General features: G+C 28.3%; 62 protein-coding genes and 2 tRNA genes (2 of these 64 running past the window's edge). 48 read left to right on the top strand and 16 right to left on the bottom strand.

Annotated elements, in window-relative coordinates:
- On the top strand, window positions 1-284 hold the final stretch of the coding sequence (locus tag DT059_RS06045; RefSeq protein WP_145597601.1) for a sugar phosphate nucleotidyltransferase. It extends 922 nt beyond the left edge of the window; 284 of the gene's 1206 nt are visible here — the last part of the coding sequence; its start codon lies beyond the left edge, outside the window; it ends in the stop codon at window positions 282-284.
- Window positions 285-458: 174 nt separating this feature from the next.
- Here DT059_RS06045 and DT059_RS06050 read toward each other — a convergent pair whose 3' ends face one another.
- The gene (locus DT059_RS06050) at window positions 459-668 is read right to left on the bottom strand and encodes a hypothetical protein (RefSeq protein WP_145597603.1); all 210 of its coding nucleotides are present in this window, start codon (window positions 666-668) and stop codon (window positions 459-461) included.
- A gap of 89 nt (window positions 669-757) precedes the next feature.
- On the bottom strand, window positions 758-1642 hold the full coding sequence (locus DT059_RS06055; protein WP_145597605.1) for a diacylglycerol/lipid kinase family protein: 885 nt from the start codon (window positions 1640-1642) through the stop codon (window positions 758-760).
- Between the two features lie 99 nt (window positions 1643-1741).
- On the opposite strand from DT059_RS06055, the gene DT059_RS06060 reads away from it, so the two are divergent.
- The 10 genes from DT059_RS06060 (at window position 1742) to phoB (ending at window position 11473) form a co-directional block, all read left to right on the top strand.
- Window positions 1742-2548, top strand: a complete 807-nt coding sequence (locus DT059_RS06060) for a UDP-2,3-diacylglucosamine diphosphatase (protein ID WP_145597606.1) — start codon at window positions 1742-1744, stop codon at window positions 2546-2548.
- A gap of 3 nt (window positions 2549-2551) precedes the next feature.
- Window positions 2552-3559 (top strand): glycosyltransferase family 4 protein, encoded by a 1008-nt coding sequence (locus DT059_RS06065; protein WP_145597608.1) that lies wholly within the window; start codon window positions 2552-2554, stop codon window positions 3557-3559.
- A 41-nt stretch (window positions 3560-3600) separates the two neighbouring features.
- On the top strand, window positions 3601-4749 hold the full coding sequence (locus DT059_RS06070; RefSeq protein ID WP_145597609.1) for an ATP-binding protein: 1149 nt from the start codon (window positions 3601-3603) through the stop codon (window positions 4747-4749).
- Between the two features lie 94 nt (window positions 4750-4843).
- Window positions 4844-5452, top strand: coding sequence for a hypothetical protein (locus DT059_RS06075; protein ID WP_168189266.1), 609 nt, complete (start codon window positions 4844-4846; stop codon window positions 5450-5452).
- A 105-nt stretch (window positions 5453-5557) separates the two neighbouring features.
- Window positions 5558-6589 (top strand): substrate-binding domain-containing protein, encoded by a 1032-nt coding sequence (locus tag DT059_RS06080; RefSeq protein WP_145597613.1) that lies wholly within the window; start codon window positions 5558-5560, stop codon window positions 6587-6589.
- An 86-nt stretch (window positions 6590-6675) separates the two neighbouring features.
- Window positions 6676-8061, top strand: a complete 1386-nt coding sequence (pstC, locus tag DT059_RS06085) for a phosphate ABC transporter permease subunit PstC (RefSeq protein WP_145597614.1) — start codon at window positions 6676-6678, stop codon at window positions 8059-8061.
- On the top strand, window positions 8054-9322 hold the full coding sequence (gene pstA / locus DT059_RS06090; protein WP_145597616.1) for a phosphate ABC transporter permease PstA: 1269 nt from the start codon (window positions 8054-8056) through the stop codon (window positions 9320-9322). The genes pstC and pstA overlap by 8 nt, the downstream gene beginning before the upstream one ends.
- 1 nt (window position 9323) lies before the next feature.
- Window positions 9324-10079: a phosphate ABC transporter ATP-binding protein PstB gene (gene pstB / locus DT059_RS06095; protein ID WP_145597618.1), complete on the top strand. Its 756-nt coding sequence runs from the start codon at window positions 9324-9326 to the stop codon at window positions 10077-10079.
- Complete coding sequence (gene phoU, locus DT059_RS06100; RefSeq protein WP_145597620.1) at window positions 10079-10786, top strand: phosphate signaling complex protein PhoU; 708 nt, start codon at window positions 10079-10081, stop codon at window positions 10784-10786. Before pstB ends, phoU begins: the two co-directional genes overlap by 1 nt.
- Before the next feature lie 3 nt (window positions 10787-10789).
- Entirely contained in the window at window positions 10790-11473 is a 684-nt protein-coding gene (gene phoB / locus DT059_RS06105; RefSeq protein WP_145597622.1) for a phosphate regulon transcriptional regulator PhoB, read from the top strand.
- Here phoB and DT059_RS06110 read toward each other — a convergent pair.
- Window positions 11455-11979 (bottom strand): SixA phosphatase family protein, encoded by a 525-nt coding sequence (locus DT059_RS06110; protein WP_145597625.1) that lies wholly within the window; start codon window positions 11977-11979, stop codon window positions 11455-11457. The two genes, phoB and DT059_RS06110, sit on opposite strands and share 19 nt — an antisense overlap.
- Before the next feature lie 13 nt (window positions 11980-11992).
- On the opposite strand from DT059_RS06110, the gene DT059_RS06115 reads away from it, so the two are divergent.
- From DT059_RS06115 to DT059_RS06125, 3 genes are all read left to right on the top strand, one after another.
- Entirely contained in the window at window positions 11993-14143 is a 2151-nt protein-coding gene (locus tag DT059_RS06115; protein WP_145597627.1) for an RNA degradosome polyphosphate kinase, read from the top strand.
- Window positions 14133-15644, top strand: coding sequence for a Ppx/GppA family phosphatase (locus tag DT059_RS06120; protein ID WP_145597629.1), 1512 nt, complete (start codon window positions 14133-14135; stop codon window positions 15642-15644). Before DT059_RS06115 ends, DT059_RS06120 begins: the two co-directional genes overlap by 11 nt.
- Before the next feature lie 131 nt (window positions 15645-15775).
- Entirely contained in the window at window positions 15776-17692 is a 1917-nt protein-coding gene (locus DT059_RS06125; RefSeq protein WP_145597632.1) for a PhoX family protein, read from the top strand.
- Window positions 17693-17726: 34 nt separating this feature from the next.
- Here the strand turns inward: DT059_RS06125 and DT059_RS06130 are convergent, their stop codons facing one another.
- The 6 genes from DT059_RS06130 to DT059_RS06155 form a co-directional block, all read right to left on the bottom strand.
- Window positions 17727-18215: an NUDIX hydrolase gene (locus DT059_RS06130; protein ID WP_145597634.1), complete on the bottom strand. Its 489-nt coding sequence runs from the start codon at window positions 18213-18215 to the stop codon at window positions 17727-17729.
- Window positions 18212-18871 (bottom strand): MIP/aquaporin family protein, encoded by a 660-nt coding sequence (locus DT059_RS06135; RefSeq protein WP_145597636.1) that lies wholly within the window; start codon window positions 18869-18871, stop codon window positions 18212-18214. Before DT059_RS06135 ends, DT059_RS06130 begins: the two co-directional genes overlap by 4 nt.
- Entirely contained in the window at window positions 18861-19292 is a 432-nt protein-coding gene (locus DT059_RS06140; RefSeq protein WP_145597638.1) for an arsenate reductase/protein-tyrosine-phosphatase family protein, read from the bottom strand. Before DT059_RS06140 ends, DT059_RS06135 begins: the two co-directional genes overlap by 11 nt.
- A complete protein-coding gene (locus DT059_RS06145; RefSeq protein WP_145597640.1) occupies window positions 19292-19516 on the bottom strand; it encodes a DUF6552 family protein in 225 nt (74 codons plus the stop codon). Before DT059_RS06145 ends, DT059_RS06140 begins: the two co-directional genes overlap by 1 nt.
- Window positions 19517-19572: 56 nt before the next feature.
- Window positions 19573-20454: a phytanoyl-CoA dioxygenase family protein gene (locus DT059_RS06150; protein ID WP_145597642.1), complete on the bottom strand. Its 882-nt coding sequence runs from the start codon at window positions 20452-20454 to the stop codon at window positions 19573-19575.
- A 132-nt stretch (window positions 20455-20586) separates the two neighbouring features.
- Window positions 20587-21636 (bottom strand): zinc ABC transporter substrate-binding protein, encoded by a 1050-nt coding sequence (locus tag DT059_RS06155; protein ID WP_145597644.1) that lies wholly within the window; start codon window positions 21634-21636, stop codon window positions 20587-20589.
- Window positions 21637-21707: 71 nt separating this feature from the next.
- On the opposite strand from DT059_RS06155, the gene DT059_RS06160 reads away from it, so the two are divergent.
- From DT059_RS06160 to DT059_RS06175, 4 genes are read left to right on the top strand one after another with little or no spacing between them, the layout of a single operon-like run.
- Window positions 21708-22454, top strand: a complete 747-nt coding sequence (locus DT059_RS06160; protein WP_145597646.1) for an ATP-binding cassette domain-containing protein — start codon at window positions 21708-21710, stop codon at window positions 22452-22454.
- 1 nt (window position 22455) lies between these two features.
- Entirely contained in the window at window positions 22456-23259 is an 804-nt protein-coding gene (locus tag DT059_RS06165; protein ID WP_145597648.1) for a metal ABC transporter permease, read from the top strand.
- 23 nt (window positions 23260-23282) lie between these two features.
- Window positions 23283-23681 carry a Fur family transcriptional regulator gene (locus tag DT059_RS06170; protein WP_145597650.1) on the top strand — a complete coding sequence of 133 codons (399 nt, stop codon included), beginning with the start codon at window positions 23283-23285 and terminating at the stop codon, window positions 23679-23681.
- Entirely contained in the window at window positions 23681-24679 is a 999-nt protein-coding gene (locus DT059_RS06175) for an Ldh family oxidoreductase (RefSeq protein WP_145597651.1), read from the top strand. The genes DT059_RS06170 and DT059_RS06175 overlap by 1 nt, the downstream gene beginning before the upstream one ends.
- On the opposite strand, the gene xth is transcribed toward DT059_RS06175, so the two are convergent.
- Entirely contained in the window at window positions 24671-25447 is a 777-nt protein-coding gene (gene xth / locus DT059_RS06180) for an exodeoxyribonuclease III (protein WP_145597653.1), read from the bottom strand. The two genes, DT059_RS06175 and xth, sit on opposite strands and share 9 nt — an antisense overlap.
- Complete coding sequence (locus DT059_RS06185) at window positions 25447-25764, bottom strand: HesB/IscA family protein (RefSeq protein WP_023853837.1); 318 nt, start codon at window positions 25762-25764, stop codon at window positions 25447-25449. The genes xth and DT059_RS06185 overlap by 1 nt, the downstream gene beginning before the upstream one ends.
- Before the next feature lie 50 nt (window positions 25765-25814).
- On the opposite strand from DT059_RS06185, the gene DT059_RS06190 reads away from it, so the two are divergent.
- Genes DT059_RS06190 through secF form a run of 13 tightly spaced genes read left to right on the top strand, consistent with a single transcriptional unit; the run spans window position 25815 to window position 36607 of the window.
- Entirely contained in the window at window positions 25815-26933 is a 1119-nt protein-coding gene (locus DT059_RS06190) for a deoxyguanosinetriphosphate triphosphohydrolase (RefSeq protein ID WP_145597655.1), read from the top strand.
- On the top strand, window positions 26930-28663 hold the full coding sequence (gene argS, locus DT059_RS06195; RefSeq protein ID WP_145597657.1) for an arginine--tRNA ligase: 1734 nt from the start codon (window positions 26930-26932) through the stop codon (window positions 28661-28663). Before DT059_RS06190 ends, argS begins: the two co-directional genes overlap by 4 nt.
- Entirely contained in the window at window positions 28663-28923 is a 261-nt protein-coding gene (locus DT059_RS06200) for a hypothetical protein (RefSeq protein WP_145597659.1), read from the top strand. The genes argS and DT059_RS06200 overlap by 1 nt, the downstream gene beginning before the upstream one ends.
- Window positions 28916-29866 carry a glycoside hydrolase family 3 N-terminal domain-containing protein gene (locus DT059_RS06205; RefSeq protein ID WP_145597661.1) on the top strand — a complete coding sequence of 317 codons (951 nt, stop codon included), beginning with the start codon at window positions 28916-28918 and terminating at the stop codon, window positions 29864-29866. The genes DT059_RS06200 and DT059_RS06205 overlap by 8 nt, the downstream gene beginning before the upstream one ends.
- 9 nt (window positions 29867-29875) lie before the next feature.
- Entirely contained in the window at window positions 29876-30619 is a 744-nt protein-coding gene (locus DT059_RS06210) for a segregation and condensation protein A (protein ID WP_145597664.1), read from the top strand.
- Window positions 30612-31313 (top strand): SMC-Scp complex subunit ScpB, encoded by a 702-nt coding sequence (gene scpB, locus DT059_RS06215; RefSeq protein ID WP_072090573.1) that lies wholly within the window; start codon window positions 30612-30614, stop codon window positions 31311-31313. The genes DT059_RS06210 and scpB overlap by 8 nt, the downstream gene beginning before the upstream one ends.
- Window positions 31314-31360: 47 nt before the next feature.
- Window positions 31361-31561, top strand: coding sequence for a twin-arginine translocase TatA/TatE family subunit (gene tatA, locus DT059_RS06220; RefSeq protein WP_023853830.1), 201 nt, complete (start codon window positions 31361-31363; stop codon window positions 31559-31561).
- 5 nt (window positions 31562-31566) lie between these two features.
- The gene (gene tatB / locus DT059_RS06225) at window positions 31567-31788 is read left to right on the top strand and encodes a Sec-independent protein translocase protein TatB (protein ID WP_145597666.1); all 222 of its coding nucleotides are present in this window, start codon (window positions 31567-31569) and stop codon (window positions 31786-31788) included.
- Window positions 31778-32548: a twin-arginine translocase subunit TatC gene (gene tatC / locus DT059_RS06230; RefSeq protein WP_075503424.1), complete on the top strand. Its 771-nt coding sequence runs from the start codon at window positions 31778-31780 to the stop codon at window positions 32546-32548. Before tatB ends, tatC begins: the two co-directional genes overlap by 11 nt.
- Entirely contained in the window at window positions 32541-33800 is a 1260-nt protein-coding gene (gene serS, locus DT059_RS06235; protein ID WP_145597668.1) for a serine--tRNA ligase, read from the top strand. Before tatC ends, serS begins: the two co-directional genes overlap by 8 nt.
- Before the next feature lie 55 nt (window positions 33801-33855).
- Window positions 33856-34149, top strand: coding sequence for a preprotein translocase subunit YajC (yajC, locus tag DT059_RS06240; protein WP_023853826.1), 294 nt, complete (start codon window positions 33856-33858; stop codon window positions 34147-34149).
- 14 nt (window positions 34150-34163) lie between these two features.
- Window positions 34164-35717: a protein translocase subunit SecD gene (gene secD / locus DT059_RS06245; RefSeq protein WP_145597670.1), complete on the top strand. Its 1554-nt coding sequence runs from the start codon at window positions 34164-34166 to the stop codon at window positions 35715-35717.
- Window positions 35717-36607 (top strand): protein translocase subunit SecF, encoded by an 891-nt coding sequence (gene secF, locus DT059_RS06250; protein WP_145597672.1) that lies wholly within the window; start codon window positions 35717-35719, stop codon window positions 36605-36607. Before secD ends, secF begins: the two co-directional genes overlap by 1 nt.
- Before the next feature lies 1 nt (window position 36608).
- On the opposite strand, the gene DT059_RS06255 is transcribed toward secF, so the two are convergent.
- Together DT059_RS06255 and uvrA are read right to left on the bottom strand one after the other, a co-directional pair.
- Window positions 36609-37211, bottom strand: a complete 603-nt coding sequence (locus DT059_RS06255; RefSeq protein WP_145597674.1) for a urate hydroxylase PuuD — start codon at window positions 37209-37211, stop codon at window positions 36609-36611.
- A gap of 50 nt (window positions 37212-37261) precedes the next feature.
- Window positions 37262-40114, bottom strand: coding sequence for an excinuclease ABC subunit UvrA (uvrA, locus tag DT059_RS06260; protein WP_145597676.1), 2853 nt, complete (start codon window positions 40112-40114; stop codon window positions 37262-37264).
- A gap of 88 nt (window positions 40115-40202) precedes the next feature.
- On the opposite strand from uvrA, the gene ssb reads away from it, so the two are divergent.
- The 6 genes from ssb (at window position 40203) to DT059_RS06290 (ending at window position 45636) form a co-directional block, all read left to right on the top strand.
- The gene (gene ssb / locus DT059_RS06265) at window positions 40203-40652 is read left to right on the top strand and encodes a single-stranded DNA-binding protein (protein WP_145597677.1); all 450 of its coding nucleotides are present in this window, start codon (window positions 40203-40205) and stop codon (window positions 40650-40652) included.
- Window positions 40653-40657: 5 nt separating this feature from the next.
- Complete coding sequence (gyrA, locus tag DT059_RS06270; protein WP_145597679.1) at window positions 40658-43237, top strand: DNA gyrase subunit A; 2580 nt, start codon at window positions 40658-40660, stop codon at window positions 43235-43237.
- On the top strand, window positions 43237-43731 hold the full coding sequence (gene coaD, locus DT059_RS06275; protein ID WP_145597681.1) for a pantetheine-phosphate adenylyltransferase: 495 nt from the start codon (window positions 43237-43239) through the stop codon (window positions 43729-43731). The genes gyrA and coaD overlap by 1 nt, the downstream gene beginning before the upstream one ends.
- Window positions 43724-44284, top strand: coding sequence for a peptidylprolyl isomerase (locus DT059_RS06280; RefSeq protein WP_145597683.1), 561 nt, complete (start codon window positions 43724-43726; stop codon window positions 44282-44284). The genes coaD and DT059_RS06280 overlap by 8 nt, the downstream gene beginning before the upstream one ends.
- A gap of 9 nt (window positions 44285-44293) precedes the next feature.
- Complete coding sequence (gene tgt, locus DT059_RS06285; protein ID WP_145597685.1) at window positions 44294-45406, top strand: tRNA guanosine(34) transglycosylase Tgt; 1113 nt, start codon at window positions 44294-44296, stop codon at window positions 45404-45406.
- Between the two features lie 154 nt (window positions 45407-45560).
- A tRNA-Lys gene (locus DT059_RS06290) sits at window positions 45561-45636 on the top strand.
- A gap of 11 nt (window positions 45637-45647) precedes the next feature.
- Here DT059_RS06290 and DT059_RS06295 read toward each other — a convergent pair.
- Complete coding sequence (locus tag DT059_RS06295) at window positions 45648-46475, bottom strand: M48 family metallopeptidase (protein WP_145597687.1); 828 nt, start codon at window positions 46473-46475, stop codon at window positions 45648-45650.
- A gap of 117 nt (window positions 46476-46592) precedes the next feature.
- Between DT059_RS06295 and DT059_RS06300 the strand changes: the two genes are divergently transcribed.
- Window positions 46593-47210, top strand: coding sequence for a DUF502 domain-containing protein (locus DT059_RS06300; protein ID WP_075536293.1), 618 nt, complete (start codon window positions 46593-46595; stop codon window positions 47208-47210).
- Here DT059_RS06300 and recG read toward each other — a convergent pair.
- Window positions 47207-49258 carry an ATP-dependent DNA helicase RecG gene (gene recG, locus DT059_RS06305; protein ID WP_145597689.1) on the bottom strand — a complete coding sequence of 684 codons (2052 nt, stop codon included), beginning with the start codon at window positions 49256-49258 and terminating at the stop codon, window positions 47207-47209. The genes DT059_RS06300 and recG overlap by 4 nt on opposite strands.
- Before the next feature lie 91 nt (window positions 49259-49349).
- Between recG and DT059_RS06310 the strand changes: the two genes are divergently transcribed.
- A complete protein-coding gene (locus DT059_RS06310; protein WP_240704596.1) occupies window positions 49350-49547 on the top strand; it encodes a succinate dehydrogenase assembly factor 2 in 198 nt (65 codons plus the stop codon).
- Here DT059_RS06310 and DT059_RS06315 read toward each other — a convergent pair.
- Window positions 49548-49637: transfer RNA gene (locus tag DT059_RS06315), tRNA-Ser, on the bottom strand.
- 86 nt (window positions 49638-49723) lie between these two features.
- Between DT059_RS06315 and rarD the strand changes: the two genes are divergently transcribed.
- The 9 genes in view from rarD to DT059_RS06360 are tightly spaced (at most 5 nt apart) and all read left to right on the top strand, a layout consistent with a single transcriptional unit that may run on beyond the window.
- The gene (gene rarD, locus DT059_RS06320) at window positions 49724-50602 is read left to right on the top strand and encodes an EamA family transporter RarD (protein WP_145597693.1); all 879 of its coding nucleotides are present in this window, start codon (window positions 49724-49726) and stop codon (window positions 50600-50602) included.
- Window positions 50589-51590, top strand: coding sequence for a lytic murein transglycosylase (locus tag DT059_RS06325; RefSeq protein ID WP_145597695.1), 1002 nt, complete (start codon window positions 50589-50591; stop codon window positions 51588-51590). Before rarD ends, DT059_RS06325 begins: the two co-directional genes overlap by 14 nt.
- On the top strand, window positions 51580-52341 hold the full coding sequence (locus DT059_RS06330; protein WP_145597697.1) for an SPOR domain-containing protein: 762 nt from the start codon (window positions 51580-51582) through the stop codon (window positions 52339-52341). Before DT059_RS06325 ends, DT059_RS06330 begins: the two co-directional genes overlap by 11 nt.
- Window positions 52334-53485, top strand: coding sequence for a D-alanyl-D-alanine carboxypeptidase family protein (locus DT059_RS06335; RefSeq protein WP_145597699.1), 1152 nt, complete (start codon window positions 52334-52336; stop codon window positions 53483-53485). The genes DT059_RS06330 and DT059_RS06335 overlap by 8 nt, the downstream gene beginning before the upstream one ends.
- Complete coding sequence (gene tmk / locus DT059_RS06340; protein ID WP_145597701.1) at window positions 53478-54092, top strand: dTMP kinase; 615 nt, start codon at window positions 53478-53480, stop codon at window positions 54090-54092. The genes DT059_RS06335 and tmk overlap by 8 nt, the downstream gene beginning before the upstream one ends.
- Window positions 54089-55018, top strand: a complete 930-nt coding sequence (locus DT059_RS06345; RefSeq protein ID WP_145597703.1) for an AAA family ATPase — start codon at window positions 54089-54091, stop codon at window positions 55016-55018. The genes tmk and DT059_RS06345 overlap by 4 nt, the downstream gene beginning before the upstream one ends.
- Window positions 55011-56552, top strand: coding sequence for a methionine--tRNA ligase (metG, locus tag DT059_RS06350; RefSeq protein ID WP_145597705.1), 1542 nt, complete (start codon window positions 55011-55013; stop codon window positions 56550-56552). Before DT059_RS06345 ends, metG begins: the two co-directional genes overlap by 8 nt.
- Complete coding sequence (locus DT059_RS06355; protein ID WP_145597707.1) at window positions 56545-57306, top strand: TatD family hydrolase; 762 nt, start codon at window positions 56545-56547, stop codon at window positions 57304-57306. The genes metG and DT059_RS06355 overlap by 8 nt, the downstream gene beginning before the upstream one ends.
- A 5-nt stretch (window positions 57307-57311) precedes the next feature.
- A protein-coding gene (locus DT059_RS06360) for an MBL fold metallo-hydrolase (protein WP_145597709.1) crosses the window boundary here: on the top strand, window positions 57312-57671 show its beginning. 411 nt of this gene lie beyond the right edge of the window; only the first 360 of its 771 coding nucleotides appear in the window; the start codon lies at window positions 57312-57314; the stop codon falls past the right edge of the window.

Consider the following 57671-nt stretch of genomic DNA (forward strand, 5'->3'; position numbering starts at 1 on the left):
TAATTAAAGAGTTATATGTAAAACCAAAAGGCATTCTAAGTTTACAAAAACACCATCATCGAGCTGAACATTGGTTAGTTACACAAGGTAATGCCAAAATAACACTTAATAAGGATATTATAATTAAGAAACCAGGTGAACATATATTCATTCCATTAGAAGCAATCCATAGAGTTCAAAATCCAGGAAAAAAACCTGTTAAAATTGTTGAAGCTCAAGTTGGCTCAATCTTGAAGGAAAGTGATATTGTTAGATATCAAGATGTTTATGGAAGAGTTCGTTAAATTAACTGAATTGTAATATTAGATAAATATTTTTGTAATTAAACTTATCTAAAGATTGCTTACAAAATTTATAGTTAAATAATAAATTATTCTTCTCGTATTCACTTTAAATTTTGTTAGTTAACAACTTTCTCTCTTTTCATAATTGAGAAGAGAGAAAGACGAATTTAGATATTAATTATTTACAGATGCTGAGCTTTCATTAGCTTGTTTCTTAGCTATTTTTTTTGCTCTTTTTTCAGCAGTTTTTTTTTCTAAACTTGCAATTTTTATATTAATTTTAGATAATTTTTTTTCTTTTAAACTTATCTTATTTTTAAGTTTATCTATTGATTTGATAAATTTCTTTTTTCTTTTTTCATTTTTCTTTAGCTTTTTACCCATAACAACCTCCAATAGTAAATTTAAAAACAATTATATTTAAATTAAATATTTTAGTAAAATAATTTTTTGTTAAATTATGTAATTTAAAATTATAGTAAAAAATTTACTTTTTTATCTGAAAATTCAATATCAATCTGTTTATGACATCCAAAATTGTCCCCATCAATCTGAACGGGAATTTCAAAATTATTACCATCAATATGAATATTTTTTGAGTAAGTAGTGATAACAGATTTGTTTTTTGATAGATCTCCATAAATAATAATTAAAATTATATAATATATTAGTTTTAATCTTGTTAAATCTTTGAACACGTAAGTTACCAATCTATCATCAAAAATATCTGATTTATTTATCTTATGATGACCAGCATAATACTTTGTATTAGATGACAATATCCAATCAGCCTGATGTTTTTGACCGTCAAAGAAAACATTAAGTTTATTATTATTCATAAATAAAAAATGTTGAAATCCTTTTAAACCAAAAATTATCTTTCCTAGTATTTTTTTTATACGCGTATCAATAGAGTGAACAATTTTAGCATCCCAACCAATACCAGCCATTAAAAAAAAATAATTTTCATTTATTTTTATAAGATTAGATTGTTTATAATTATTTGATGTTAAAACACTGCAAACATCATTTACTTTTTTGGTTATTGATAACTCTGCTTGAAGTAAATTGGCAGTCCCAGCCGGTATATACCCAATTGCAAAATTTTCATTAAAATCAAAGTCATTTTTGATTAATTCATTGATAGCAAATGATACTGATCCATCACCACCAGCAACTATCAATCTATCATAATTTTTATTTTTAAATTCAAGGAATATTTTTTTTGCCTCTTGTTCAGATTTAGTTTTGAAAAAATCAACAGTATTATTGATCTTTAATTTTTCATAAATTTTATTTACTAATTTTACTTTTTTCCCTGATGATGAATTGAGATTATAAATTAAACAATAATGCATAATTTTTTCGTAATTAAATTTTAATAAATCCTTAACATTTCAATGAAATAAGAAATAGATGATTCGAGTTACAGTTGTGTTACAAAAAAGGTTTTTTTAATGGCCCCACTATTAAAATATAAGAGTATATTCATATCTGATGTACATCTTGGTACTAAAGGTTGTCAAGCAGGCAAGCTTCTAGAATTTTTCAAAAATTCAAGATCTGAAAATCTTTATTTGGTTGGAGACATAATCGATGTTTGGGCTATGCAAAAGAGTTTCTATTGGCCTCAAGAGCACAATGATGTCATTCAAAAAATATTAAGAAAAGCAAGGCACGGGACAAAAGTATTTTACATTATTGGTAATCATGACGAGGTGTTTAGAAAATTTATCCCAATGCATTTGGGTGATATTAAAATTGTAAATAGAGTTATTCATGAAACACAGTTAGGAAAAAAATATCTAGTTGTTCATGGTGATGCTTGGGACGGAGTAATGAAACATGCAAAATGGCTATCTAAATTAGGAGCTATTGCATATGAATTATTACTTAAAATTAATATTATTATAAATTTCTTTAGAAAGTTGAGAGGTAAAGACTATTGGTCTTTGGCAAAATTTTTAAAATATAAGGTAAAAAATGCTGTCAAATATATAGGTGAATATGAAAACACACTTTCAAAATATGCAAAAAGAAAAAAATTTGATGGAATAATTTGTGGTCACATCCATCACGCTGAAAATTTAAATCTTGATGGTGTGAATTATTTAAATTGTGGTGATTGGGTTGAGTCTTGCACAGCCTTAACAGAAAAATACGATGGAACTTTTGAGATAATTTATTGGGATAAAAAAAGAAAAGAATATATTTCAGAAAATATTGATAAAGACAAGTTCACTTCTTTCAAAAAAGCATCCTAAAAAATGAAAATATTAATAGTTACTGATGCTTATTACCCGCAAGTTAATGGTGTAGTAAGAACTCTCCATCAAACAGGTGAAATACTTAAATCACAAGGTCACACTATTGAATATATTACACCTCAACAATTTCTGACTGTACCTATGCCCAAATATAATGAAATTAGATTATCTTTAAATGTTTGGCCTCGTGTAAGTAATTTAATCAATTCAATTAAACCTGATGCAATACACATTGCAACAGAAGGGCCTCTTGGTTTTATGGCAAGAAGACATTGTATTAAAAAAGGTTTAAAGTTTACAACAAGTTTTCATACAAGATTTGATAAATATATGAAACTTTATATGCCTATCATTCCAGCTAAATGGTCAGAAAAATTTTTATGCAATTTTCATAATAAAGCTGAAAGAATTTTAGTGACAACAGAATCCATGCGTGAAGAGTTAATTGCATTAGGTGTTGATAACAATAAAATGGTTACATGGACCAGGGGAGGTAATCATGGCGCGTTTAAAAACCCCATTAAGAGAGACTTACCTTACAAAAGACCTATATGGATATATGTTGGTAGGATTGCAGTTGAAAAAAATATTAAAGCATTTTTAGATCTCGATCTTGAAGGTACTAAAGTTATTATTGGAAAAGGTCCAGATCTAAACAATTTGAAAAAAAAATTTCCAAACGATATTTTTTTAGGTGAAAAGACTAATGGAGAATTAGCATCTCATTTTGCATCATCAGACGTTTTTGTTTTCCCTAGTAAAACTGATACGTTTGGTATTGTTGTTTTGGAATCATTAAATTGTGGTACACCAGTTGCAGCTTATCCAGTGCCAGGGCCTAAAGATATATTAGGTGGAACTAATATTGATACTTTAGATGATGATTTGAAGGCTTCTGCATTAAAAGCTTTGAAGGTAAGTCGCCAAGATTGTCTTGATTTTGCAAAAAAATATTCATGGGAAGAAACAGCAAAAATATTTTTTGAAAATATTTCACCTAATAATTAATAATTAAAGACAATATTCATTACATTTGTTAAAACATATCCATGTTTTGGACAGAGCTGATACTCATAGTTATAATAATTATTTTATTATATTTTTTATTTAAAAAAAATATTAAGCCAGAAAATACAGCTCCAGTTGTAAATAAGACCAATAAAGATGATTTAGGAAAGAGAGTAATTATTGAAGAATTAGAAGATCAATTTTTTGCTTTAGATAAATATAACTTAATCAAATATCTTAACAAAAGTGCAAAACAACGTTTTGGCGAAAACTTAATTGATAAAAATATTTCAAGTGTAATAAGAGATACAAAATTATTAGAAACAATTGATGAAGCTATTAAGGATCAAACCACAAAAAATGTTAATGTAGAAATCAATTTACCATCTTATCAGCTTTACAAAATTTACGTTATTCCTGGTCCTACTCATTTGTTTCCAGAAATAGATTCTGTTGTATTGTTTCTAAAAGATTTTACAGAAATAACAAAAGCACAAAAATTAAAAACTGATTTTGTTGCCAATGTGAGTCATGAGTTAAGAACACCTTTAGTTTCAATTAAAGGCTCTTTAGAGACTATTCTTGGACCAGCTTCAAACGACCAAGAGGCTCAAAAAAAATTTATGTCTATCATGTCTGATCAAGTATTGAGAATGGAAAACTTAATCAATGATTTATTGATTTTAAGTAGAATTGAGCTTGAAGAGCATATTAAACCAAATAAAATCATTAATCTAAATGATATTTTTAAAAATATTAAAAGTAACTTTGAATTAATTCTTAAAAAAAGGAAAATTAATTTACATATTGAGCTTATGGAACCAACTTTAGTTTTTGGTGATAATGATAAATTGTTAACTGTATTTTCAAATTTAATTGATAATTCAATTAAATATTCTCAAGATGGAAAAAATATATATGTCAAAAGTCAAAATAGTGAAGGTAAATTAATTGGTAAAAATATTGTCATTAGCATTAAAGATGAAGGGATTGGAATACCTCAACATTTAATTTCAAGAATAACTGAAAGATTTTTTAGAGTAGATACAGAAAAAAGTAAAAAAGTTGGTGGTACAGGTTTAGGTTTAGCTATTATGAAACACATTATATCTCAACACAGAGGTGATTACGAGATTCTTAGTAAACTTAATGAAGGTACTCAAATTAAAATATATCTTCCAACAAAATAATTAATTTAAAAAGTTGTTTAAAATTAACTCTTATTCAATCAATATTTAACAAATCTTTTGTTGATTCGTATCCTATTTTAATTAAATTTTTAATATGATTAAGATATTACATAGTATTTTAATTATCTTATTTGTTTTTATGTCGATGATTACTAAAAGTATATCATCAGATATATCTACAATTCTAAGGAACCAACAATTAACTGTATTCGATATTGGTGTTTTTAGATTACAAGAAGATTTAAAAAGCACTTATCCTGAAATTAAAAAACACAAAGATGTCCCATATGAAGATATTTACATGGATGTTGTTACTTCATATCGAAACAATTCAGTAGATTTAATTATTTCAATTCCTGTAAACGAAAATTTAAAAAAAGAAAACTACATGTCAGATTCATTTAGATGTCGAAATATATTTAACTCTGTCAGAGATCATTTGTTAAGAAATGAAAATATGAGTAATTATAGATTTACTATGGCAACAAGTTATTTAACATCTATTTTTTCAACTCCAAGTAGTTGGCCCAGATGGCGTTACGATCAAAGTGTTCTTGAGGAATTAGTTAATCTTGTGAAATTGGAAGTTATTTTAAGACCTACAACAGAACTTGCTTTTAAGGATAATGTTAATCCTGTTTCATGCAAAGGTGGTTTGGAAACCGAAAATAACGAGATTATTATCTCAATGAAATACAACTAAAAAGTTACCTTTTTAACAAAACTGTAACAATTCTGTAATATTAAAGATTCAATTAATTTATACGAGTCTGAAATCTTTTAATTAACAATGAAAGGATTAAAGATAATGAAAAAACTAACTATAATAATTGCTTCGCTTGTTGCTTTAACAATTGCAACAGTTGCCCAAGCAAGAGATCAAATTAAAATAGTTGGTTCATCTACAGTATTCCCTTACGCGACTGTTGTTGCTGAAAGATTCGGTGGTTCAGGATTTAAAACTCCTGTAATCGAGTCGACTGGTACTGGTGGAGGAGCTAAACTATTCTGTGCTGGTGTTGGTGAGCAACATCCAGATATTACAAATGCATCAAGAGCTATGAAAGATTCAGAAAAAGCTCTATGTAAAAAAAATGGAGTTAATGAAATAGTAGAAATCGTTGTTGGTAACGATGGTATTACATTAGCTTATAGTAAAGATGCAAAACCAGTAAACTTTACTAAAGAGCAATTATATTTAGCATTAGCTGCACATACAGTTGTTGATGGTAAATTAGTTCCAAATATCTATAAAACTTGGGATCAAATTGACCCAAGTCTACCTAAGCAGAAGATTTCTGTAATGATCCCTCCAGGAACTTCTGGAACAAGAGATGCTTGGAATTCTTTAGTAATGAAAAAAGGTATGACTAAAGAAGCTAAGGCTCTTTATAAAGCTGGTTATGAGGCTGGAAATAAAAAATACAAAAAACCTGAAAAACTTTACAGAGAAGATGGTGCTGCTATTGAAGTTGGTGAGAACGATAGTTTAATCATCCAAAAATTAGTTGCTGATAAAGATATGTTTGGTTTCTTTGGTTTTAGTTATTTCTTAGCTGCTAAAGATAAATTGCAAGCTGCTAGCATTGATGGCGGTCAACCATCTCTAGAAAGTATTCAAGACTATAGTTATGCAGTTGCAAGACCATTATTTTTCTATGTGAAAAAAGCTCACGTTGGTGTGATCCCTGGATTACATGAATTTGTAAAAGAATTCACTACAACTAAAGCTATAGGTAAAAACGGCTATTTGGCTGACATTGGTTTAGTACCATTAGATAAGAAGTTGTATAAGACAACTAGAACTAATGCAAAAGACCTTGTGGCAATGGCTGACTAATAAGATTGGTTAATAAGTAAAAATTAAGGGGTCTTTTTAGACCCCTTTTTTTTAAGAAGGTGTAAAGTAAAACATTAGGAGATTCTTTGAACTTAGTCATATTCACTTTTATAGTCCTTCTTGGTTTTACTAGTTACTATTTTGGAAGAAAAAAAGCCTATTCAATTCAAGCAACAAATACCAGATTAACAGCACTTCCAAAATTTTATGGATATTATTTAGCAATATGGTGCGCAATACCCGCTTTTATTATTTATTCTTTATGGGCAATATTTGAGCCGAGTATAGTTAAGTTAATAATTTTAAGTGATTATAGCAATCAGGGATATCTTGATGATGAACTAAATCTAATTTATGAAAAAACTAAATCATTATCTCGTGGCCAGTTTAGTGGAGAAATTACTCCTTATCTTGAAACATCTGCAGAAAAATATTTAAATCTTCGATCTATAGCCCAAAACTCTAAAGTTGTTTTAATTTTGGCAATAATTATAGCTTCTATAGTTTATGGTTATAAAAGAATTTCTTCAAACAATAGAACAAGAGAACCGGTTGAAAAATTTTTAAATGCTGTTTTATTTACAGCTTCTTTGGCAGCTATATTAACAACTATTGGAATTGTTTTTTCATTAATATTTCAAACTATCGATTTTTTTAAAGTAATTCCCTTGTTTGATTTTATTTTTGGAACTCATTGGTATCCAGCTAAAGCATTTGTGAGAGATGCTTCTGAGCCTTTGGATCCATCAATGTATTCTGACACATTTGGGGCTGTACCAATTTTTGCTGGAACATTTTTTATAGCATTAATTGCAATGTGTGTTGCTATACCAATTGGATTGATGAGTGGAATTTATTTAGCTGAATACGCTTCAACTAAAGTAAGACAATATGCAAAACCTTTAATTGAAATTTTAGCAGGCATACCAACTGTAGTTTATGGTTTTTTTGCAGCTTTGACAGTAGGACCATTCCTTAAAGATATAGGAACGGCGATGGGATTAGAAGTATCTGCAGAGAGTGCTCTAGCTGCAGGGGGTGTAATGGGGATAATGATTATTCCGTTTATATCTAGTTTGAGTGATGACGTTATTACTAGTGTTCCTCAAGGTTTAAGAGATGGTAGTTATGCAATGGGGGCTACTAAATCAGAAACAATAAAAAAAGTTATTTTTCCAGCAGCATTACCAGGAATTGTTGGTTCTATCTTGTTAGGTGTTTCTAGAGCTGTTGGAGAAACAATGATTGTAGTTATGGCTTCAGGCCTTGCAGCCAACTTAACATTTAACCCTTTAGAATCTACTTCAACTATAACTGCTCAAATTGTCGTAATATTAATTGGAGATCAGGCCTTTGGAGATCCTAAAACCCAGGCAGCATTTGCACTAGGTATGACATTGTTTTTGGTTACACTTAGTTTAAATATTTTCGCTTTAAGAGTTGTTAAAAAATATAGGGAAAAATATGAATAAAAATAAAGAAAAACTCCTAAATTCTAGATATAGGGCAGAAAAAAGATTTCAATTTTACGGGAAAAGCGCAATTTTTTTAGCTCTTTTGTTTTTAACAATTTTTATTTTTAAAATCTTTTCTACGGGCTATACAGCGTTTCAGAAAACTTGGTTAATTGTACCAGTCACCTTTGATGCTGAAACCATGTACCTTGAAGAAAATCCTTCTAAAGAAGACTTAGAGGATGCAGATTATTTTGATCTAGCTTTACAAACAATGTTTAATTTAGATAAAAGTGCCTCAGAAAAACAACAAAATGATCTGAAGCGAATGGTCTCTTACTTTTTTGAAAGAGAGATTAAAAGGGAGCTTTTAAATGACCCTTCATTAATTGGAAAAACTAAAGATGTTTATTTAACTGCTTCAGATGATTTAGATCAAGTATTCAAAGGCAATTATCCAAGGGATTTACCTGAAGATCAAAGAAGAGTTACAGATTATCAATTAAAGATTTTTGATCAACTTGTGGAACAGGGAAGAGTTGAAAGTAAATTCAATTTAAGTTTTTTTACATATCCTGATTCAAGAGAAGCTGAATTAGCTGGTATAGCAAGCTCATTTATGGGATCGATTTTTTCTATTTTAGTTTGTTTAGTTATTGCATTTCCTGTTGCAGTGCTAGCAGCTATTTATTTAGAGGAATTCGCACCAAAAAATAGATTTACTGATTTTATTGAGGTAAATATAAATAACTTAGCAGCAGTCCCATCAATTGTTTTTGGTCTTTTGGGACTAGGTATTTTGCTGGCTGTATTTCAGTTACCTAGATCAACGCCTTTAGTTGGTGGAATAACTTTATCGTTGATGACATTGCCAACAATTATTATTGCCTGTAGAGCATCTTTAAAAGCAGTTCCTCCAAGTATAAGAGAGGCTGCACTTGCAATGGGCGCTAGTAAAATGCAAACTACAATGCATCATACAGTGCCATTGTCTATGCCAGGGACTTTATCTGGTACAATTATTGGCTTGGCTCAAGCTTTAGGTGAAACCGCTCCTTTGATATTGATTGGTATGGTAGCTTTTGTAAATACAATTCCAGGATCACCTTTAGATCCAGCTGCAAGTTTGCCGGTACAAATTTATATATGGGCAGAGAGTGCTGAAAGAGGTTTTGTCGAGAAAGTTTCTGCTTGTATTATGGTCCTATTGGGATTTTTAATTATAATGAATTTGTTTGCACAAATAATTAGACATAAATTTGAAAAAAAATGGAGTTAAGATGATAAAGATAAATTCAAAAAATGTAGATGTTTTCTATGGAAAAAAACAAGCTCTATTCAATATAAACTTGGATATTGAAGAAAATCAAGTTACTGCACTAATTGGTCCTTCAGGTTGTGGTAAATCTACTTATTTAAGATGTCTAAATCGTATGAATGACGTGATTGATATATGTAGAGTAAAAGGGCAGATTATAATCAATGATTTTGATATCAATGACAAGAGTTGCGATGTAGTTAGATTAAGAGAAAAAATTGGGATGGTTTTTCAAAAACCAAATCCTTTTCCTAAAACTATTTATGAAAATATTTCATATGGTCCAACAATTCATGGCATGGCTCAATCAAAAAATGAAATGGATGAAATAGTTGAAACCAGCTTAAAAAAGGCAGCATTATGGGAAGAGGTTAAAGATAGACTTCATGAACCAGGTACTGGTTTGTCTGGTGGACAACAACAAAGATTATGCATAGCAAGGGCTATTTCAGTTAAACCTGAAGTTATTCTTATGGACGAGCCTTGTTCTGCTTTAGATCCTATTGCTACAGCTCAAATAGAAGAACTAATTGATGAGTTAAAAAAAGACCATACTATTATAATAGTCACTCATTCAATGGCTCAAGCAGCAAGAGTATCCCAAAACACAGGCTTTTTTCATCTGGGAGAATTGATAGAACATGGTTCTACTGATAAAATATTTAAGAATCCTGAAAATAAAAGAACTCAGGATTATATTACAGGGAGGTTTGGATAATGGTTGAAGCACCACACACGGTTAAGTCTTACGAGGAAGAACTTAAAAATTTAAATAGTAATATAATTAAAATGGGTGGTTTTTGCGAGGAGTCATTAGGCAAGGCTATTCAAGCCATTACCACAAGAAATAGTGATAATGCGGAAGCTGTTATAAAAGATGACGAAAAAATAGATAAGTTTGAAACTTTAATAGAGCAACAGGTGGTAAATCTAATTGCTTTAAGACAACCAATGGCAATAGATTTAAGAGAAACTGTAACCGCATTGAAAATTTCATCTGATTTAGAACGAATAGGTGATTTGGCAAAGAATATTTCAAAAAGAACATTATTATTAAATGAAAATTTACCAAAAAATTTGACCGAAGCTTTGGTAAGAGTTTCTTCTAATGTTCAAAAACAACTCAAATCTATTTTGGATGCATATTTAGATAGGTCATCTGCTATGGCTATAAATGTCTGGGAAGGTGATGAACAAATAGATGATTTAACAAATTTATGCATGCAAGAAGTAATAAAATATTTGAAGGAAGACGAAAAAAATCTAGATGATGGTACTCATTTATTATTTGTTACTAAAAATATTGAACGTATCGGTGATCACACAACAAACATTGCAGAGCAGGTATATTATTTAGTTACAGGAGAGTATTTAGAAGGAGATCGTCCAAAAGGAACAGAGCCAATAGTAACAGGAGAAAAGTAATAAATGTCTGCTCACGTGTTTATTGCTGAAGATGAAACTTCAATAGTAACGCTGCTAAAATATAATCTTGAAAAAGAAGGTCACAAAGTAAGCTATTCCGAAAATGGTGAAGATGCACTTAAACAAATTAAAGATAAGCATCCTGACTTAATATTAATGGATTGGATGTTGCCAGATTTGTCGGGTGTTGAAATATGTAAGAATTTAAAAAAAGACAAAAAATATAACGACATACCTGTAATAATGTTGACAGCAAAAGGTGAGGAAGAGGACAAATTAAGAGCTTTTGATACAGGTGCAGATGATTATGTAACAAAGCCATTTAGTCAAAAAGAACTTAATGCAAGAATTAAATCACTACTTAGAAGATCAAAACCACAATCATCTGCAGATGTTGTTGAGTTTACAGATCTAAAAATAGATAGAATAACAAAAAGAGTTTATAGAAATAATGTTGAAATAAATTTAGGTCCTACAGAATTTAAATTATTAGATTTTTTTATCAAAAATCCAAAAAGAGTATATTCACGAGAACAACTATTAAACAATGTTTGGGGTGAAAATATTTATGTAGAGTCTAGAACAGTCGATGTACATATTAGAAGATTAAGACAAGCTATTAATATAGATAAAACCAAACCATTAATTAGAACTGTAAGATCAGCAGGTTATTCTTTAGAATCTTGAAGGTCTTTAGGTCTCATAAATTCCTTAATTAAACCATTTCCATCTAATTTATTCCATTCATTAAAATCAAAATAAATTTTTGCAAAAGCTGATGTTGGAAATTTATAGTTTAATAATTTAAAATGATTGTTGTTATGATTTTTTGTCAGTGATCGTACTAGATTTCTAACTGCAGGCTCGTGGTTAATTAAAAGCACAGACTTAAATTTTTTAGGTGTTTTTTTTATTATACCTATAATTTTATCTTCACTTGATAGGTATAATTTTTTTGAAGAAATAATTTTTTTTGGTTTTTCTATTTTTTTTAATAAAATTTTTAACGTTTTCTTTGTTCTTTTTGATGATGAAAGTAATATGTAATCAAACTTATATTTTTTTTTAACAAAAAATTCACAAATCTTTTTTGCATTTTTCTTGCCACGTTTACTTAAAGGTCTTTCATGATCCTCAAGATTTGGATGGTCCCAGCTAGATTTTGCATGACGCATAACGTATAATTTGAGCATAAAGTTTAAATATATGACTGCATTAAAAAAACAAGATAAAGAAATACTTAAATCTAAATACATAAATAGAGAATTGTCTTGGCTCAAATTCAACGACAGAGTTCTTCTAGAAGCCCAAAATATAGAAAACCCACTTTATGAAAGAATTAAATTTTTATCTATAGCTGGATCAAATTTAGATGAATTCTTTATGGTACGTGTCGCGGGTTTATATAGTCAAATCAAGCAAGAGGTAGATTCTCTTAGCTCTGATGGTCTTACTCCTGATGAACAAATGAGTGAAGTTATTTTGGAAACAAATAATCTTCTTAATAAACAAAATAAAATATATAGAGATTTAATTCTTCAATTAAAAAAAGCAAATATAAGTATAGTTAAACCTGAAAATTTAAGTAAATCAGATCAGAAAAAATTATTTAAAATTTTTAATGAAGAAATTTACCCCCTGCTAACTCCATCAGCAATAGACCCGGCTCATCCCTTTCCATTTATTGCAAATCAAGGAAGAGCATTAGTTATGAGATTAAATAAGAAAAATAAAAAAAGAGTTTTAAATGCAATAATAGTAATTCCAAAAGCTTTATCAAGATTTATTGAAATAGATGGAAATAAAAGTTTTAAAAAATTTTTAATTATTGATGATGTTATAAGTTTTTTTGCTTCTGAAATATTTCCTGATCATGATTTAGATAAAAAAATGTTATTTAGAGTTATAAGAGATAGCGATGTAGAAATTCAAGAGGAGGCCGAAGATTTAGTAAGATCTTTTGAATTGGCATTAAAAAGAAGAAGAACAGGTGACATAGTACGTTTAGAAATTTTGAAAAATAGTAATAATGACTTAATTAAGTTTATAACCAATAAGTTAAACGTAAAATCTGAATACATCTATGAAATTGAAGGCATTGTTGGAATTCAAGATATAGACCAAGTTTGTAAAATTAAAAATTCTAAATTAAGATTTAAAAATTTTAATCCCAGGGAGGTTGAGAGATTAAAGGAGTTTAATAATAATTTTTTTGATACTATAAAAAAAAAAGATTTAATAGTTCATCACCCTTTTGAAACATTTGATGCTGTCGTTGAGTTTTTAAATCAAGCTGCATATGATAAAAAAGTTATAGCAATTAAACAAACACTATACAGAACAACGTTAGACTCTCCAATTGTTAAAGCCTTAATAACAGCAGCTGAAAATGGAAAGACAGTGACTGCTTTAATAGAGATCAAAGCAAGGTTTGATGAAGAAGCAAACATTCAACTTTCAAGAAGTTTAGAAAAGGCAGGAATTCAAATAGTTTATGGTTTTGCAAAATATAAAACACATGCAAAATCATCTTTAATATTAAGAAAAGAGCAGGGAAAAATTCAAACTTATATACATCTGGGAACTGGCAATTATCACCCAGTTAATGCAAAAATTTATACCGACTTATCTTTATTTAGCTCTGATAAAAAAATAGCAACTGATGTAGAAAAATTTTTTAATTATGTAACTGGTTATTCAAAACCTCGAAATCTTAGTAAAATATCTATATCACCAATAAATCTTAGGGAAACTTTGAACAAATGTATTGCTAACGAGATAGCAAATGTCAAAAAAGGAAAAAACGGTGAAATATGGGCCAAAATGAATTCCTTAGTAGACCCAGCGATAATTGATAAATTTTACGAAGCTTCAAATGCTGGAGTAAAGATATTTTTATTTGTAAGAGGTGTTTGTTGTTTAAGACCTGGAGTTAAAGATAAATCTGAAAATATAATAGTTAAAAGCATGATTGGAAGATTTTTGGAACACTCAAGAATTTATTGTTTTGCAAATGGAAAAACAATGCCTAGTAGAGATGCAAAAGTTTTTATTTCATCAGCAGATTTAATGCCAAGAAATTTAAATCGAAGAGTAGAACTTCTAGTTCCAATTGAAAACCAAACAGTCCACGAACAAGTTCTTGATCAAATTATGTTAGCTAATTATTTAGATAAAAAACAAAGTTGGGAACTTGATGCTAGTGGAAATTATAAAAAAATTAAATATAGTGAAAATGATTCTTTTTCAGCCCATGATTATTTTATGAATAATCCTAGTTTATCTGGAAGAGGTAAAGCTAAATTAAAAATGAAACCGAAAAAATTAAACTTAAGACTTATTAAAAGTGGAAATTAAAGTTTTTAAAAATAAACAAAATTTAAAATTAAAACCTGCTAAATTAGCAGTTATTGATATAGGCTCTAATTCTATTAGGATGCTAATTTATGAAGATTTTAGCTCTTCTCGTGTGCCTTTTTTCAATGAAAAAGCTGTTTGTGAACTTGGTAAAAATTTAGATAAATCAAGAAAACTTCATAAGTCTGGTGTTGATTATGCTCAAAAAGTATTGAAGAGATTTTCAGAGATTTTAAATGTTTCTAAAATTTCTAATTTAAAAATAATAGCAACTGCAGTTTTAAGAGAAGCAACTGATGCAAAACCATTTGTTGAATACGTAGAAAATCTTTTTAAGAAAAAAATAGAAATCTTAAGTGGAGAGGAAGAAGCAATTTGTTCAGCAGAAGGTGTAAAAATTGGATTTGATAATGTAGATGGGTTAGTTGCTGATCTTGGTGGAGGTAGTTTAGAATTAGCTCGAGTTGAAAATGGTTTGATCACTAATAAAACATCTTTACCCTTAGGTGTTTTAAGATTAATTAATAATCCAATTGTAAAAAAGAGAAACCTTTCTAAATATATAAAAAAACTTTTGAGAGATGAAAAATGGTTATCTAAAAAAAAATTTGAAAATCTTTATTTAGTTGGCGGAACATGGAGAGCTTTATTTAAACTTCATCTTTTTCAAAATAAACACCCTGTCCACATAATCCATCAGTATTCAGTAAATTATGAAACTTTATCAACATTTATAGAAAAAATAGCATCGTTCAATAAAGCAAAACTAAAAACAGTTGAATATATATCTAAATCTAGAACACCTTATCTACCATATAGCTCTATAATTTTAGATGAGATCATGAGAGCAACAAATCCAAAAAACATAATATGTTCCATAAGCGGTATTAGAGAGGGATCTTTAGCAAAAGATTACTTTAAAAATATTGATAACTCTCAAGTTTTTGAAAAATCATTAGAATATATTTCGAAGAAGAGAGGTGATTTGGGATTAACCTACAAAAAGTATCATGAATTTATCAAACCTGTATTTGATGGTAATGAACATTTTGATGAAAAATTGCTTAATTTAGCTTGTGTTTTAAGTCATATGGATTGGGGACTTGGTGCTTTTCAAAAAGCAGAATTAGTTTTTCAAGAAACATTAAATACTCCATTATTGAGACTTTCACATAAAGAAAGAATTCAAATAGCTCTTTCATGTTATTGGAGGTACTGCAGCATTAAATACAACCCTAAAATAGAATATTTAACTTTTTTAAATAATAATGAAATTTTTTCTAGTAAACAAGTTGGTGCAGCCTTAAGATTTGCACATTCACTTACATCTATTTCAACTATCTTCTTAGAGGAATTTAAATTGTATAAAAGAGGTAACTCTGTATTTTTAAAAATTCCAGCACAACACCAAGAAATAATTTCTAAACAAGTTACAAAAAGATTTAAAGCTCTTGCGCGAGAATTATTTTTAGAGCCGAGAGTAATTTACTCAAATAATTAAAATTTAATTTAATCTATTACAACTTATAAGTTAGTGATTTTTCTTTTGTAATAAATTTTTAATTTTATTGAAATATATCATTAATTTAAATGTCATATTTTTCTGTGATGTTTCTTTAAAGGAGATTTTTTATGAAAAATAATAAAACTAAAGTACATAATTTATCAATTGATGAATATGATGAAATAAATAATCCACCACCAGAAGTGGTTGATTTTGACAATATACTTCAAAAGGCAATGAGCAGAAGAAGCTTTATGAAAAATAGTGCTATGTTTGGCGCATCAGCTTTTGTTCTTGGTTCTGGACTTAACATTTTAAGCTCTACAGATGCAGAAGCTGCATTTTCTGGTCTTGTAAATTTTAAACCAATTAAAGCAGATACAAAAGATGATATTACAGTACCAGAAGGATATAGTTGGGAAATCTTAGCTAAGTGGGGTGACCCATTATTTACTAAGGGTAAATGGTTTGATCATTACACAAGAGGAACTGGTGAGACACAGGAACTTGCTTTTGGTGATAACAATGATGGTATGGATACTTTTTATACTAAAGATGGTAAAACAATCATTGCTGTTAATAATGAATATGTAAATAGATCAATTATTTACGACAACAGAGGCACCAAATTACCTGAAACAGCAGATGATGTTAGAAAAGGTAAAGCAGGTCATGGTGTTAGTATTTTTGAAATATCAAATAAAAATGGTAAATGGGAAATAGTTAAGGACTCTAAATATAATAGAAGAATAACCGCAGATTCAAGAATGGAAATTACAGGTCCTGCAAGAGGGCATGATTTGTTAAAAACAATTTCTGATCCAACGGGAACATTATCCTTAGGAACATGGAACAACTGTGGAAATGGTAAAACTCCATGGGGAACTTATCTTGCATGTGAGGAAAACTTTAACGGATATTTTTCTAATACTGACCCTAATGCCGATATTCCACCAGAATTTAAAAGATATGGTATTTCAACAAAGGATTGGGGTTATGCTTGGGGTAAATTTGATGATAGGTTTAATTGGGATCTAGAACCAAATGAGCCAAATAGAGCTGGTTATGTTGTTGAAATCGATCCATTAAATCCCTCATCTACTCCAAAAAAAAGAACAGCTTTAGGAAGATTTAAGCACGAAAATGCTGAGGTAACACTTGGTAAAAATAATGAAGTTGTTGTTTATTTGGGAGATGATGAAAGAGGTGAGTATTTGTATAAATTTATTTCATCAAAAAAATATAATAAAAATGGTGATAACTCCAAAGTTTTAGAAGATGGAGATTTATTTGTTGCCAAGTTTGATGACAATGGAAAAGGCAAATGGTTACCTTTAACGCCTGAAACAACTGGAATGAAGTCTAAAGCCGAAATAGCTATTCATACAAGAATGGCAGCTTCTGCAGCAGGCGGGACTACAATGGATAGGCCTGAATGGGTTGCAGCAAATCCATTAAAAGCAGAAGCATATGTTGCTTTAACAAATAATAAGAACAGAGGAAAAAAACCAAATGCTGGTGGCGATGATACGTCTGTGAATGGACCTAACCCCAGAATAAACAATCAATATGGTCAAATTGTTAGATGGACAGCAGATAGAGGTGATCATGCTTCATCTAATTTTAAATGGGATATATTTGCTTTAGTTGGAAATCCAGCTGTTCACAAAGGATCAAATGCTGGATCTAAAAACATAACTAAGGAAAATATGTTTAATGCTCCTGATGGAATTAAATTTGATTCTAAAGGAGGATTATGGATACAAACAGATGGAAAATACTCTAATTCAGGAGACTTTGCAGGTATGGGTAATAATCAAATGTTGTATGGTGACCCAAAGACAGGTGAGATTAAAAGATTTCTTGTAGGTCCTAATGAGGCAGAGGTTACAGGATTGACCTGGAGTAAAGATTACAAAACTATGTTTGTTGGTATTCAACATCCAGGTGAAAAAGGTAATTCTATATGGCCAGACGGACCTGGTACGGCTCCAAGATCTTCAATTATAGCTATTAGAAAAAATGATGGCTCTAGAATTGGTTAATTAACAATAGACCCCTGAAATACGCTCGATAATGTTATCGAGCGTATTTTTTTTTATAAAACAAAAACATACCAATATGAGAGGCGTTATTAAATTTACCATTCTTAATTAATTTAATTATTTGATGATCTGAAACTATGTGGATTTTTATTCCTTTTTCAGGCTTTGAAATTTTAATAAGATTATTACAAAAAAAACCAGTAATTTTAGTGGTGAGTCGACCCGGTTCAGAATAAAATGAAGTAATTTTTCTCAATTTATTTCTTGATTTATATCCTGTTTCTTCAATTAATTCTTTTTTAGCAGATATTAAAGCTGTTTCATGTTTTTCAATGATACCAGATGGAAACTCAAAATTAATTTGATTTATAGGAATTCTTTTTTGTGAAACTAAAATATACTTGTTTTTAATTTTGGGTATTACGATTGAAAGGTTTGAGGTTTTTAAAAAATGATAAAATTCATTTTTTTTAAATTTTTTATTAATTAATTTAATATTGTTTGTTAGTTTTAAATTTTTCAATCTTTTTCTAAGAATAATTTTTTTGCAATATAAACAGCAATTAACATACCAATTAATTCAGCAGTTATATAAAAAGGAGTGTTTAAATAACTTATACCAGTAAACGACTCTGTGAATGTTCTTGCTATTGCTACAGCAGGATTTGCAAAAGATGTTGATGAAGTAAACCAATAACCAGCTGTAATATATAATCCAACAGATGCAGCTACGGTAATTTTACCTGACTTCATGGATCCAAAAATAATGATTATTAGTCCTAATGTTGCAACAATTTCTGATACAAAAATATAGATACCATCTCTTGATTTTGTCGATAATTCAAAAATCTGATGTTCAAAAAAGAAATTAGCTAAAGCTACACCTAACAAACATCCAAGGATCTGAGCTGAAATATAAAAGGGTAGAAGACGTTTTTTTAATTTTCCTGTAATTGTCATAGCAATACTTACAAATGGATTGAAGTGAGCCCCAGATACATCTGCAAAAACAGTTATTAACACGAATAATCCAGCTCCAGTTGCTATAGTATTTGCAATTAGCATTAGCGCTGTATCATTGGTAAGATTTTCTGCCATTAAACCTGATCCAACTATGATCATTACCAGGAAGCAACTTCCAATAAATTCTGAAAGAAAATATTTATTTTTATTTTTCATCTAGCCAATCTTTAATTTTATTGCTTATAATATTGAAAGTGTTTCTAATGATTATTTGCTTTTCTTCGTCATTAGCATTTTGAAGTTTAGTTACTGGATCGTCTATATCCCAGTGTATAATTTGGTTTTTATCAGGCCAAATAGGACATACCTCATTATTTGCGTTATTGCATACCGTTATTACGTGATCCATCTTTATTTCATTATTTATAAACTCTTCAAAGTTTTTAGAACTATAGTTAGTTAGATCATAATTTTTATTTTTCTCTAAAAAACTTCTAACATCAATATTGATTTTTCCTGATGGATTGCTACCAGCACTGAAAGCTTTAAATTTATTTGAGTATTCGTTATTAATAATAATCTCAGCTATAATGCTTCTTGCTGAATTTCCTGTGCATACAAATAAAATATTTTTCATTAAAAAATAATTTTATAAATACCGATTACAAATAATGGAATTTGTAACCCAAAGTTAGTTAAAATGGCTTTATCCTTTAATAAGAAACCTGAAATTGTCCATCCGACAACACCAAGTCCATGAAAATAAATATTCAGTGGGTAAATATTAAGATTTGTAAGTAAAATACCACTTAACACTAAGAGTGTACTGATCCACTTTAGATATTTTTTAAAAAATGACATTCAAAATTTATATGAATGTTTTGTTAAAGATTTATTACAATAAACTTTAATGTGATTTAATTTTTTTGAAGTTCATAGATAGAAACGTAGTGTTTCTTCTTAGGCAGTGGGATTATGGTTGGGACTTTAGTCAATCTTGGTTTTATTGATTTATTTCCAACAATTATATTTTTGTCATAATTTTCCAAATCAACTTCAGGATGAGGGTTTCCGTCATTGATTAATGGCCACGCATCACAAGCTCTATATCCAAATAAAATTAACGGTCTTGAGTTATTCATTTGATTGTGTCCAGACCCATGAACTGATCTACAATGAAAAAATACTACTGTTCCAGCCGTTCCAGTTATAGAAACACTATCTTTAGTTCCTATTTTATTTTTCTTAGTGTCTATTTTTCCAACAAAATAATTTTCTTTGCTGTGGTGGCTGTACAATTTCTTTTTGTGTGAATTCTTTATTATTTTAAGTGGCCCATTTTTTTCATAACAATCATCTAAATATATACCAACTGTAATTAAATCATCGTTTGTATGAGGGTAAAAAGCCCAATCTTGATGCCATCCAATTTCACTACCTTTTTTCTTATTCGGAAGCTTGAAATTTAATTTACCTAGATGAAATCTAACTGTTCCACCTAATAATTTTTTTGCTATAGATATAATTTTTTTATCTCTAGATAACTCATAGAAAACTTTATGCCTGTTCTGAGGATTATTTAGTCTTAGAATTTCTTTATTTTTTGGAGAACTCGAATTGTAAACAAAATGGTAATTATCATAGGACTGAGTTCCATTTGTACCATTACCTTTTTTTCTTTTTTTTTCTTTTGAAATTACTTCATTAACAATTTTATTAATTTTATTTATCTTTGTTTGAGAAATAAGATTTTCTTTAACAAGAAAGCCATTTTTTTTAAATAAATTTAAATCATTCATATAGTCAGATTATGAAAGAAAATAAATCTTCTTTAAAATAAATACAATGTTTTTTGTGAGATTAAATAAAAGTAATAATTATTTGTTAATCCGAGAATTTAAAAAAATTCCCGGATTAAACCTAATTTTTAATTAACAACCTTTGAAAGATGCAGACATATTTCTAATTAAATTGAAATATAAGTCTTTTCCTGGGTCTAAAGTCGCTCCTAATGGATCAACTACACCGGTTTTAATATTCATGTCTTTTGCAACCGCTTTAATGATATCAGGGTTAAATTGAGGTTCAGAAAATACACAAGCAACTTTATCGTGCTCAATTATCTCTCTGATTTCTGCTAGTTGTTCTGCTCCTGGCATTACATCAGTATTAACAGTAAAAGCACCTAATATATTTACATTAAATCTTTTCTCAAAATATTGATACGCATCATGAAATACAATTGAAGCATCACTGCTACTTAAATCAGTCATTACATCAATTGTAAGTTTATCGATTTCTTGTAAAGCTTTAGCTAAATTACTTTTATACTTAGCTTCATTTTTAGGATCATTTTCAATTAAATGTTCTGCCATTTCATTTAACATAGCTTTTGCATTAATTGGGTCCAACCAAATGTGTGGATCAAATTCACCATGCGCATGTCCATCATGATCGTCATGTCCGTGGTCGTCATGATCATCCTCTTTTTTACCATGATCGTCATGTCCGTGGTCGTGATCATCTTCCTTTTTACCGTGGTCATCATGGTCGTGATCATCTTCCTTTTTACCATGATCGTCATGTCCATGATCGTCATGATCATGTTCGTCAAAAATATTTCTTTCTCTAAATTTTAATACCTGTAATCCTTTAGTTTCCATTAATTCAATTTTTTCTGCTTTCTTAGCAATTGAACTCAATGGTTTTTCTAAAAAACTCTCTAAATCTTCACCAACCCAGAATATTAGATCTGCATTTTGAAGCATTTTTGCGTGCGAAGGTTTCATTGCAAATCCGTGTGGAGAAGCATATCCATCAACTATTAAATCAGGTTTAGCAATACCATCCATTAAGTAACTAGCTAATGAATGAATTGGTTTAATAGAAGCAACTACTTTTATTTCAGCATTTGCTGGTGTAAAGAATGTTAGAATTGATAATATTGAGAATATAAGTGGTATTTTTTTAATATTTTTCATAATAAGTAATTTAATTGGTTGTTATAATATAACGTTATGTAATAATATAACATTTATAAGTCAAGCAATATATGAGCTCAGAAAATATTACATTAGTAAAATTAAATAACGCTGGTTTTAAACAAAATGATAAATGGCTAGTAGAAGGTGTTTCATTAACTGTTGAAAAAGGAAAGATTGTTACCCTTATTGGACCTAATGGCTCTGGAAAAAGTACTACCGCAAAAATTGCATTGGGAATTTACAAAAACATAGAAGGAAGTGTTGAGAAATACACAAATAAAGTTGGATATGTTCCTCAAAAAATATCTATTGATTGGACTTTACCGTTAAGAGTTTATGACTTTATGCTTCTAACAGAAAATATTAAAGAAGAGGCAATTGATGAAGCACTTACATTAACAGGTGTTATCCATCTTAAGAATAAAAATTTAGGAAATTTATCAGGTGGAGAATTTCAAAGAGTTTTAATTGCAAGAGCTATTTCAAAAAAACCTGAATTATTAGTTCTTGATGAACCTGTTCAAGGAGTTGATTATACTGGTGAGATTGCTTTGTATGAATTAATAAAAAGAATTTCTGATACACTAAATTGTGGAATTCTATTAATCTCTCATGATCTACATACAGTTATGACTGCAACTGATCATGTGGTTTGTTTAAATGGTCATGTATGTTGTTCTGGATCACCAATGGATGTTGCTAAAAATAATGAATATAAAACCTTATTTGGTGAACAAGCATCTCAAATTCTTTCTGTATATGAACATAAACATGATCACGTTCATTCAGACAAAGGTGAAATAAAGAAAAATTAATATGTTTGATGATTTTTTTATAAGAGCACTAATTGCAGGCTTAGGTATAGCCCTAGTAACTGGGCCTCTTGGTTGTTTTGTTGTTTGGAGAAGATTATCTTACTTTGGTGATACATTAGCTCACTCAGCTCTACTAGGTGTTACTTTAGCTTACTCGTTTGAATTAAACATTGCTCTTTCAGTATTTATTATTTCATCTTTAATTGCTTTAATTTTAATTCAATTACAGAAGAAAACTAATTTACCTGGTGATGCTTTGCTTGGTCTATTAGCTCACTCTTCTTTAGCTGTTGGATTAGTAGTAATAGGTTTTTTAACCTTTATTCGTTTTGATATTATGGGACTTTTGTTTGGTGATATATTAGCCGTAACAACTGATGATTTACTAATCATCTGGACTGGTGGGGCAGTAATTTTATTAGTTCTTAAATTAATTTGGAAACCATTGTTTGCATCTACAGTTAATTACGAATTAGCAGAAGCAGAAGGGTTAAACCCTGATAGAGCAAAAGCTATTTTTACAATTCTTATGGCCGCTGTAATAGCAATATCAATTAAAATGGTAGGGTTATTATTGATTACAGGTATGCTTATTATTCCAGCAGCGATGGCTAGAAATATTTCTGATAGCCCTCAAAAGATGGTGTTATTTTCAATAATTGGAGGATTGTTGTCAGTATTATTAGGTCTATTTTCGTCCTTAGAATTTAATACATCATCTGGGCCTTCGATAATAATGGCCGCTTTAGTATTATTTATATTGTCTTTACTTAATATTAAACAATCGATTAAATTGAAAAACTGATAACTAATTGATAAGAATTTAAAATGCAAAAAGAACATAGCCTTTCAAAAAATCAAAAAATCATTTTTGATCTTATTGATAAATCTGGTGGACCTATGAAAGCTTATTCAATTTTATTTAATGTCCAAAAAAAGGGAATAAAAGCACCACTACAAGTTTATAGAGCCCTAGATAAGTTGGTTGAAATTGGAAAAATTCATAAGATTGAAAGCAGAAATGCTTTTATTGCTTGTCAAAATTCCAGCTGTCAGGTTTCTAAAGCTACAGCTTTTTCAATTTGCGAAAGTTGTGAAAATGTATCAGAAATAAGCAACTCAAAACTTTCAAAATATTTATCTAGCTTTTCAGATAACTCTGGAATGAAATATAGCAAATATAATCTAGAATTTTTTGGTTTATGTAAAAAATGTAAATCAAAATAATGAGCACTGTATCTTTAACTTTAGACGAAATATTTGAACTAGCTAAAAAAACACTTTTAGCTAATGGATGCGATGATGAAACTGCATCAATTCTTTCAGATTTAATTAGAAATGCAGAAAGAGATGGTTCTGTCTCACATGGTTTGTTTAGATTGCCAGCATACGTGACTGGTCTTAAAGGTGGAAAGATAAATGGAAAAGGGAAACCTGAAGTAAAAAAAATATCTCCATCAGTAATTAAAGTTGAAGGAAATAATTGTTTAGCTCCTGTTGTATTAAATAAAGGATTGCCTGAACTTGCAAAAGCTGCAAAAGAAAATGGTGTAGCTGTGTTAGCAATAAATAATTCACATCATATGGCTGCTATGTGGCCTGAGACAGAAAAACTAGCAGAAGAAGGTTTGGTTGCATTTGCTTGTACATCTTATAAGCCGGCTGTAGCACCTGCTGGTGCTATTAAACCATTATTTGGAACGAACCCAATTTCATTTGCTTGGCCACGTCCTGGTAAAACACCAGTTGTTTATGATATGGCAACAGCCTCAATGGCAATGGGAGAAGTTCAAGTTGCTAAAAGAGAAGGGCACAAAGTTCCACTTGGAACAGGATTAACTAAAGATGGAAAAGAAACAACTGATCCAGGGGAAATTGCCGATGGCGGAGTTTTATTACCCTTTGGTGGTTACAAAGGGTCTGCAATTGCAATGATGGTAGAATTAATGGCAGGCGCATTAGTTGGGGATAATTTTAGTTTTGAAACAGCAGCTAAAGATAATAATGATGGTGGTCCTCCAAGTGGCGGTGAATTCATACTAGCTATTAATCCAGATAAAACTTCAGGTACTAATTGGCAAAAACACGCTGAGGAATTTTTTGAAAAAATGAAATCGATGGGTGAAGTAAGATTACCTGGAGAAAGACGTCACAAGAATAGAATGGATACTGGCCCAAGAAATATTAACGCAGAATTAGTAAATAAAATTAAATCTTTAAGCTAAATTAATCTCAATTGGTGTGTGATCAGAAGGCTTTTCTCTTCCACGTGGATCTTTATTAATATTAATATCTTTAATTTGATCAATTATAGAATTTGAAACTAAAAAATGATCAATCCTCATACCATTATTTTTTTGCCATGCGCCTCTCATATAATCCCAAAATGTATATCCTTCTTTATCTTCATAAAAATGTCTGTAGACATCATTAAAACCAAGATTAATCATTTCTCTAAATTTTTTTCTTATTTCAAGTCTGTATAATGCGTCGTCTTCAAAACTTTTAACATTATAAACATCTTCTGCTGAAGGGATAATATTGAAATCACCAGCTAAAATAATATTTGAATTTTTTTTAGATAAAGTTTTTAATTGCTTTATTAATTGATCAAGCCAATCTTTTTTATAATCGTATTTTTCAGTATCTACAGGATTACCATTAGGCGTATAAATATTTATTAATTGTATATTTTTTTTCTTATGTTCAAATTCAGCTGAAATTATTCTTGATTGTTTTAACTTATCCTTAATTAAATCTGTTTTGACATTTTTTAATTTATTTTTAGATATAATTGCTACACCATTGTAACTTTTTTGACCAAATACATGACTTTCATAGTCCATTGATGAAAAATCATCATATGGAAAATTAACATCTTCAGTTTTGATTTCCTGCATCATTAAAATATCAGGTTTATATTTTAATAAGTAGCTTTTGATATTTTCGATTCTTGCTCTTACCGAGTTTACATTCCAAGATGAAATGAGCATTAAAGTGAGAAAGACACTCCACAACCACATGAAGATTTGGTTTGTGGATTAGAAATTTTGAATTGTTCACCTATAAGTTCAGACACATAATCAACCTCAGATCCTTTAAGCAAATCAGCCGAAGTTTTATCAATTAAAATATTTTGATAATTTAAATCATCATCTTGTTTTGATTTATCAAATGTAAATTCATATTGAAAACCAGAACATCCTCCACCTTTGATAGCGATTCTGAAGAATGATCCTTTGTCTTTTTTTGACAACAAATTATCTATTTGTTTTAACGCTTTATCCGTAAATTTAATTTCTTTAATCATGTCTGAACACTGATATTACTAATATAATACTTAATTATTTAAATTAAAGGATGAAAAAAGACACTTTGTTAGGAGTATTTAAAAGTAAAGGCAGACTTAATAAAGAAGCTAATTCAAAATACAGATCTCCTTTTCAACGTGACAGAGATCGTATAATTCACAGCGCATCATTTAGAAGATTAAAGCATAAAACCCAAGTATTTGTTAACACTGAAGGAGATCATTTTAGAACAAGGATTACTCATTCAATTGAAGTTGCTCAAATAGCAAGATCAATTGCAAAATATCTTAAATTAAATGAAGATTTAGCTGAAACCTTAAGTCTTGCTCATGATTTAGGTCATACTCCATTTGGCCATGCAGGAGAGGATGCTTTAGATGAATGTATGCATAATTATGGTGGTTTTGATCACAATCTTCAGACACTAAGAATAGTAATGTTTTTGGAGAATAAATATTTCAAATTTGCTGGATTAAATTTAACTCTTGAAACTTTAGAAGGCCTTTTAAAACATAACGGACCTGTAGATGATCTAAGCATGATCAATAAATTAATTGGTTTAAAAGTTTTCAAAAATAAAATTAATTTTAACACTTATCCATCATTAGAAGCTCAAATATCAGCTATATCAGATGATATTGCCTATAATAATCATGACATTCAGGATGGAATTAAAGCAAACCTATTTAAACTTGAGGAACTAGTTGAATTAGATTTTTTCAAAAATATTTACCAAAGATATAAAAACAAAATTAATAAAAAAAATTATAAAATTGCTATTTATCAAATCATCAGAGATTCAATAGATATTATGATTAAAGATTTATTAAGTAACACAGAAAGAAATATTAAAAAATTTAAAGTTAAGTCATTAAAAGATGTATCAAAATCAAATCAATTAATAGTTTCTTTTTCAGATAAAATAGAAAATTCAGAGCAAGAAATCAGATCATTTTTAAGACATAGAATGTATGACAATAAATCGGTGCTTAATAAGAATCAAAGAGGTAAAATGATAATTAATAAATTATTTAAAATAATTAAATCAAATCCTAGAAAATTTCTGACTAAAGAGCAATTGACTAAAGACAAATATAGAGCTATTTCAGATTTTATATCTGGTATGACAGATAGATATGCAATTAACCTTTATAAAGATAATAAATGAATATTTTTGAATTATATCTAGATAAAATTAAATCTGTTATTGTTGAGCTTAGTAAAAAAAATCAACTTATCGTTCCAGAAAGTTTCAATGGTATTAATGCGGAAATACCACCCCTAAAATTCGATTGTGATATTTCAACTAATGTTGCAATGGTTTTGTCGAAACTAAACAAAACTTCTCCAATAGAATTGGCAGAAAAACTTGCACCTGAAATAAAAAATAGTGATGATCAAATTGACAATATATCCGTTGCTAAACCTGGTTTCATAAATATTAAATTTAAGCCATCTTTTTGGTCAAACTTTATTAAAGAAATAATTGATAACGCTGAAAAATTTGGAATTAATGAAAAAGAGAAAAAAAATAATTATTTAGTTGAATTTGTATCAGCTAATCCTACGGGACCTTTACATGTTGGTCATTGTAGAGGAGCTATTTTAGGTGATGTCATATCTAATGTATTAATATTTAATAAACACAAGGTTACTAAAGAGTATTATGTAAATGATTATGGTAACCAGATTATAAATTTTACAAAATCTGTATACTTTAGAATTAGGGAAGTAAAATTTAACGAAACATTTCCTCAAGATAACCCTGATTTGTATCCAGGAGATTACCTTATTGATTTTGCAAAAAATATAGTTTCGGATAATTCAGATCTAAATTTTGATGATTATGAGAAAATAAGCGATAAGTTAACAGCTTTATCTATAGAACAGGCGCTACTTTTAATTAAAAAGAACCTTAAGAGTTTAGGAATTAATCACGATAATTTTGTTAGTGAAAAAACTATTGTTTCAAATAACGAAGTAGAGAGTGTAATAAAATTTTTAGAAAAGAATAAATTTGTATATAAAGGAAAAATTAAAGCTCCAGCTGGTGAAGATGATAAAAACTGGGTAGAAAGAGAACAGTTACTTTTTAAATCTACTGATTTTGGTGACGATAAAGATAGAGCATTACAAAAGTCAGATGGAACATGGACTTATTTTGCAAGTGATGTTGCTTATCATAAAAATAAAGTAGATCGTAAATTTGATTATTTAATAAATATTCTTGGCGCAGATCATGCTGGTTACATCAAAAGAATTTCCTCCTCAGTTGAAGCTTTATCAGGAAAAAAAGATAAATTGATTTGTAAAATTAGTCAGCTTGTAAAATTAATTAAAGATAACAAACCATTTAAGATGTCTAAAAGAAAAGGCGACTACATTACGGTTGATGATTTAATTGAAGAAGTTGGAAAAGATGCAACTAGATTCATCATGCTTAATAGAAGTAGTGATGTGGAATTAGATTTTGATTTTGATGCTGTAAAAGAAAAATCTAAAGATAATCCGTTATATTATGTTCAATATTGTTATGCTAGAATTTCATCTGTCTTTAGACATATTGATAAAGATTTAAATTCAAAAATTGAATTAGATAATTATAGTTTCGAATACTCAAATGATGAGATCAAAATTTTAAAAAAGATTTCAGAATGGCCCAAATGTGTTGATGCAGCTAGTTCAAAATTAGAACCACATAGAATACCTGTTTATTTATATGATCTGGCTTCAGAATTTCATTCGTATTGGAATCTTGGTAAACAAAACCCAGAAAAAAGATTTATTAATGATCAAAAAATAGTTTCACCAGATAAATTAATTTTTTTAAAAGCAATATCTAACGTAGTAAAATCAGGAATGGATATAGTTGGTGTAGATACACCAGATAAAATGTAATGCTAAAAGAAATTAAGTATTTAATCTTTATTATTGTAATTGCTTTATTTATTTTTTTGACTGGTAGATATTATTTTTCAGATGAAAATAAAAAGAAATCATACAGATCTTATAAAAATAACGATGAAAAAATTAAATTATACTCAAAAAATTTACCTGTTTTGGAAAATGATACAGATAATGTAATAGAATACGTTAAGCAAACAAACAAAAAAAAGAAAAAAAAGTTTAATTTTTGGAAACTTTTAGAGAATGATTAAGAATAGAAGAGCTTTTATTGTTGGTTTAAAATCATCAAAATTATCAAAAAAAGAGATAACTTTTTTAAAAAAATATAAACCATGGGGAGTTATTTTATTTTCAAGAAACATAAGTTCAATTGAACAAACTAAAAAATTAACTGATAAAATAAAAAAGATATTTAAAGACAAAAAATACCCAGTATTAATTGATCAAGAAGGAGGACGAGTAAATCGATTAGGAAAAATTATTTCATTTGATAATTTGACTTCTGAATATTTTGGTATTTTATTCACAAAAGATAAGAAAAAATTTAATATTATTTATAAATTATTTATCGATAAAACTTCGTATTTGCTTAAATCAATTGGTGTTAATATAAATACAGTTCCTGTTTTAGATCTTAGAGTTAAAGGAGCTAGCAACATTATTGGTGATAGGTCTTTTTCAAAAAATAAAAAAAATATCTCTAAAATTGGAGATATTTGTATTGATTATTTTCATGAAAATTCCATTGGAACTGTGATGAAACACATACCAGGGCATGGTTTAGCTAAAGTAGATAGTCATAAATTTACACCTGTAGTTACCAAAAAGTTAAATTATTTGAATAAAAATGATTTTTTTCCATTCAAGAAAAAACAAAGCTATTTTGCAATGACAGCGCATGTAATATATCGAAGCATTGATAAGTTAAATACAGCTACACACTCTAAAAAAATTATAAATTTAATTAGAAAAAAAATTGGCTTTAAAAACATTTTAATTTCAGATGATTTATCAATGAAAAGTTTAAAAGATGATTTAAAAACCAATACCATTAAAACATTTAGCGCAGGTTGTAATCTTGCTCTTCATTGTAATGGCAAATTGTCTGAAATGAAGGTAGTTGGTGATAATTCACCAAAGGTCAGTAATTTTATAATAAAAAAAACATCGCTATTTTATAAAATTTTAAGTTAATATCTGAGCATGACTATTTCTGATTCTGCATTATTTAATGTTGATATTAATAATTATAATGGCCCTCTAGATGTTCTTTTAGACTTAGCCAAAGCTCAAAAGGTAGATCTTGAAGAGATATCAATAACAAAGTTAGCAGATCAATTTCACGATTATATTACAAAAGAAAAAGATTTAAATTTAGAAATTGCTTCTGAGTATTTATTGATGGCAACTTGGTTAGCTTATTTAAAATCTAAATTATTACTTCCAGGAACACCAGAAGAAGAATTTAAAGTTCAAGAAGTTGCTGAAAAATTAAAATTACAACTTAAAAAACTAGAATTGATAAGATTACTCTCTGAACAAATGTTAAAAAGAAAAAGATTAGGAAGAGAAATTCGATCAAGAGGAATGAAAGGAAATATAAGATCTATTTATAGCACAGAATATAATTTAAGTTTATTTGAGCTTCTTAAATCATATTCAACAATTATTATGACCAAGGACTTTCAAAAAATGAATATTCCCAAATTACCTGTATTTACTACAGAAGATGGAATTAAAACAATTAGAGAATTTTTCGGTAAATTAATTGATTGGAAGAAATTAGATGATTTAATTCCTCAAAATTTTAAAAGTAATTCAAAATATAAACGTACAGGTAAAGCAGGAATATTTGCTGGATCGTTAGAATTAGTTAAAGAAGGAAATTTAAATATGAAACAAGATAAGTTATTTGATGATATTTATGTAAAGGAAAATAATGATTAAAAAAGAAAAGATTACAAAAGATAATATTGTAAAATTTCCATCTAAGTTAACTGATTTAGAAAAAGAAATTGAAGCAGTTATTTTTGCTGCTGCAGAACCATTAGATATTGATACAATTGAAAGCAAAATTACTAAAAAGGGTAGTGTTGCAAAATCATTAGAGAAGTTACAACAAGAATACTCTCAACGTGGTATTAATTTAGTTTGTATTAAAGATAAGTGGTCGTTTAGAACTTCACCTAACTTATCTAATATTATGTCACAAGAGAAGACAGTAGAAAAGAAACTTTCTAGAGCTGCTGTGGAGACTTTAGCTATAATCGTTTATCACCAACCTGTTACTAGAGCTGAGATTGAGGAGATAAGAGGTGTTGCATTTGGAACGAATACTCTTGAAATATTGATGGAACTCAACTGGGTGAAACCAGGAGGTCGTAAAGATGTACCAGGTAGACCAATTCAGTATGTTACAACTGATGAATTTTTAAGTCATTTCAATCTTCAAAAATTATCTGATTTACCAACAATTGATGAATTAGGTGCTGCTGGATTAATTGACAGTTCTAGTGTCGATAATGCAATTTTTGGAACTGGAAAATTCTACAAAGAAAAACAAGAAGAAAAAAAAGAGGATATTTATTCTAATATTGACGAGATGTTAAACAGCACTCTTGATACTGAAGAGAAAGATTAACAAAAAAGTAACTTTTAAATTAACCATAAAAAGGTTATAAGTTTTTCATGAGCATAGGAATTTGGCAAATAGCAATCGTAGTTATATTAGTAGTCTTATTGTTTGGACGAGGTAAAATCTCCAGTCTGATGGGTGATGTAGCTAAGGGAATTAAAAGTTTCAAAAAAGGAATGGCGTCAGATGTTACTGACGATACAGAGCCAAAAAATATATCCGACGAAAATAAAGACTCAGAAAACAAAGATTAAATCACATGCCTACTATTGGTTGGTTTGAGATATTAATTGTAGTTGGTATTGCAATTATTGTTCTTGGTCCAAAAGATTTTCCAATCATGTTAAAGAAAGCAGGTTCTTGGATAGGGACTGCAAAAAGATATGTGAGCAACATTCAAAATGAGGTTTCTAATTTAGAAATTGATGAAGAAAAAATTGATAATGAAATAAAAAAAGAAACTAAAAAAGATGAGCAATGAAGAAAATGAAGGTGGATTTGTTAGCCATCTAACAGAACTAAGAAAAAGATTAATACATAGTTTTATATTTCTAATAATCTTTTTTGTTATTTGTTATATATTTGCAGAACATATCTACGGTTTTTTAGTTGATCCATTTGCTCAAGCTGTCAAAGATGATGGGTCTGATAGAAGGCTTATTTTTACGGCCTTACAGGAAACTTTTTTAACGTATATTAAAGTATCCTTTTTCACAGCTTTTTTTGTGACCTGTCCTTTTATTTTAATGCAAATATGGAAATTTATTGCACCGGGATTATATAAACATGAAAAAGTTGCTATACTCCCATACCTTGTCTTAACACCAATTCTTTTCTTTTTGGGAGGTATGCTAGTTTATTATTTGATAATGCCTCTAGCTATTAAATTCTTTTTATCATTTGAAAGTACAGGGATGTCTACAAGTCTACCAATTCAATTAGAAGCCAAAGTAAATGAATACTTGTCACTTGTTATGAAGTTAATTTTTGCATTTGGAATAAGTTTCCAACTACCTATAGTCTTAAGTTTGTTAGCCAGAATAGGTGTTGTTGACAGTCAATTTCTAAAAGAAAGAAGAAAGTATGTTGTAGTAATTATATTTGCTGCTGCTGCATTGCTTACACCACCAGACCCAATTACTCAAATAGGTTTAGCTATTCCTTTATTAATTTTATATGAATTATCAATATTTTCAGTAAAATTTATAGAAAACAAAAATTTAGAAAAGACTGATGCATAATTTAAAAGAAATTAGAAAAGACTATTCAAAATTTGAAAAAGATCTTGAAAAGCGTTCAGTTAAAATTGATTTTAATAATTTAAAAAAGCTTGATGAATTAAATAGAGATTTAATTCAAAAGAAAGAAAATTTAGAAAAAGAAAAAAAAGATATTTCAAAATCTAAAGATGAAAGTTTATTCAAAAAATCTAAAGAAATCTCTACTGAATTAGAAAAGATCGCTGAGCAACAAAAAAATACTAAAACTGAATTAGATAACATTTTATCAAGTATACCCAACATACCTCATCAGGATGTTCCAAATGGAAAAGATGAAAATGACAATGTGGAAGTTTTAAAAGCAGGTAAAGTTGCTGAATTTGATTTTAAACCCAAATCGCATTACGAACTTGGAGAAAATTTAGGTATGCTTGATTTTGATCTTGCAACTAAAACAACTGGATCAAGATTTGTATTTGTTAAAAAAGAGTTAGCATTACTAGAACGAGCTTTATCTAACTTTATGCTAGATACTCATATTGCTCAAAATGGCTACCAAGAGATTTCACCTCCATTGATTGCCTCTGATAATACAATGTATGGAACAGGCCAATTACCAAAATTTGAAAACGATCAATTTGAAATAAAATTTGATGAAGGATCTGATAGAAAATTTTTAATTCCAACTGCTGAAGTAATTTTAACAAACATTGTTAAAGATAAAATTGTAGACCAAAAAGATTTACCAATGAGATTTGTTGCCTCAACCCCATGTTTTAGAAAAGAAGCCGGCAGTTATGGAAAAGACACCAAGGGAATGATTAGACAACATCAATTTTATAAGGTTGAGATGGTTAGTATTGTAGAAAAAGAAAATTGCCTAGAAGAATTAGAGCGAATGACAAACTGCGCTACAGATATTCTTGATAAACTAGAGTTACCTTATAGAAAAGTAATTTTATGTTCAGGTGATATGGGTTTTAGTGCAGAAAAAACTTATGATATTGAAGTGTGGTTACCATCAGAAAACAAGTATCGTGAAATATCATCATGCTCTTCTTGTTCAACATTTCAGGCACAAAGAATGAAATCAAGATATAAAAATAAAAACAAGGAAACTGTTTTTGTTGGAACATTAAATGGAAGTGGTTTAGCTGTGGGTAGAACTTTAATTGCTGTATTAGAAAACTATCAACAAAAAGATGGTTCGATTATTGTTCCTAAGGTACTGCGACCGTATATGAATAATTTGGAATTGATTTCAGCTAAATAAAGTTGTTTTAATTACACAGATAGTATAAGTATTCACATAATTTATAAGGAGATTTATGGAAGGCTCAGGAATAGGACAATTTATACCGTTAATTTTAATTTTTGTTATTTTTTATTTTTTCTTAATCAGACCACAGCAAAAAAAAGTTAAGGAGCACAAAGCAATGGTTGAAAGCCTTAAGAGAGGTGACAAGGTTGTTACTTCTGGTGGAATTACAGGTACTGTGGAGAGACTTATAGACAATGATAAAGTTGAAGTAGAAATTGCTGAAAACGTTAAAGTTGAGATAGTTAAATCAACTGGTATTCAAAGTCTTGTTAATACAAATACACAAGAAGTTAAAAAATAATTATTTTTAGTTAAGTGCTTTATTTCTCTAAGTTAAGAATTTTATTTATAACTCTTTTTTCAGTTTTATTTATTTTAATTGCTTCATCAAATCTTTTTAAATTTGATGATGATTTTTTTGATAAAAAAATTAATCTAGGATTGGACCTTCAGGGAGGATCATATCTATTACTTGAAATTGATAATGAACCTGTAATTGAACAAAAACTACAAAACTTAACAACAACTATTAGAAATTACTTCAAAGAAAAAAATATTAAAATCAACAATATTAAAATAGATAATAAGAACATTTATTTTAATGTAACAAATAATGATAAGCAATCTGTCTTAGATGTTTTTCAGGACGAAAATAGTGATCTTAACCCTTATTACCCAAGATTTAAATCACATCAGTTAGAAATTGAAGATACAGGGTTAAATTTAAAAATTAATTTTTCAAGACAGGGTTTAATTAAACTTAAAACTTCTTCTCAAGATCAAGCTATAGAAATAGTAAGAAGAAGGGTAGATGAGGTTGGAACTAATGAACCCAACATACTTAAAAGAGGAAATAACAGAATTTTAGTAGAGCTTCCTGGATTAGATGATCCAATGAGAATAAAATCATTACTTGGTAAAACTGCAAATCTTACATTTCGCTTTGTAACAAATGATGAAAATGATCGTTTTGGTGTTGAAAAATTAAAATTTGAAAATGGCCTAGAAGAAGCCACAGTTAGTAAAAGAATTATAATCAGTGGTGAAAATTTACTCGATGCACAACCAAAAATGGATACTCAAACTAACCAAACGATTGTTTCATTTACTTTAGATAGAGTAGGTGCAAAAAGGTTTGGTAAGGCAACATCAACTGGTATTGGAAAACAATTAGCAATTGTCTTAGATGGTAAAATTATAAGCGCACCTGTAGTTAGAGATACGATTGCTAGTGGTTCTGGTCAGATAAGTGGTGGCTTTACTTTTCAAACAGCAACTGATCTAGCTTTATTATTAAGATCAGGAGCATTGCCAGCACCATTAGAAATAATTGAAGAAAGAACGGTTGGTCCAGATCTTGGACAAGACTCAATTAATGCAGGAATGATTGCTTTGGCAATAGGTTTTATGTTGGTCATAATTTTTATGTTCGTTAAATATAAAATTTTCGGATTAATTACCAATGTAACACTAATAGTTAATTTGTTTATTCTTTTAGGTGTTTTAACTTTATTTGAAGCTACTTTAACATTGCCTGGTATTGCAGGAATTATCCTAACTGTAGGTATGGCAGTTGATGCAAATGTTTTAATTTTTGAGAGGATTAAAGAAGAGCTAAAAGATGAGACTAATAATATTTTGGCTTTTGATGGTGGTTATACAAAATCAAGAACAGCAATTTTAGATGCCAATATTACCACATTATTAGCTGCAATTATTTTGTTTTTTATGGGCTCAGGTCCAGTCAAAGGTTTTGCTGTAACCTTAGGAGTTGGAATATTTACAACACTATTTTCAGTCTATTTCATAGCAAGATTGTTCACTAGTATTTATGTATCAAGAAACAAAGATAAGGAAAAATTAATCTAATGATTGCTTTTAATAAATATTATAATCACTTTAATTTACTTTCATCACTTTTAATTGTTGTTTCATTACTACTGTTAATATTTAAAGGGCTCAATTTTGGTATAGATTTTAAAGGCGGCACTTTAATTGAATTAAGAGCCTCAGATTCTAAAATAAATGTAAGTTCATTAAGAGATAGATTTAATCAAATGGATTTAGGAGATGTCTCAGTGAAGAAATTTGGCAATGATACGGATTTTTTAGTAAAATTTGAAAATAAAGATAATAAAAAAAATATTATTGAAGAAATTAAGACTAATTTAGATAAATCTTTTGGAAATAACTATGATTTTAGAAGAGTAGAGAATGTTGGGCCAAAGGTAAGTGCTGAATTACTAAAATCAGGAGTTATAGCAATATCTTTGTCTTTAGCATTAATGTTAATTTATATTTGGATAAGATTTGAATGGCAATTTAGTTTGGGTGCAATTTTAGCTTTGTTTCATGATGTTATTGTAACTTTAGGAGTTTTTTCACTATTTAGTTTAGAAATAAATTTGTCAATTATTGCAGCAGTGTTAACAATAGTTGGATATTCAATGAATGATACTGTGGTTATTTTTGACCGTGTGCGTGAAAATTTAAGAAAATATTCAGATATAAAAATTTTTGAATTAACAAACATTTCAATTAATGAAACGTTATCAAGAACTATAATAACTTCTGCAACTACTTTACTAGCTTTATTAGCAATTTATTTTTTCGGTGGAGAAATATTAAAAGGTTTTTCACTAGCAATGATACTTGGTGTTGTTTTTGGAACTTATTCATCTATTTATATTGCTAACACTGTTTTAGTTAGGCTAAGAGTTTCCCAAAAAACTGTTCTTAGAGAAGACGATCAGAAATAAATTAAAATATATTTTGTGCAGCTACCATTGAAAGTAGCATAGGTAAAGATAACAAAGTATTTGTTCTTGAGAATAGCATTGCAGTTTTAGCCGACTTAGCTTTTGTATCTGGATCACTCTCAACTATTCCTAAAGCTCTTTTTTGATTTGGCCAAATCACAAACCACACATTAAATGCCATTACAATTCCAAGCCACATTCCAATTCCAATTGCAGTATGTTTTGGAACACCTGAACCAATACTTAAAGTCATTGCATCATGAAGATATCCATTAAGAAGAGCAAGAATTAAACCTGAAAGAACAGTTAATGCAGCAGCCCATCTAAAGTAAAATAATGCAGCTGGTGCTATTACTTTACCAATAGCTGGTTTTTGTTCATCTGGAATTTTTCCCATATTTGGAATTTGAACAAAATTGAAATACCACAATAATCCAATCCACATAATTGCAACAATTACATGTATGTATCTAAATAACCAGCTCCAGAATAGCGTATCAAAAGCAATTCCATCGTTTAAATAAAACAATCCTAAAAACAAAATAATTGCTAAAGCAAGTGATGCGTGGACTGTTTTTGATAATGATGACAATAAACTGCTCATGATTCTTGATTACTATACACTAATTTTTGAATATTTTTAAGTTGTTAAATTTAAGCTAAAAGAGGTTTTAAAAATTGACCAGTATAACTCTCTTTAACTTTGCATACTTCTTCCGGTTTTCCTTCGGCGACAATATTACCACCCTTTACACCGCCTTCAGGACCCATATCCACAATATAGTCGGCTGTTTTAATAACATCAAGATTATGTTCAATGACAACTACTGTATTCCCAAGTTTTACAAATGTATGAAGTATCTCTAAAAGTTTTTTAATATCATGTTGATGTAAACCTGTGGTTGGTTCATCTAAGATATACATCGTTCTTCCCGTTGATCTTTTTGAAAGTTCTTTTGCAAGCTTAATTCGTTGTGCTTCACCTCCTGATAATGTAGTTGCTTGCTGACCAATTTTTATATAGCCCAAACCAACTTTTTTAAGCGTTAATAGTTTTGTTTTTATATTAGATATATTTTCAAAATATTCACACCCTTCATCAACCGACATATCTAAAACATCAGCAATACTTTTACCTTTAAATTTAATTTCTAAAGTTTCTCTATTATACCTCGTACCCTTACATTCATCACACTGTATATAAACATCAGGTAAAAAATGCATTTCATAAGTGATTACACCATCACCCTCACAAGCTTCACATCTGCCTCCTTTAACATTAAAAGAAAATCTTCCTGGTTTATATCCTCTGGTTTTAGACTCTGGGAGGCTTGTAAACCAATCTCTAATAGGTCCAAAGGCTCCAGTATATGTTGCTGGATTTGATCTTGGAGTTCTACCAATAGGAGACTGGTCAATATCAATTATTTTATCGATTAATTCTACTCCTTTATAATATTTAAAAGATTTAGGTGTTTTTCTAGCTTTATTATTTAAAGTTAAATTTAAAGCATGAAAGAGTGTTTGTAATATTAAAGTAGATTTACCACTACCAGAGACACCAGTAACACAGGTAAAGGTCCCAGTTGGAATTTTAAGATTAACATTATTTAGATTATTTCCACTTGCACCATTGATTTCAACAAATCTTCCATTTTTAGCTAAACGTCGAGTTTTAGGAATTTCAATTGTTTTTTTATTAGCAAGATACAGTCCGGTAATACTATTTTTATCTTTTTTGATTTCTTCGTATGATCCTTGTGCTGTTATCTCACCACCATTACTTCCAGCTTCAGGCCCAAGATCAATAATATGATCTGCATTTTCCATAGTCTCAGTGTCATGCTCAACAACAATAACAGTATTACCAAGATCTCTTAATCTTTTTAATGCATTAATAAGCTTAACATTATCTTTTTGATGTAATCCAATCGATGGTTCATCCAAAACATATAATACACCTGTTAAACCAGATCCAATTTGTGAAGCTAATCTTATTCTTTGAGCTTCACCACCTGATAAAGTTCCAGATTCTCTAGAAAGTGTTAAATAGTCTAAACCTACATTAAGTAGAAAATTTAATCTTTCGTTGATTTCTTTTAAAACATGTTCAGCAATTTTAAATTGTCTTTTATCAAGCTTATTTTCTAAATTTTTAAACCATTCTGCTGCATCCAAAATAGATTTTTTTGTTACCTCACTAATATTAAGATCATTGATTTTTACACATAATGCTTCTTCTTTTAATCTATCACCATTACATGCTTCACAGGCAGTATCCGATTGATATTCAGCAATGGCTTCTCTTTTCCATTCGCTATCAGATTCTAAAAATCTCCTTTCAAGATTATTAATTACACCTTCAAAAGTTTTTTTATAGGAATATTTCTCGTAACCATCATCATAATTAAATTTGATTTCATCTTCATCAGAACCATAAAGAATAATATCTTTGATTTTTTTGGGTAATTTTTTCCATTTTTCATCTAAAGAAAAACCATAATGTTTTGCTAAGGATGCTAGAGTTTGAGCGTAATATAATGTAGTTGATTTAGACCAAGGTTCGATTGCTCCATCAGCTAAACTTTTTCTTTCATCAGGAACAACTAAATTTGGATCAACATTTAATTTCATTCCAATTCCTTCACACTCTTCACAAGCTCCATAGGGACTGTTAAATGAAAAAAGTCTTGGCTCAATTTCCTCAATTGTAAAACCACTCTCAGGACAAGCGAATTTGGTAGAGTAAATTAATTTTTCAATTTTTCTGAATTTTTGAGGAAGAGTTTCATCTTCATATTCTACAAAAACCAAACCGTTTGCTAAATTTATAGCTGTTTCAATACTTTCTGCCAATCTATTTCCAAGTTTTGAATTTAAAACTATTCTATCGACTAAGACTGAAATATCGTGTTTAAGTTTTTTATCTAGATTAGGTGACTTTTCTATATCATATAAAACATTATCAATTTTAATTTTTCTAAAACCTCTTCTTTTGTAACTTAAAATATCTTTTTTATATTCACCTTTACGACCTCTTACTACTGGTGCGTAAATATATATTGTTGATTTTTTTGGTAATTTTTTAACTAAATCTACTATCTGTGTAATTGTTTGAGAGGTTATTGGTTTGCCTGTAAACGGTGAATAGGGGATACCTGCTCTAGCATATAACACCCTCATGTAATCATAAATTTCTGTTACAGTTGCAACAGTAGATCTTGGATTTTTTGATGTATTTTTTTGTTCTATTGCAATAGCTGGACTTAGCCCTTCAATTAAATCAACATTTGGTTTTTTCATTTTATCTAAAAATTGACGAGCATATGCAGATAAACTCTCTACATATCTTCTCTGACCCTCTGCGTAGATGGTGTCAAAAGCTAAAGATGATTTTCCTGACCCAGATAGACCCGTTATGACCACAAATTTGTCTTTTGGAATCTCCACAGTGACATTCTTCAAATTATGTTCTTTAGCGCCCTTAATAACTATCTTTTTCATCATAATTTTAGTTGCTTTGAGTTAATAAAATTAATATTCAGAAGAATTGTGATATAATTCTAATTAACTAATTTAACAAATATTAAATATTATGGCTGGAAGTTTAAATAAAGTATTATTAATTGGTCGTTTGGGCGCAGATCCTGAGGTAAAACAAATGGTAAATGGTAAAAGTGTAGCCAGATTAAGTCTTGCAACAAGTCAATCCTGGAAAGATAAAAACACAGGTGAAAGAAAAGAAAAAACTGAATGGCACCGTGTAGTTGTATTTAATGAGGGTTTAGTAAATGTTGTTCAACAATATTTAAAAAAAGGTGCTCAAGTTTATGTAGAAGGTCAACTTACGACAAGAAAATGGAAAGATGAACAATCGGGACAAGACAAATACTCAACTGAAATAGTTATACAAGGATATAATTCTTCACTCACAATGTTGGGAGGAGGTAATTCTGGTGGCGGAATTCAAAATGACACAACTCAACAAAATAATATTGAGGACTCTTCACAAGTGTCAGATATGGACGATGAAATTCCATTTTAGTTTCTATGAAAAATACTGAAGAGTTTAAAGATAAAAATATAAAATTAATCTCAATGCATGATGAGATGAGCTCATCATATCTTTCTTATGCAATGAGCGTAATTGTAAGTCGTGCTCTTCCTGATATTAGAGATGGATTAAAACCAGTTCATAGAAGAATTTTATATGCAATGTACAAAGGCGGATATGATTGGTCTAAACAATTTAGAAAATCTGCAAGAATAGTCGGAGATGTTATTGGTAAATATCACCCGCATGGTGATCAATCTGTTTATGATGCTTTAGTAAGAATGGTACAAGATTTCTCTATGAGTTTACCGTTAATTCAAGGTCAAGGAAATTTTGGTTCTATTGATGGTGATCCAGCTGCAGCAATGAGATATACCGAAACTCGCTTGTCAAAAGTTTCTCAATATTTAATTGATGATATTGAAAAAAATACAATTACTTTCAAAAGCAATTATGATGAAACTGAGAAAGAACCAAGTGTTTTACCTGCACAGTTTCCAAATTTATTAGTAAATGGAGCTGGCGGTATCGCTGTTGGTATGGCAACAAGTATACCTCCACATAATTTAGGTGAAATTATAAATGGCACCTTAGCCTTAATTGATAACAAAGATATTAAAATTAAAGACTTAATGAAACATATACCTGGTCCAGATTTTCCAACTGGTGGTGTAATTATAGGTAAAGATATAATTAAACAAGGATATAACAATGGTAGAGGGTCTTTTAAGATAAGAGGTGAAATTTCAATTGAGCAACAAAAAAATGGACGTGAAAGACTTGTAATAACTTCTATACCTTATCAAGTAAACAAATCTGTTTTAAATGAAAGGATTGCTCAATTAGTAAGAGAAAAAAAGATTGAAGGAATAAGAGATATTAGAGATGAGTCTAACAGAGAAGGTATTAGGGTAGCAATAGATTTAAGAAACGGTGTAGAACCAGAAACTATAAAGAGACAATTATATAAAAACACTCAAATAGAGAGTTCATTTGGTTTTAATACTTTAGCTATTGTTGAAGGAAAACCACAAACTTGTACACTAAAAGATTTTTTATCTAATTTTTTAACTTTTAGAGAAGATGTTGTAATTAAAAAAACTAAATTTGATCTTCAAAAAGCTGAGGAACGTGCTCATATATTAATAGGATTATCTGTTTCAGTTGAAAATTTAGATAAAATAATAAAAATTATACGATCATCTAAAACACCTGATGATGCCAAAATATCAATTTTAAAAACTAAATGGAAAATAAACAAATCTCAAAAATTAATTTCTTTAGTTGAGGGAAAAAAAGGTAAAAACCTCTATTCTTTATCTGAACCACAGGTTTTAGCTATTTTAGAATTAAGACTTCAAAAATTAACTGCATTAGGGATAAATGAAATTGAAGTTGAAATTAAAAAATTAGCTGAACTAATAACTAAATATAAAAAGATTATTTCATCAAAAAAAGAACTTTTAAAAGTAATCAGCGAAGAGTTAAAAAATATTAAAGAGAAATTTGCTATACCAAGAAGAACTAAAATTATAGATGCTGTTTTAAATTACGATATTGAGGAAACAATCCAAAAACAATCAGTAATAATTACAGTTACCTTACAAGGATACATAAAAAGAGGTTCTTTGGATGGAGTAAAAAAACAAAAAAGAGGTGGTAAGGGAAAATCAGGCATAACAACTAGAGATCAAGACTCAGTTGTTCAAACATTATCTGTGAATACTCATACTTCGGTACTCTTCTTTTCTACCGAGGGTTTGGTTTACAAGATCAAAGCATGGAAAATCCCTGAGGGTTCATCGTCATCTAAAGGTAAGTCTTTATTTAATATTTTACCTTTAAAGAGTCACCAAGCAATAAGCTCAATTATGCCAATGCCAGAAGATGAAACTGATTTAAAAAATTATCAAATTATATTTGCTACTGCTCAAGGCAAAGTAAGAAAAAATAGTTTAGAAGACTTTTCATCAATTAATGCATCTGGAAAAATTGCAATGAAATTAGATAATAATGATAAAATCGTAGGTGTTAAAATATGTAAAGATGATCAAGATGTAATTTTAAGTACAAAATTTGGGAAATGCATTAGATTTGAAGTTAAAAAGCTAAGAGTTTTTAAAGGTAGATCTTCTAAAGGAATTAAGGGTATAGAGTTAGCACCAAATGATCAAATAGTATCTTTGTCAGTTATTGATAACGATAAAATTAATAAAAACGTAAAAAAATCAAAAGACGAAAAATCTGAATTAACAGCAAAAGAGAAATTTGTTTTATCAATAAGTGAAAATGGTTATGGAAAAAAGACCTCTCATACTGATTACAGAGTTACTAACAGAGGAGGTAAAGGAATTATAGGAATAGTAAATTCACCAAGAAATGGAAATATCACTTCATCTTTCCCTGTTTTTGAAGGTGATGAAATTCTAATTTCTACAAACAAAGGTAGGGTAATCAGAGTTGCTGTTAAGGAAATTAGAACCGCAGGAAGAAATACCCAGGGTGTTAGAATAATTAAGTTATCAGGAGAAGAAAAAGTTGTTTCAGCAATTAAAATTGATGATAATTTAATTTAATGAGTAAAATTGCAATTTATCCTGGAACATTTGATCCAATCACTTTTGGGCATATAGATGTCATAAAAAAATCATTAAAATTATTCGATAAAATAGTCGTAGGTGTTTCAGATGAAAGTAACAAAAATTATTTATTCAGTTCTGATGAAAGAATAGAAATAGTAAATAAAGCTTTATTTAAAGATCTAAAGTTAAATAGGAAAAAAATAAAAGTAGTATCTTTTGGCTCTTTAACCACTGATTTATGTAAAAAATACAAATCAAACATTATTTTAAGAGGACTGAGAGCTGTATCTGATTTTGAATATGAATTTCAATTAGCTGGTATGAATAGAAAATTGAACCAAAATATTGAAACAATTTTTTTAATGTCTGATGTAGAAAATCAAATTATTTCATCTAGATTTGTAAAAGAGATTGTTAAATTAAAAGGTGACATTAAAAAATTTACTACCAAAAGTACTATCAAGTCTTTAAAAGAGAAATATGAATAAAATTTTTATTAAAATACTTATTTTGCTTTTTTTTATTACCAATCAATCAATAGCTGAGGAGAATATAATGATATTAAAATTAAAAGACGGTGACGTTAAAATTGAATTATTTGAAGATGTGGCGCCAAATCATGTTAAAAGAATTAAGGAATTAGCAAATAGCGGTAAATACGATAACGTTGTTTTTCATAGAGTTATTGATGGATTTATGGCTCAAACAGGTGATGTAAAATTTGGAAATTCAGAATCTAAAGATTTTGATCTTAGAAGAGCTGGAATGGGTGGATCAGATTTTCCTGACTTAGAGCAAGAATTCAATAGTCTACCACATGATAGAGGAACTTTATCAATGGCGAGAGCTCAAGATCCAAATAGTGCAAATAGTCAATTTTTTATTTGTTTTCAGCCAGCTCCTTTTTTAGATCGTCAATATACAGTTTTTGGAAAAGTGATAGAAGGAATGGAATTTGTTGATAAAATAAAAAGAGGCGATCAAAATAATAACGGCGCTGTAACTGATCCAGATAAGATTATTAGTTTCAAATCTCAATAAATTTTATTAATGGCATTAAAAAAATTTGCCTTTAACGTTTTAAAAAAAGATAAATTTGCTAGATGTGGGTTAATCGAGACGCATCGTGGTAATATACAAACTCCAGCTTTTATGCCTGTAGGAACACAGGCAACTGTAAAAGCTTGTACAATAGATGATATTAAAAAAACAGGGTCTGAAATAATTCTTTCAAATACTTATCATTTAATGATACGCCCCGGTGTTGAAAGAGTAGAGTCTGCTGGTGGACTTCATAATTTTATGAATTGTGATTTACCTATTTTGACTGACTCTGGCGGTTTTCAAGTAATGTCTCTCTCAAAGTTGAATAAAATTGATAGAGAGAAGGGAGCTATATTTAACTCTCATGTTGATGGTAAAAAATTTTATTTAAGTCCAGAGGAGAGCATAAGAATACAATTAGGTTTAAATTCAGATATTGTAATGATTATGGATGAATGCCCTAAGAAAACTAATGATTATAATCTTATAAAAAAATCTATGGATTTATCACTTTACTGGGCTGAAAGATCTAAAGTAGCTTTTGGAAGCAATCCTCATAAAGCTTTATTTGGTATTGTTCAAGGAGGTTTGTTTAAAGATTTAAGACTTAAATCACTTGAAGGATTAGTTAATATTGGTTTTGATGGATATGCTATTGGAGGATTAGCAGTAGGTGAGACACAAAATGAAATGTTTAATGTTTTAGATGATATCAAAGAATATTTACCTTTAGAAAAACCTCACTATTTAATGGGTGTTGGAACACCATCAGATATATTAGGTGCCGTCAAAAGAGGTATAGATATGTTTGATTGTGTGCTACCTACCAGATCTGGAAGGACAGGTTTGGCATTTACATGGAATGGAAGGGTAAATATTAAAAATAATAAGTATCAAAATGATAATACTCCACTTGATCCTTCTTGTGAAAATCTCAACTTAAACAAATATTCAAAAAATTATCTAAATCATTTATTTAATACTAATGAAATATTAGCTTCAATGTTATTGACACTTCACAATATTAATTTTTATCAAGAATTAATGTCTGAGATTAGAAAAAATATTAATTCTGGCACATTTGATGATTTTCACAATAAATACATAGATAAGTTGTAGATATAGAAACTGTGCCATTTTGTATGAATAATCATATCAAATTCCTTAATTTAACAACCTTAATTGATCAAAACTTTTAAATTCAACGAATTGAAAAATAAAAATTTATCTGTATACACACATTATTCATTTAGAAAAAATGAATCAATTTTGTGGGCCGTTAGCTCAGTTGGTAGAGCAATTCCCTTTTAAGGAATGGGTCGATGGTTCGAGTCCATCACGGCTCACCATTAATTTTGATTTAGGTCAAGTTGATTGGTGGATAATCTAACATTACTTCATTCATCCATCCATTTAATTGCTTAATACGAGTATCAGAGGACGGGTGGGTGCTCATAAATTCTGGCGGTTCTTTACCCTTATTGGCTTCTTTCATTCTTTCCCAGATTTTTACTGTCTCTCTAATGTCGTAACCAGATAAAGAAGAAAAAATCATACCTAGATAATCAGCTTCGCTTTCCTGTTTTCTGTTAAATGGATTCATTATTCCCAGTTGAGCTAATAATCCGACTGTATCCATTCCAGTAGTTCTGTTTATATCAGATAATACGCCCCCACTTGCAATATCTATAATTCTTGCTCCAGTATTTAATAAAATACCTCGACTTGCTCTTTCAACAGAATGCTTTGCTACAGCATGAGCAACCTCATGACCCATAATTGCTGCTAAACCATTTTTATTTTTTGTTACATCAAGTATACCTGTATAAACAGCAATTTTACCTCCAGGCATACACCAAGCATTTTTAACTTTTTTGTTATCAATTAAAATATATTCCCAATCAAAATTTGCTGTTGGATCATTTAAATTTGATCTAAAAAAATATTCACTAATCGAATCTTCCATTTTTTTTCCAATTTCTTTAATCTCATTCAAGGTTTTAATGTCATCACTCATCTTTTCTTTTTGTTTAACTTTTTCATAAATTTGCGCAGCTTGAGCATTTAATTTTGCTTCAGGTATAATTTTTAATTGTTTTCTGTCAGTTATTGGTGCAGTAGAGCAGGAGTGCAAAAGAAGACTTCCACAACCACAGCCAACATAAGTCAAAAATTTTCTTCTATCCATAAGTAACTAAAATTGATAATAATAATTTAATATGAATCTTAATAACAAAATTTTAATTGTATTATTTATCTTTGCAATTGTTTTTGTTGTTTATGCTAGTTATAGTTAATTGAAAATATGTCGAAAAAAGGGTCAAAAAAATCTTTTTCATTAACCTTAAGAAACTACTTTATTACTGGAGTAGTTGTTTTAATACCAATTGGGTTTACATTATATCTTACAAAAATTTTAATTGGTATCTCCTCTAATTTAATTCCAAAAAATATTAATCCTAATAGTTATTTACCTTTTAATATACCTGGTGTTGAAATTGTCATTTCGATTTTACTAATAACTATCGTAGGTGGGCTTTCATTGTCATTTTTTGGAAGAAGAATTCTAAAATTAATTGATGATTTGTTCAAAAGAATTCCATTTTTAAGAACAGTTTATTCCGCAATTGTTCAAATGACTGAGACTTTTTCTAAAAAAGATGACGGAAAAAGAAGTGTAGTTTTAATTGAATATCCAAGAAAAGGAGTTTGGGCAGTTGGTTTTGCTACAAAGGAAAATAAAGGTGAGATGGCGCAAAAAACTGGTAAGAATTTAATTAATGTTTTTGTACCTACAACTCCAAATCCTACCAGTGGTTTTTTACTAATGTTTCCAATAGAAGATGTTATATATTTAAACATGTCTTTTGAGGAAGCATCTAAATTTATTGTTTCAGCAGGAACCTCTACTAAAAAAACTTAAGCAATATCATTAATTATATCAGCTCTATCATACAATTTTATCAAGGGTTTGAATTTACTTATATCTTCATTTGATTTTTCTATTCTTCTCATTTCTTTTTCAGCTAATAAAAAAAGATCACTATTCTGAATTGGATCTGCTAACTTAAAGTTTTTTATACCACTTTGTTTAAATCCTAAAATATCTCCAAACCCTCGTAATTTCATATCTTCTTCAGATATTAAAAAACCATCATTAGTGTCTTTTAAAATTTTTATTCTCTTTTTTGCGTTTTCGCTAAGATTTGATTTAAACATTAATATGCATGTAGAGTCTTTATCTCCACGACCAACTCTACCTCTTAATTGATGAAGTTGAGATAAACCAAATTTGTTAGCATTTTCAATTATAATCGTATTTGCATTTGGAAAATCTATTCCAACCTCAATAATTGTTGTAGAAACTAAAATCTTAAATTTATTATTTAAAAAATTGTTTAGTATATCATTTTTTTCATTTACATCAGTTTTTCCATGAAGCAAACATACCTGATTTGGAAACTTACTTTCTAAATATTCATACTTTTTTACAGCTGATGAATGATCTAATTTTTTAGATTCTTCAATTAATGGACAAACCCAAAAAATTTGATTTCCTATTTTAATTTCTTTTTTTATAAATTTTAATACATCTTCAATTTTAATCTCTAATTTACTATACGTTTTAATTGGTTTTCTATTTTTAGGTTTTTCTCTAATTATTGAAATATCCATATCACCGTAAATTGTCATTGTTAGAGTTCTAGGTATAGGTGTTGCTGTCATTAATAATACGTCACAATTTGGTCCACCTTTGTCTGACAATCTTTTTCTTTGATTCACTCCAAATTTATGTTGTTCATCTATAATTATTAATCCTAATTTTTTGAAAATTACTTTTTTTTGAAATATTGCATGTGTTCCAAAGATAATATCAATTTTATTATTTTCTAATTTTTTATGAATTTCTTTTTTTAATTTATATTCAGATTTTCCAGAAATAAGATCTGAATTTATATTTTTAGGAAATATTTTTTTTGCAAGCATAAAATGTTGTCTTGCTAGAATTTCTGTAGGAGCCATAAAAGCAACCTGAAAACCAGAATTTATGGTATTTATTGCTGCTAAAAGAGATACTATTGTTTTTCCACTACCAACGTCTCCTTGCAAAAGTCTAAACATTTTATTTGGTGAACTTAAGTCTTTGTTTATTTCGTTAAGTGATTTTAATTGATCACTCGTCAGTGAAAAATCTAATTTATCTATTATAGAATTTTGTTTATTTAAATTAATAACTTTATTTTTTTTTTTAATTTTTCTTATTTTTTTTCTCATTTCAGAATTAACTAGAAATGTTGAAAATATTTCATCAAAAGCTAATCTTTGATAGAAATTTGATTTATAATTTCCAATATTTTCTGGTTTGTGCAGTTCTTTAATTGAGCTATTCCAGCTTATATTTTTAAATTTAGATATAATACTTTTAGAGTGCCATTCATTAAAAACTGGCAAACTATTGATTATTTGATTTATAATTTTATTATATATTTTTTCAGAAATACCTTCAGTTAATGAGTATTTATTGTGAGTTTGTTTGATTAAAGAAGAATCCTCAGAAACATATTTTGGATTTGTAATTTGGTATTTATTCCTAAAATGACCTATTTTACCACTAACAGTAATTTCTTTGCCCAAAGGTAGGATTTTTTTTATGTATCCTTCATAACTATTAAAAAAAATACAATCTATTTCACCAGTTTCATCACTACATAAAACTCTATTTGGTAATTTTCTTATACGTGGGAAATTATACTTTTGAGGAATTATAGTTACTGTTTGAATTTCACCAATTTTTAAATCTTTTATTTTTGATGACAAGCTTCTATCCGTATAAGATTTTGGAAGTTTCCATAATAAATCAAATAAATTATTAATATTTTTCTTCTTTAATAAATTTTTTGTTTTAATTCCTACACCTTTTAGAGAACTTAAATCTGACAATAAATATTCATAATTTGTTTTATTATTCATTAACAAATAATATATTCTAATATTTATGATCAATATAGACGAATTAAAAAAAAAGATTATTTATCGATCAAATTATAGGGGCACCAAAGAAATGGATAAACTTTTAGGAGCTTTTGTTAAAAAATATATTAATGACTTAAGTAATGATGATTTAGTTAAATTAGAAAAATTATTGGATATTGATGATTCAAATTTATACAATTTTTTAAATGGTTTAGAGACTGATTTTATTTTTGAAAAAAATAATGTGACTGATTTATTTAAACATTTTGATTACATTGAAAAATAGTGGCGGAGAGACTGGGATTCGAACCCAGGAAAGAGTTGCCCCTTTGCCGGTTTTCAAGACCGGTGCTTTCAACCACTCAGCCATCTCTCCGTGAGCAAGGTTTTATAATTATAATTATTTAATTCAACCATAAAATAGTCTAATAAACTTATTAATTACAAGCATCATGGTTTCCTATGAATAAAGAATTTAACAAAGGCCTATTACTTGCTGGTTTTGGATCTTTTTGGTGGGGGTTTTTTGGTGTAATTTATTTTAAATATATTGCTTATATCGGGCATATTGAATTAGTAGTTCATAGATGTTTATGGACAGCGTTTACTTTAATTCTGACTACTTTTTTTTTCTCTAAATGGAATATTTTTTTTAAAATTGTAAAAAATAAAAAAAATTTATTTTATTTATTTATCTCAGGTTTTTTAATTTTTATAAATTGGGGTGTATGGATATACGCTATAGCAACAAATAGAATTATAGATGCTAGTTTTGGTTATTTTATTATGCCCATTTTAAGCGTAATGCTCGGTTATATATTTTTTAAAGAGAAACTTAATAAAAAAAGAGTCTTTTCAATTCTGTTAGTCATTCTATCTATACTTTTTTTAATAATTGTAAGTATTAAATCATTGCCTTGGGTTGGTTTAATTGTTGCTTTAAGTTGGGGTTTTTACAATCTAGTTAGAAAAAAAATTAATGTTGATACTGATGTGGGCCTTCTTATAGAGAGTTTGTTTATATTACCGTTTGCACTATTTGCTTTTTATTTGATAGCAAGCAAAGGATATAATGATTTTCAATTATCTGATCCATCGATGATGCTATTTATTTATCTTGCTGGACCTATGACCGTTATACCTTTATTTTTATATGTTAGAGGAGTTGAGCTCTGTGGTTTAGGACCAACTGGTATGATATTTTATATAACACCCACTTTTCAGTTTTTATTAGGGTATTTTTATTACAACGAGCCTTTTTCAATAACAAAATTAGTTAGTTTTATTTTTATTTGGATTGCTGTAATTATATATTTGAAAGATTTGCATGAAACTAATTAATTTTTCTTTATTTTTTATTTTTATTTTTATTAATTTGTCATTTGCTGATATCAATAAAGAATTTGAAAATTGGAAATTAAATTTTAAAAAAATAGCTTTACAAAATAATATTTCAGAAAAAACGTTTGATAAAGTTATGTCCGATACAAAATTTTTATCAGATGTAATAAAATATGATAGGTATCAACCTGAATTTTATGAGGATACTAAAACTTATATTTCAAAAAGAACATCTTCAAAAAAAGTTTCATTAGGAAAAAAATTCTATGAAAAAAATTCTACGTTAATAAATACTGTTGAAAACGAATTTAATATAGATAGAGAGCTACTATTAGCTCTAATGGGAATAGAAACTAATTTTGGAACATATGTTGGTAAAATGGATATTTTATCCTCTTTGGCAACTTTAAGTTTTGATAAAAGAAGATCAGAATTTTTTACAAATGAACTATTAATACTTTTGCGATTAATAGAAAATGAACAAATAGACTATAAAACCTTATATGGATCTTGGGCAGGTGCTTTTGGTTTTTTTCAATTTATGCCATCAACAATGAAAAATTATGCAATTGATCATGATGGAAATGGATATATTGATTTAAAAAATAATAATGATGCTTATGCTTCTGCTTCAAACTATTTAAATCAAATAGGTTGGAAAAGTGAGAATCCTTGTTTTTATAAAATTGATTTGTCAGAGAATATACCCAGTAAATATTTAAACATTTCTGCCAAAAAACTCCATGATAAAAAAAAATTGAAATACTTTAGAAAATATATCAAAAATAATGATCAAATAGACAACAAGTTTAACGCTTTAAAAGTGGCGATTATAACACCAGATAAAGATATCATACCTGATGCTGAAACTTTAAATCCAGCTTATATCGTGTTTGACAACTATGAGATAATATTAAAATGGAATAGATCATTGCGATTTGCTTTAGCCGTTTGTACATTAAAAGATAAATTTAAAAATGAACTTTAAAAAACTCTTATTAATTATTTCTATATTTTTTTTATCCGCATGTAATCAATTTGATCAAAATAATAAAAACCTAGTTTATATTAGTGATCAAAAGTATAGTAATACTGGATTTGCTTTAATTTATGATGATGAATTAAAAAAAGAAAAAAAAATATCTAAAAAAATTGATAATAGATCTCTTTTAATTTTTCATAATAAAATTAAAAAAAATTCATTTGTTAAAATTACTAATCCTGTTAATGATAAGTCAATTATAGCACAAGTAATCTCTAATAATGTTACATTCTCTACTTTTTACAACTCTGTAATTACGCAACGAATTGCTGAAGAGTTATCACTTGACCCTAAAGAGCCTTATATTGATCTTGTGTTAATCTCAAAAAGTTCAACATTTGTAGCTAAAAAAGCAAAGACCTTTGATGAAGAGAAAAATGTCGCTGAAAAAGCTCCTGTTGATGGAATTACCATAGATAATCTAGGCAAAGAAAAGACTAAAGAAGTTAAAATAAAAAAACATAAATTTTTATATTCAATAAAAATTGCAGATTTTTATTACCGAGACTCAGCAGAAAATATGGTTAATAGAATAAAAGATGAGACAAATATCAAAAGATCTGTAATTAAGAAATTATCTAAAACTAAATATAGGGTATTATTGGGTCCATTTAATGATATAAAAAAACTAGAAAAATCATTTAACGAAATAAAAGTATTAAATTTTGAAAATATAGAGATATTAAAAGATGTTTAGAATATTATTAATTGTAATTTTTTTTAGTTTTTCATTAGTAAGTGTTTCAAAAGCTAATTTTGATGTAAAGGCAAGAACTGCAATATTACAAGATTATCATTCTGGAGAAATTCTCTATGAAAAAGAGCCAGATATTTCAATTTATCCAGCTTCTATGACAAAAATAATGACAGCAATTATTGCTTTTGACTTAATAAAATCAGGCGATCTTAGTTTAGACGAAAAATTTATAATATCTGAGAGAGCTTGGAGATTGTCTACATCTGGTTATTCATCCATGTTTATAATGGTAGGTGATCAGGTTTCTGTAGAAAATTTATTAAGAGGTATAATTGTTGCTTCTGGTAATGATGCATGTATTGCATTAGCCGAAGGTATAGCAGGTACTGAAGAAGAATTTGCAATTTTAATGACAGCTAAAGCAAAAGAATTAGGGATGGATAATACAAATTTTTCTAATTCATCAGGAATAAATGACCCCGACAATTACTCAACTGTTAGAGATATTTTAAAAATGTCTAGATATTTAATTAAAGAACATCCTGAATTTTACAAAATGTTTGCTGAAAAAGAATTTACGTGGGATAGAACAGGTGGCGATCCAATAACACAAGGAAATAGAAATCCATTACTTTATAAAAATCTTGGAGCAGATGGAATAAAAACTGGTTATTTAGCTGTTGAAAAATATTCTTTAGCATCATCAATAGATAGAAATGGCAGAAGATTGATTGCTGTAGGAAGTGGTTTTAATTCAAAAAATGCTAGATCTAAAGAGAGCACAAAATTACTTACATTTGGTCTTACCAACTATGATCTTGTAGAAATAGCTAAAGCTAATAAACCATTACACAAAATTGATGTTTGGTTAGGAAAAGAGAATAGTGTGGAAGCTTATACAAAGGAAGATATTTATAAAACAATCAAAAAAGCGAAAAAAAAACTTTTAAAAGTTGTTGTTAAGTATGATGGGCCAGTCGAAGCACCAATTGAAAAAGATCAAAAAATAGCCACTCTAAGAGTTGTTTATGATCAAGAACTCATTGGAGAGTATGATTTGCTTTCATCGAAAGAAATTAAAAAAGTTAATTTTTTTACAAGATTAATAAAATCAATAAATTATTTAATTTGGGGTGATGTCTAAAAAACCCATCATTGTTTTTGAAGGCATAGAGGGTAGTGGCAAAAGTCATCATATAAATAAAGTATCTAAATATTTAGATAAAAAGAAAATTAACTATATTAAGATAAGAGAACCAGGTGGAAGTCTTAATTCTGAAAAAATAAGGAGATTAATTTTAAATAAAAAATCTAATTTTAACATATATACTGATTTACTTTTATATTTAGCAGCGCGTAGTGAAAATATAAATCTTATAAAAAAATCATACAAAAAAAAAATTATTTTGATTGATAGATTTACAGACTCAACTATTGCATATCAGCATTATGGTATGGGTATTGATTTAAACATTATAAATATCATAAATAAATTTTTATTAAAAAACATAAAAGTCAATTTTACTTTCCTCAATATTGTTAATAAAAAAAATCTATTTCAAAGATTAAAAAATAGAAAATCTCTCAATCGATATGATCAGTTTGATATGAATTTTTATAATAAAGTTCAAAAAGGTTTTTTGAAATTAGCTAAATCAAATAAAAAAACATACAAAATAATTGATTCTAATTTAGATATAAAAATAAATGAAGATTTAATAATAAATCAAATTAAAAAATTAATTAAATGAATTTAAATCCCCTAACTCAAATAAATTTATTTGAGCACAAAGAAGTTTTTAATCAATTATATAAGTTGTATAAAAATGATACTTTGCCAAATAAAATTCTTTTATCTGGTGAAAAAGGTATTGGAAAATCAACGTTAGCATATCATTTAATTAACCTTGTATTATCGGAAAATGAAGAACATCCATATGACTTTGAAAATAATAAAATTAATCCGGATAACAAGTCTTACAAACTTATACTAAATAAATCTAATCCAAATTTTTACTTAATTGATGTCTTAGAGGAAAAAAAAAATATTGATATAAATCAAATTAGGGAATTGATAATAAATCTAAATAAATCCTCATTTAATAATAAAAAGAGACTTGTTTTAATTGATAATATTGAATTATTAAACTTAAATTCTATTAATGCTTTGTTAAAATTTTTAGAAGAACCTAATGAAAATATAAATTTTATTTTAATAAATAATAATAAACGAGTGCTACCAACTCTTAAATCTAGATGTTTAAATTTCAAAGTTTTTTTAACAAAAGATCAGTCTATTAGAATTGTTAATCAATTATTAAACGATGACATAAATACTATTATCAATAATAATTTATTTGATTATTATGCAACTCCTGGAAAATTATTTAAATTAATTAAATTATCTAAAGAATATGACTTAGATCTTGTTAATTTTGATTTAAACACAACTCTAACAACCATAATTCAAAATAAAATTTATAAAAAAGATAAATCAATTATTGAAATTATTTATTCTTTTATTGAACTTTATTTTAGAAACAATATATCTAGCAAAAATATTAATATATTGAAATCATACCATTATTTTTTAGAAAAAATTAATAATACAAAAACTTATAATTTAGATGATGAAACATTGTTTATGGAATTTGAGGATAAAATACTAAATGGATAAAAATTATTATATTACCACGCCTATTTACTATCCATCAGCTAAGCCTCATATGGGTCATGCATATTCAAGCATTATCGCAGATTTTTTTGCAAGATTTAAAATAATTGATGATTATCAGGTTCATTTTCTTACTGGTACAGACGAACATGGATTAAAAATTCAAAGATCTGCAGAAAAAGCAGGGAAGGACCCTCTAGCGTTTTGTGATCAAATTAGTCAAACTTTTAGAGATCTTTCGGATACTTTGAATTTATCTAATACTGATTTTATAAGAACTACAGAAGCTAGACATAAAAATACAGTTCAATATCTTTGGAATGAACTTGAGAAAAATGATGACATATACTTATCAAATTATTCTGGATGGTATTCTGTATCTGATGAAGCCTTTTATAACGAAGACGAAATTGAGGAATTAGATGGAAAAAAAATTGCTATATCATCAAAATCTCCCGTTGAGTGGATTGAAGAAGAATCTTATTTTTTTAGACTTTCAAAATGGGAAAAACCTTTACTAGAATATTATGAAGCTAATCCAGATTTCATTTCTCCTCAATCTAGAAAAAATGAAGTTATTAGTTTTGTAAAAAGTGGTCTTAAAGATCTTTCCGTAAGTAGAAAAAGTTTTTCATGGGGCATACCTGTTCCAAATAATAAAAACCACGTGATATATGTTTGGCTTGATGCTTTAACAAATTATTTGAGTGCATTAAACTATCCCAATATAAATGATGATTTGTTTAAAAAATTTTGGCCAGCCTCAATACATTTAATTGGAAAAGATATACTTAGATTCCATGCTGTTTATTGGCCTGCCTTTTTATTAGCAGCAAAAATTGATTTACCAAAGAGAGTTTACGGGCATGGATGGATATTATCAGGAGAAGAAAAAATGTCTAAATCTAAAGGTAATATTCTTGATCCACTTGAAATAATTAAAGAGTACGGTCTAGACCCTTTAAGATACTACTTAATTAAAGAAGTTTCTTTCGGGAATGATGGAAATATATCTCAAGAAAGACTAGAAGATTGTATTAATAGTGATCTAGCTAACAATTATGGAAATTTATGTCAGCGTGTAACAACTTTTGCAATAAAAAATTGTAATGGAAAAATTCCATTAGAAGTTAAATTTCATGATGAAGATTTATTAATACTAAATAAGTATAAAGATAATATAGATAATATTAGGTTACAAATTGACAATCAAAATATCAATTTTTACATTGATTATATTGTAAATTCTCTTTTTGAAGCTAACAAATATTTTAATGATCAAGAACCATGGAAAAAGAAAGACGATAAAATTAGATTAAATACTATTGTTTACACTACTTTAGAAATTGTAAGAAAAATAAGTTTTTTACTATATCCAATTATTCCTGAATCTTCTTTAAAGGCATTAAAGATTTTTGACATTCAAGAAAAAAATATAAAATTAGATTCAGTTTCTAATAATGAGTATTTAACAAAAGGTAATAATATTAATAAAATAGATATACTTTTTAAAAAAATAGAGAAAAAAAATGATTGATTCACACTGTCATCTAGATCATGAACCATTATTAAGTGATTTAGCTAATGTAATACAAAGATCAAAAGAAGTTGGTATAGAAAAATTACTTACTATCTCAACTTCGTTTGAAAGTTTTTCTAGAGTAAAAGATTTAATTAATAAAGATGAAATGATCTATGGTACTATTGGCATTCATCCTCATGAAAGCTCTAAAAATATTATCACTTCAAAGCAGATCATTGAAAGTCTAAATGAAAACTCAAAAATTATTGGAATTGGAGAAACTGGGTTAGATTTTTATTATAATAATAGTGAAAAAGATAAGCAGATAGCAAGTTTTAAAGAACATATAGATGCATCCATAAAAACCAATATTCCATTAATTGTTCATTCAAGAGATGCGGAAAAAGAAACTTTTGAAATTTTAAATGAATATAAAAATGAAAACCTTAAAATTTTGATGCATTGTTTTACTGGCTCTAAAGAATTCTCAGAAAAACTAATGACTTTAAATTCATTCTTTTCAGCTAGCGGTATTATTACTTTTAAAAATTCATTAGAATTACAAAATACTTTTAAATCTATTCCAATGGATAATATCTTAATTGAGACTGATAGTCCTTTTTTAGCACCCGTTCCTAAAAGAGGAAAAAAAAATGAGCCTTCTTTCATTGATTTTACTGCTGCAAAATTAGCTGAAATTAAAAATATATCCAAAGAAGCTCTTATAAAAAAAACTACAGACAACTTTAATAAACTATTTTTTAATTGAAATTAATGAAATTTATTATTTTAGGCTGTGGTAGTTCAATGGGTGTACCAAGAGCAGATGGTTTCTTTGGAAATTGTGATCCTAATAATAAAAAAAATTATAGAACACGATGTTCAGCTTTAATAAAAACTACAGATGAAAATATTCTTATAGATACATCTCCTGACCTAAGACAACAACTTTTAAGGCATAAAATAAATAAAATTAATAAAGTATTATATTCTCATTTGCATGGTGATCAAACTCATGGAATAAACGATTTGAGATCGTTTTATATTAACAGCAGAAAACAACTTGATGTATATGCTGATAAATATACTTCTAAATATCTTAACTCTACATTTTCTTATATATTTAAAAGTTAT

It is taken from the genome of Candidatus Pelagibacter sp. FZCC0015 (genome assembly GCF_007833635.1).
Lineage (GTDB): Bacteria > Pseudomonadota > Alphaproteobacteria > Pelagibacterales > Pelagibacteraceae > Pelagibacter.

What these genes read in the sequence shown, in the direction of transcription:
- serS (WP_145597668.1), top strand. Translation starts at nt 32,541, where the DNA reads ATGCATAATTTAAAAGAAATTAGAAAAGACTATTCAAAATTTGAAAAA.
- DT059_RS06345 (WP_145597703.1), top strand. Translation starts at nt 54,089, where the DNA reads ATGAATTTAAATCCCCTAACTCAAATAAATTTATTTGAGCACAAAGAA.
- gyrA (WP_145597679.1), top strand. Translation starts at nt 40,658, where the DNA reads ATGAAAAATACTGAAGAGTTTAAAGATAAAAATATAAAATTAATCTCA.
- DT059_RS06145 (WP_145597640.1), bottom strand. Translation starts at nt 19,516, where the DNA reads ATGTCATTTTTTAAAAAATATCTAAAGTGGATCAGTACACTCTTAGTG.
- DT059_RS06205 (WP_145597661.1), top strand. Translation starts at nt 28,916, where the DNA reads ATGATTAAGAATAGAAGAGCTTTTATTGTTGGTTTAAAATCATCAAAA.
- tgt (WP_145597685.1), top strand. Translation starts at nt 44,294, where the DNA reads ATGGCATTAAAAAAATTTGCCTTTAACGTTTTAAAAAAAGATAAATTT.
- xth (WP_145597653.1), bottom strand. Translation starts at nt 25,447, where the DNA reads ATGCTCATTTCATCTTGGAATGTAAACTCGGTAAGAGCAAGAATCGAA.
- metG (WP_145597705.1), top strand. Translation starts at nt 55,011, where the DNA reads ATGGATAAAAATTATTATATTACCACGCCTATTTACTATCCATCAGCT.
- DT059_RS06175 (WP_145597651.1), top strand. Translation starts at nt 23,681, where the DNA reads ATGAGCACTGTATCTTTAACTTTAGACGAAATATTTGAACTAGCTAAA.
- pstB (WP_145597618.1), top strand. Translation starts at nt 9,324, where the DNA reads ATGATAAAGATAAATTCAAAAAATGTAGATGTTTTCTATGGAAAAAAA.
- DT059_RS06070 (WP_145597609.1), top strand. Translation starts at nt 3,601, where the DNA reads ATGTTTTGGACAGAGCTGATACTCATAGTTATAATAATTATTTTATTA.
- DT059_RS06075 (WP_168189266.1), top strand. Translation starts at nt 4,844, where the DNA reads ATGATTAAGATATTACATAGTATTTTAATTATCTTATTTGTTTTTATG.
- DT059_RS06200 (WP_145597659.1), top strand. Translation starts at nt 28,663, where the DNA reads ATGCTAAAAGAAATTAAGTATTTAATCTTTATTATTGTAATTGCTTTA.
- DT059_RS06335 (WP_145597699.1), top strand. Translation starts at nt 52,334, where the DNA reads ATGTTTAGAATATTATTAATTGTAATTTTTTTTAGTTTTTCATTAGTA.
- rarD (WP_145597693.1), top strand. Translation starts at nt 49,724, where the DNA reads ATGAATAAAGAATTTAACAAAGGCCTATTACTTGCTGGTTTTGGATCT.
- tmk (WP_145597701.1), top strand. Translation starts at nt 53,478, where the DNA reads ATGTCTAAAAAACCCATCATTGTTTTTGAAGGCATAGAGGGTAGTGGC.
- DT059_RS06190 (WP_145597655.1), top strand. Translation starts at nt 25,815, where the DNA reads ATGAAAAAAGACACTTTGTTAGGAGTATTTAAAAGTAAAGGCAGACTT.
- DT059_RS06065 (WP_145597608.1), top strand. Translation starts at nt 2,552, where the DNA reads ATGAAAATATTAATAGTTACTGATGCTTATTACCCGCAAGTTAATGGT.
- DT059_RS06185 (WP_023853837.1), bottom strand. Translation starts at nt 25,764, where the DNA reads ATGATTAAAGAAATTAAATTTACGGATAAAGCGTTAAAACAAATAGAT.
- DT059_RS06280 (WP_145597683.1), top strand. Translation starts at nt 43,724, where the DNA reads ATGAATAAAATTTTTATTAAAATACTTATTTTGCTTTTTTTTATTACC.
- recG (WP_145597689.1), bottom strand. Translation starts at nt 49,258, where the DNA reads ATGAATAATAAAACAAATTATGAATATTTATTGTCAGATTTAAGTTCT.
- ssb (WP_145597677.1), top strand. Translation starts at nt 40,203, where the DNA reads ATGGCTGGAAGTTTAAATAAAGTATTATTAATTGGTCGTTTGGGCGCA.
- pstA (WP_145597616.1), top strand. Translation starts at nt 8,054, where the DNA reads ATGAATAAAAATAAAGAAAAACTCCTAAATTCTAGATATAGGGCAGAA.
- DT059_RS06165 (WP_145597648.1), top strand. Translation starts at nt 22,456, where the DNA reads ATGTTTGATGATTTTTTTATAAGAGCACTAATTGCAGGCTTAGGTATA.
- DT059_RS06050 (WP_145597603.1), bottom strand. Translation starts at nt 668, where the DNA reads ATGGGTAAAAAGCTAAAGAAAAATGAAAAAAGAAAAAAGAAATTTATC.
- DT059_RS06210 (WP_145597664.1), top strand. Translation starts at nt 29,876, where the DNA reads ATGACTATTTCTGATTCTGCATTATTTAATGTTGATATTAATAATTAT.
- yajC (WP_023853826.1), top strand. Translation starts at nt 33,856, where the DNA reads ATGGAAGGCTCAGGAATAGGACAATTTATACCGTTAATTTTAATTTTT.
- DT059_RS06160 (WP_145597646.1), top strand. Translation starts at nt 21,708, where the DNA reads ATGAGCTCAGAAAATATTACATTAGTAAAATTAAATAACGCTGGTTTT.
- DT059_RS06170 (WP_145597650.1), top strand. Translation starts at nt 23,283, where the DNA reads ATGCAAAAAGAACATAGCCTTTCAAAAAATCAAAAAATCATTTTTGAT.
- DT059_RS06125 (WP_145597632.1), top strand. Translation starts at nt 15,776, where the DNA reads ATGAAAAATAATAAAACTAAAGTACATAATTTATCAATTGATGAATAT.
- DT059_RS06155 (WP_145597644.1), bottom strand. Translation starts at nt 21,636, where the DNA reads ATGAAAAATATTAAAAAAATACCACTTATATTCTCAATATTATCAATT.
- phoU (WP_145597620.1), top strand. Translation starts at nt 10,079, where the DNA reads ATGGTTGAAGCACCACACACGGTTAAGTCTTACGAGGAAGAACTTAAA.
- uvrA (WP_145597676.1), bottom strand. Translation starts at nt 40,114, where the DNA reads ATGATGAAAAAGATAGTTATTAAGGGCGCTAAAGAACATAATTTGAAG.
- DT059_RS06295 (WP_145597687.1), bottom strand. Translation starts at nt 46,475, where the DNA reads ATGGATAGAAGAAAATTTTTGACTTATGTTGGCTGTGGTTGTGGAAGT.
- phoB (WP_145597622.1), top strand. Translation starts at nt 10,790, where the DNA reads ATGTCTGCTCACGTGTTTATTGCTGAAGATGAAACTTCAATAGTAACG.
- tatB (WP_145597666.1), top strand. Translation starts at nt 31,567, where the DNA reads ATGCCTACTATTGGTTGGTTTGAGATATTAATTGTAGTTGGTATTGCA.
- DT059_RS06300 (WP_075536293.1), top strand. Translation starts at nt 46,593, where the DNA reads ATGTCGAAAAAAGGGTCAAAAAAATCTTTTTCATTAACCTTAAGAAAC.
- tatA (WP_023853830.1), top strand. Translation starts at nt 31,361, where the DNA reads ATGAGCATAGGAATTTGGCAAATAGCAATCGTAGTTATATTAGTAGTC.
- scpB (WP_072090573.1), top strand. Translation starts at nt 30,612, where the DNA reads ATGATTAAAAAAGAAAAGATTACAAAAGATAATATTGTAAAATTTCCA.
- DT059_RS06330 (WP_145597697.1), top strand. Translation starts at nt 51,580, where the DNA reads ATGAACTTTAAAAAACTCTTATTAATTATTTCTATATTTTTTTTATCC.
- DT059_RS06150 (WP_145597642.1), bottom strand. Translation starts at nt 20,454, where the DNA reads ATGAATGATTTAAATTTATTTAAAAAAAATGGCTTTCTTGTTAAAGAA.
- DT059_RS06135 (WP_145597636.1), bottom strand. Translation starts at nt 18,871, where the DNA reads ATGAAAAATAAAAATAAATATTTTCTTTCAGAATTTATTGGAAGTTGC.
- argS (WP_145597657.1), top strand. Translation starts at nt 26,930, where the DNA reads ATGAATATTTTTGAATTATATCTAGATAAAATTAAATCTGTTATTGTT.
- DT059_RS06080 (WP_145597613.1), top strand. Translation starts at nt 5,558, where the DNA reads ATGAAAAAACTAACTATAATAATTGCTTCGCTTGTTGCTTTAACAATT.
- tatC (WP_075503424.1), top strand. Translation starts at nt 31,778, where the DNA reads ATGAGCAATGAAGAAAATGAAGGTGGATTTGTTAGCCATCTAACAGAA.
- DT059_RS06055 (WP_145597605.1), bottom strand. Translation starts at nt 1,642, where the DNA reads ATGCATTATTGTTTAATTTATAATCTCAATTCATCATCAGGGAAAAAA.
- secF (WP_145597672.1), top strand. Translation starts at nt 35,717, where the DNA reads ATGATTGCTTTTAATAAATATTATAATCACTTTAATTTACTTTCATCA.
- coaD (WP_145597681.1), top strand. Translation starts at nt 43,237, where the DNA reads ATGAGTAAAATTGCAATTTATCCTGGAACATTTGATCCAATCACTTTT.
- DT059_RS06255 (WP_145597674.1), bottom strand. Translation starts at nt 37,211, where the DNA reads ATGAGCAGTTTATTGTCATCATTATCAAAAACAGTCCACGCATCACTT.
- DT059_RS06115 (WP_145597627.1), top strand. Translation starts at nt 11,993, where the DNA reads ATGACTGCATTAAAAAAACAAGATAAAGAAATACTTAAATCTAAATAC.
- DT059_RS06060 (WP_145597606.1), top strand. Translation starts at nt 1,742, where the DNA reads ATGGCCCCACTATTAAAATATAAGAGTATATTCATATCTGATGTACAT.
- DT059_RS06310 (WP_240704596.1), top strand. Translation starts at nt 49,350, where the DNA reads ATGGATAAACTTTTAGGAGCTTTTGTTAAAAAATATATTAATGACTTA.
- DT059_RS06355 (WP_145597707.1), top strand. Translation starts at nt 56,545, where the DNA reads ATGATTGATTCACACTGTCATCTAGATCATGAACCATTATTAAGTGAT.
- DT059_RS06110 (WP_145597625.1), bottom strand. Translation starts at nt 11,979, where the DNA reads ATGCTCAAATTATACGTTATGCGTCATGCAAAATCTAGCTGGGACCAT.
- DT059_RS06140 (WP_145597638.1), bottom strand. Translation starts at nt 19,292, where the DNA reads ATGAAAAATATTTTATTTGTATGCACAGGAAATTCAGCAAGAAGCATT.
- DT059_RS06325 (WP_145597695.1), top strand. Translation starts at nt 50,589, where the DNA reads ATGAAACTAATTAATTTTTCTTTATTTTTTATTTTTATTTTTATTAAT.